This window comes from Orrella marina (assembly GCF_003058465.1).
GTDB lineage: Bacteria > Pseudomonadota > Gammaproteobacteria > Burkholderiales > Burkholderiaceae_B > Algicoccus > Algicoccus marinus.
Genome location: NZ_CP028901.1, coordinates 2,015,873 through 2,073,543, shown reverse-complemented (window position 1 = coordinate 2,073,543; position 57,671 = coordinate 2,015,873). Strand labels below are relative to the sequence as shown.

The window sequence follows — 57,671 nt, the reverse complement described above, 5'->3', positions numbered from 1 at the left end:
CTTCTGCGATGGAGCATAAAAACGACACAGCAAGAGCTGAGAGAACAAATACGATGAGCAGGAGTATGTCCTGGTTCATTGTCGTTGAGGCTACTGCAGAGGTTGCCTCTGTCTGGGCGAACACTGGAGCTGCGAACAGCCCGAGACCAGTTGTGGTCAATATAGAAAGGGTTTTGGTTAAGGTATACGGTCGAGGCTCAGGGTCTTTCATATGTTGCGTGAAGGTGTCACGCCAATAATTGAGGAAAACAAAGCGTAGCAAAACTTTTACGCCGTGTCAGTCATATGAGGTAATGAAACTATATTTCAAGGGTATTTTCTAGCTCGCCTATAAGACTTTGTACAGTCAGGTGTCCATTGTGCGCCGTACTCGCTCCGGGTTCTCTTCATAGGGAGGGCTGTAGATGACCAGCAGCCTCACAGGAGTGTCGCTGGTCACTTCAAACTTGTGCATTGCGTCGGCAGGAAAGAAACAGGTGTCCCCTGGCTGCATCTCGAAGCTTTCTCCCTCAACTTCCACGTGCGCGCTTCCCTCAAGAAGGTAGCAGACTTGCTCGATTCCGGGATGCGCGTGGGGTAGTGCACCGCCAGACTTGCCTAAAGTGCCAAGCAGTACTTCGACGTGTCTGGCCCCTACTGTTTCTCGAGAAATCAGGCGCTGATTCTGGGTATGCGTGTGGTTCGCGGGCTGATACGGCGTGATGTCCTGGGCTCGCACAAGATACTTGGGCATGTCGTTTCTCCGATCGGTTTGATAAGTGTTGTATTAAGTGGACACTTTTTGCGGGATCAGAGCAAGCTTTGTCGAATGCTTTGCGTTCCTGGCGCGTCCTGTGGGGCGAACCCCTTTGCCTGTCTTGCAGGGGTACCAGGGTCCCGAGGGAACCCTGGGCTCAGCCGTTCAGAATCTTTGCGTAGCCTCAGCCAACCGTGTCATGCCAGATGTTGCGTGCCCAGCCCCAAGCGTACTGTCCTTCCAGTGCGCTGGGTTCTGGAGACAGTCCTCCCGAGCCCGGCACCGTTCTGAAGGTGGCTTCGTCGGCAACATACTGGTGCACACTTGCAACATGAACGACGTCGTTTGCATTGACGAAACTGTAGCAAGTGTTGGTCACGACAGGATGCGGATTGATGTCCAGATCATGCAGCTCACACACAATCGCGGCGGCGGTGACCTTGGCTTGCTGGTTAGCCATATGGCCGGACTTCGGCATGCCAGGAGCGACTTGAATAGAATCGCCGACCACATGAATGTCCTTGACCAGTGCCGATTCGAAGTTCAGGAACTTTACCTCTGCCCAGCGATTGTTGATGTTCGCGAGTCCCGCTTTGCGTACGATGTCGCCAGCGTGCATTGGGGGCAATACATTCAAAACGTTCGCCTGGAAGTCATCGGCCAGTTCAAACTTGAGAGTACGGTTCTTTGCATCAATGCCAACTACCTTGTGCTGGGGACGATAGTCGATCAGACCAGCGTATTCATTGGCCCACGCCGCCTTGAACAGCTTGCCTTTCGAGGTAACGTCATCGTTGGCATCGAACACTACGATCTTTGAGCGTGGCTTGTGTTGCTTGATGTAGTTTGCAACCTGACAGGTACGCTCGTAAGGACCAGGCGGGCATCGGTAGGGCGCAAGCGGAATGCTCAGCGCAAAGATACCGCCATCCGGCATTTCGGCAAGCTGACGGTGCAGGGCCACTGTTTGCGGACCAGCCTTCCATGCCTGGAGCGTGACACCTTGCGCATTGGCCTGTTCAAGGCCCTCAATCGCCTCGAAATCCATGCCAATGCCTGGTGACAGGACCAGCTTGTCATAGGCAATCGTTTGTCCACTGGCGGTCTGAACCGCTTTCTTGTCCGGGTCAATCTGTGTCACGGTGTCGTGAAGCAGCGTGACACCGTGTTCTCTGGCCAGACCGGAGTAAGGGGTTGTGAGTGTCCCGATTTGTGTATTACCACCAACCACCAGGTTTGATAGCGGGCACGAGATGAAGTCCTTGTTAGGTTCGATCAGGGTGACGCGGATGCCGCCATTTGAAAGAATGCGTATGTAACGGGCCGCTGTCGCACCACCGTAACCTGCTCCGACCACCACGACATGAGCCTTGTTCTGTTTGGCGTGCGCAAATGCCAGCTTGCTGGAAAGCACACCTGAACCGAGTAAAGCGGCGCTTTGACCGAGAAATAGACGACGATTCATGTGGTGCTCCTTCAATTCTTTGTGCCGAGTACTTCGGCCACGATCTTGATTTGTTCTGTTGTGTAGCCCTTGGCTAGCTGAGGCATGATCGTGCCCGGTAGATCGCTCTCCTTGTAACCGAGCAGTTTCTCCTGGATCTGGGCAGTTGTCAGCCCGTTGATAGCAGGGATGCTGTCGCCCGCCACGCTGACGCCGTTTGTTCCGTGACAGTTGGCACAGGTCGCTGCCAGGCTTAGCCGATAGATGGTCTGGGCATCGAGGGAGTTGTCGTGCGCCTGAGAGGGTGAAGCCAGAGCGGCGAGAGCGATGATCAGAGCGGGCAGACCAAGGGTCTTGGCTAACCTGTGTGCCATGGAAGTCTCCTGTTGCGAATTCCCGCAGACCGGGCAGGCCTGAGGGTCATGTATATGACGGTCAACCTGCATTATCTAGGCCACACCCGTGCGTGTGATTCATGCGCAAGGAGATCGTAATAACGATATGACTCACGGTTTGGGTTAGCCAGCCATCGCCGATGTCGGCTGGGGCGGCTTGCTAGTGAACGCTCCCACGCATCATGCTGCGCATGGATGCGGGGTTTCACTCTCCACGTCCTGAAAAGCGATGATCTTCCACAGGGTCGAGAGGGTGACCGGCGTTCTCGGTCCAGAGCGGGAACTTCTGCCCGTCTCTGGCGCAGGGGGCGTTTCTGCCCTTGCGTTCTTGACGCTCGTGCTGGTCCACCCAGTCGTGTGCACGAATGTTGCGACTTGCCTTCAGATCCGCGTTATAGCGTTTGCCGCTGGGATTGCCGCGGGTCAGGGTGGCCAGTTCATAGCGCGATTGATCGCGTTTTAACCTGACCCGAGCCATCACAGGCCTGGCTCAATCAGACCCCGTGTTCCTTGAACCAGGCAAGACACTTGTCCCATCCGTCCTTTGCGGCCTGTTCACGGTAACTTGGCCGGTAGTCAGCGTGAAACGCGTGTGGCGCATCTGGATAGATGACGAACCGGGATGCCGCGGCGGCCGGGTTGTCCCTGGCCTTAAGCAGGGCATCTTGCATTTGTTGTACTGTTGCGAGCGGTATGCCTGTGTCTTGAGCACCATATAGTCCGAGTACCGGTGCTTTGAGATCCCTGGCGACATCAACCGGATGCAACGGAAAACTGTCACTCGCGTCACCAACCAGACGACCATACCATGCAACGCCCGCCTTGAAAGTGGGAATCTGCGCGCATGCCAGCCATGTAATTCGACCACCCCAGCAGAATCCGGTGATACCGACACGTTCCATGTCACCGCCATGGCCCTGGGCCCACTCCAGTGCACCGCGAATGTCATCCATTACCTGTGCATCCGGAGTCTGTGAAACGATCGTCTTGATGATGTCCGCAACTGATTCCAGCCTGGAGGGATTGCCTGCGCGCTCAAAGAACTCGGGTGCAATGGCCAGGTATCCCAGTTTGGCAAATCGACGAGCAACGTCAGCAATGTGCTCGTGCACACCAAAGATTTCGCTGGTCACCACAATGACAGGCACCTTGCCACTACTTTGCGCCGGCTGGGCAACATAGGCGTTGATTTCACCGCCTTTGACCGGCAGTTTGATCTGCCTTGCGTTCAAGCCGTCTGTATCAGTTGTGATGATGTTCTGGGCTGAAACAGGCTGGGCGGCCAGTGCAAAGCCGGCCAACAAGCCGACTGCAGATGTGTTTCTCAGAAATGCTCGTCGATTCAGACAGGACGTCCCGCCAAGTGCCCGCCCGTCTTCAAACCACTGCTGTCCTTGCAAGTCTTCTTTGCGCTGCTTGTTCGTCATGGTCATTCTCCGAAAATTGGGTCGGTAATATGTTCGTTGGCAGGAAAACCGGATTATTCCGAACATTCGTGCCGGATGGCCTGTATTTTGATCCCTGGTCAGAGCGAGCTGAACGCTGCCTAGCCATACTGTGACAGCGTAATCCCGGATTTGATCCCTGAGCTAGGGTTTACGAGAGGAAAGGCAGTCGTGCGGTTATATTGCTTCTGGAAATGAAGTTATTTCGATTGGTTTTTCAGGGTCGGGCGTTCCCAGTGCATTCCTGGCATGATGGTGAGTTCGGTTCTGTGGGTGACTTTTAGGGGTGAAATGCATCAGAGACGACGGATGCTGGTCCAGCTAACGGCTTTAACTGGCTTGATGGTGAGTGCCGGACTTCTCAGTCCTGTCAGGGCACAGGAATGGAATGCGGCTGCCTTCAAGGCTAAGACCGTAGAGGATGTGCTCAAGGTTCTGGATTCGGAGCAAGCGCCAGAAGAGTCATCGATGGTCAAGTTAAGTGCGCCGGATGTCGCAGACAACGGGGCGCTGGTGCCAATCGGGGTCGAGACTTCTCTGCCCGCGACAGAGTTGGCGATCCTTGTTCAGAAGAATCCCAGTCCACTGGCTGCACTCTTCAAGTTGCCGCCGGGAACGGAGTCGTATGTCATGACTCGAGTCAAGATGAACGAGTCTTCGCGAGTTTACGCGCTGGCCAAGGTAGATGGGCGCTGGCTGATGACGTCCAAGGAGGTCATGGTGACGCTTGGTGGTTGTGGTGCGTGATTTTTCGTACTTGCAGGAAAACCCTTTTGGTCTGAGAAAGGAGGGTGCGATATGACCAATCCGATGCGTATTCGTGCAACCATTGACGCGAGTGGTGTTGTCAATGTCAAAGTGTTGATGCGCCACATCATGGAATCCGGTCAGCGCAAGGATGATCAAGGCAAACTGGTTCCCGCCTGGTATATCGAGACAGTGCAAGCCAAGGTTGGTGATGATCTTGTGTTTGAAGCGATGCTGGGCCCTGCTGTTTCCAGGGACCCGTTTTTCAACTTCAAATTCAAAGGCAAGCCCGGTGACATACTCACGCTTTTCTGGAAGGACAGCAAGGGTGAGTCACGTACGGACAGCGTCAAGATCAGCACCTAGTCGGTACGGGTTTCAGCTGACAACATTCAGTGGCAGACCGGACTTGAACGCCTCGAGATTCCTGGTCAGGCCTCGCGCCAGTCCTGCCAGTCCATCGCGGGATGCCCAGGCAATGTGTGGGGTGATCAGGAGGTTCGGATGCTCGCACTTGAAGATTGGCTCGGAGCCGTTTGGTGGTTCAACAGACAGAACATCGAGTGCTGCGCCACCAAGATGACCGCTTTCCAGGCCATCGATGAGCGCATTTTCGTTGATGAGTGCCCCGCGAGAGGTATTGATCACCAGGCAACCTGGCTTCATGCGCGATACCTCGGCCTGCCCGATCATACCCGTCGTCGCCGGTGTGAGTGGGCAGTGCAGGCTAATGGCGTCACTGCGAGCGATCACCTCTTCGAACCTGTGGTAGCCATCGCGTAGCGACGCGCGGCCTCTGTGTTCGGCAAACAGGACGTTCATCCCCAGCGCGCTTGCCATGCGGGCGACTTGCCCACCGATTGCACCGTTGCCAAATATGCCAAGCGTGCAATCCTTGAGATCGAGGATGGGCTTGTCATGCACACAGAAATGTTTCGATGTGTGCCAGCCGTTACGACCGATCTGTGCGTAGCGGATAAGGTTGCGGCGTAATGCAAACAGGTTGCCAATGACGCATTCCGCCACGCTGTGGCTCGCATAGCCCGGCACATTGACGACAGTGATGCCGCGTTCCCTGCATGCTTGCAGATCAATACAGTCATAGCCTGTTGCGGCGACACAGATTAGCTGAAGTTTTCGACACGATTGCAAGATAGCAGGCGTGATACGAATCTTGTTGGTGATGCAGACATCGGCATTTTCCAGCGCAGCCACGACGGCTTGCGTCGTCTGCTCGGTTGCAGGGCAATTCACCCATTCAGTCACCCAGGCTGGGTGCTCGACCGGATGAGGTAGTGTGTCACTGTCGAGAAAAACAACTTTCATCAGATATGCTCGATGCTGGGCTTTGATTGTGGGGCGGCATTGTCTCACCGCGACGAGATGAAGAAATGCTCACAGCGCGAACTCCTTCTAACGCGGACTGTCCGAGAGATTTGTTCATGGCAGGCATATTGCAGTATCCCGGGCGATGCTGCAAGCTTGATTTCCGTTTCGGAGGTCATCCAGAGCCCTGAGTTATAGCGTCAATGCTTGTTCATCGCTTGAAGGGGTAGTTCTTCGCGGATAATCCTCAGTCAATGAGTGTAAACAAGTCGATGTCTTTGGTGCAGGGCAGTGATGATTGTTCAAAGATTGTTGGGGTAATGAGGCCATGGTGTATTCGGTCGCACGCAATGTGCCGGGTTGTGTTCAGGTAAGAGGGGGTCTGGTTTGAGGCGCCCAGGAGTTAACAGAAATCTTGGCATGTCCTTGCTGGCTGGCGTCGTGGCCGTGGCTGTGCTGGTCATGCAATGGCTTGACATGCCAGCCCGCAACGCAGATGCGTCGGGGAGTATCTCGGCGTCGACGCAGTCGGCCAGCTCCAGTGAGGGGCAGTACAGTCTGCATGGACAGGTCACGAATGTGACTGATGGTGATACGCTGCAGATTCAGGTCATTGATGGCGGCAGTTTGCAGCGGTCGGGGCGCCAGCGAGTCCGCCTTGCAAGTGTGGATGCGCCTGAGCGAACCACCTCACCGGAGCGACCTGGTCAGCCATTTGGCAACGCAGCCAGGCGATTTCTGAGTGATCGCGTTCATGGGAGGACGGTGACCTTGACCTGTTTTGAGCAGGATCCTTACGAGCGGCATATCTGTGATGTTCCGGATCCGCGTGAGCCGGGCGTGACAGTCAATCAGCTCCTTGTGACTGAGGGAATGGCATGGGCCAACATGGAAGGTCGGGGTAGATTCTTGCGCGATGAGTCTCTGATCGGATTGCAGGACCAGGCAAAGAAGCATAAGCGTGGTCTATGGGCGGAGCCAGATCCGGTTCCCCCATGGGTGTGGAGGTATCAGTGCTGGAGAAACGGGGTGTGTGAATGATGAGGCGCAAGTTATCTCGCCTGGTTGCTATCGGATCCGTTACAGCCACATTGTTGGTGGTGTCCGGGTGTGGTCAGCAGGATCCTGTCAATAGTCCTTATGAGGCGGGCGCGTTGTCCGAGAATGCGCTTTACACAGCCTTCACACAGCGCTCTCCCAAGTACCTGGATCCGGCCAGGTCTTACTCGACGGATGAGACCCCCTACACGTACAACATTTATGAGCCGTTGTATGGCTATCACTATCTGAAGCGCCCGTACGAACTGATCCCCCGCGCAGCTGAGGCAGTTGTCGAACCCGTCTATCTGGACGCTGACGGCAATGTGCTCGATCCTGAAACAGACCCTGAAAAGATTGCCCATAGTGTCTATGAGATCAGCATCAAGCCGGGCATTTTCTTTCAGCCGCATCCAGCGTTTGCACGCCAGCCTGACGGAAGTTACACCTACTTCCCGATGACGCGTGAGCAACTAGGTCAGCGATTTTCGATTCCAGAGTTTGAGCAGACAGGAACACGCGAACTGACTGCACATGACTATGTTTATGCATTTCGCCGTCTGGCCAGCCCAAGGATTGCGTCGCCGATTTACTCAACCCTTGCGCAGCACGTTCAGGGGTTTGCCGAGTACGGGCAGCAGTTGCGTGAAGTGGACGAGGCACTTCGCGAGAACATCCCTGCCGGGCAGAAAGAGCTTCCCTGGCTGGATTTGCGCGAGTACGCGTTCGACGGGGTGACGGCACTGGATGATCACACACTGCGTATCAAGGTCAAAGGTAACTATCCTCAGTTCAGGTACTGGTTGGCGATGACGTTCACGGCACCGGTTCCATGGGAGGCTGATCGTTTTTACAGTCAGCCTGGCATGGAAGATCACAACTTGTCACTCAACACCTGGCCGGTCGGAACAGGACCGTACATGATGGTCGAGTCGTTGCAGAATCGCCGTCACATCCTGCAGCGCAATCCGAATTTCCGGGGTGAACCGTACCCGTGTGAAGGCGAGCCAGGGGATCGGGAAGAGGGCCTGCTGGATGACTGTGGCAAGATGACGCCGTTTATTGACCGCCTTGTGTTCAATATCGAGAAAGAAAGTATTCCTCTGCAAGGCAAATTCATGCAGGGCTATTACGACCTGCCTCAGGCTGACAGAGGAGACTGGGGTGTAGCCATGCTGGTGGCAGCAGGGGATTCTACCGAGAAGGCAGCCCTGTATGCAGAGCACGAGATCCAGCTGCCAACGACTGTGGAAGCCACAATTTATTACTTTGGGTTCAATTGGCTCGATCCTGTTGTGGGGCACGGCGACACGCCCGAGCAGCAGGAGAAGAACCGCAAGCTGAGACAGGCGCTGAGCATTGCGTTCAACTGGGAAGAGTATGTCGCGATCTTCCAGGACAGTCAGGCTCAGGTGGCCTACGGTCCAGTTCCTCCCGGTATTCTCGGGTATCAGGAGCCACCAGAGGGTATTAACCGGGTTGTCTATGATGTAGTGGACGGAATGGCAGTGCGCAAATCGCTGGATGATGCGCGTCGCCTGCTGGCAGAGGCCGGTTATCCGAACGGACGGCACGAGGAAACTGGAGAGCCGCTGGTGCTGTATTTTGATTCAGCAGCTGGTGCGGGAGGTTCAAGTCCAGCGCTTGACTGGATGAGGCGTCAGTTTGGTCATCTTGGCGTGCAACTCGATATCAGAGCGACTGACTACAACCGGTTTCAGGAGAAGATGCGTAACGGGGCGACGCAGATGTTTATGTGGGGCTGGGTGGCCGATTACCCAGACGCCGAAAACTTTCTGTTCCTGCTCTTTGGGCAGCAGGCGAAGGTCCAGCGCGGTGGGGAGAATGCATCCAACTACGTCAATCCCCGATACGACGAATTGTTTCTTAAAATGCGAGACATGCCCGATGGACCTGCGAAGGCGGCCATCATCGACGAGATGATCTCGATTGTTCAACAGGATGCGCCCTGGATGTTTGGTATGTTTCCCAAGTCAGGCGGTGCTTATCAGCAGTGGGTGTCAAACGCCAAGCCGACACAGATGGTCCGCAATACCTTGCAGTACATCAGGATCGATCCTGCGCTTCGGGCCCAGAAAATACGTGAATGGAACCAGCCGGTCTGGTGGCCTGTGCCGGTACTTTTGATTGTGCTGGGCCTGCTGGTCTGGCCAGCCTGGCGCGCAGTCAGGCGGCAGCGATACCGAACGGCAGTGAGTCAGGATGATCAGAGGAGGGGGCGCTCATGATCGGTTACATCGTACGCAGGCTCATGTATGGCGTGCTGATCCTGATCGGTGTGAACCTGATCACATTCGTTTTGTTCTTTGCCGTCAATACGCCAGATGATATGGCACGCCTGGCCATTGGCGGCCAGCGGGTCAATGCGGAAGCGATCGAGAAGTGGAAGGCTGAAAGAGGCTATGACAAACCCCTGTTCGTCAATGACCAGGCGCAAGGCATGGCCAGCCTGACAGATACGGTCTTCTACCAGCGTTCGGTACCATTGCTAAGGTTTGATTTTGGGTTGTCTGATGGCGGTCTGGATATTGGACACGAGATCAGGACCCGGATGTGGCCTAGTCTCGCGCTGGCCATCCCCAGTTTTGTGCTGGGCATCATGGCCAGTATTGCGTTCTCTCTGCTGCTGGTGTTTTTTCGGACAACGCGACTGGACTTCTGGGGGGTCGTTCTTTGCGTTGTGATGCTGTCGGTCTCGGGACTGTTCTACATCATTGCCGGACAATGGTTGTTTGCCAAAGTGCTCAGGCTTGTCCCGTATTCCGGTTTCATGGAAGGCATGGACATGTTCAAGTTCCTTGCGTTGCCCATACTGGTGGCGATTGTGACGCGACTGGGTCCCGAGGCGCGTTTCTACCGAAGCATTTTTCTTGAAGAAGTGAGCAAGGATTATGTGAGAACTGCCCGAGCGAAAGGACTAAGTGAGCGAGTAGTCCTGTTCAGGCATGTGCTCAGGAACGCCATGCTTCCAATCCTGACCGGGACGGTGTCGGCTTTGCCGCTCTTGTTCATGGGTAGTCTGATCGCTGAGTCATTTTTCGGTATACCGGGGCTTGGAAGCTACACCATTGATGCGATCAATGCGCAGGACTTCTCGGTTGTTCGGGCCATGGTTTTTCTAGGGTCGGCACTCTATATAGTAGGACTGATCATGGCCGATATTTCATACTCTCTGGCTGACCCACGAGTGAGGTTCGAATAACCATGCCCAAGTTCGTGATTCTGTGGACGGATGCGGCTCTGTTCGCGCTGGTCTTGCTGGTTCTCTTTTACGCATGGCGGGTCAGTCGATCCGAGAGTGCACGTGCAACCTGGCTGAAAGTGCTGCAGCGCGCTCCAGCAATGTGCTCGGCGGTCATTCTGGTGTTTTTTGTGGCAGTGGCACTACTCGATTCAGTCCATTTTCAGCCACGCTTACCTTCGCCTGAAGGTGAGTCGGCCAGTGCGTCGGTTGTCTATTCACCGAATGTGGTTTCACTACTCGACTATCTGCTCGATGACACTGCCTTGCTTCATAAAGAAAAGACCTATTCGGCACCTCTGGCATGGCAGCAGTTCACCAAAGAGTCCATCCTGAAGGAAGGGGGAGAGACGATCCGGGACTTCCCGCGGCTCCGGTTTGGGGGAAGTCATCTGGACGACCCGCAACAGCAGTGGCTGGGAGATGTGCTTTATCGTGCGTCTGTGGGGGCAATGGCTGGACTGGCGGCTGGTCTGTTACTGATGCTTGGGGTAACTGCTTTGATCCGGCGATCGCGGATCCGAGCTAATTCTCGCCACCCGAACCCAGTTACGCTAGTGGCCATTCTGGGTGAGATATGGAAAGGTCAGTGCGACATTCCCTGGCGTGCCATGCTGTTGACGACGCTGGTGGTGGCAGTCCTGTTGGGTATGACTTTTGGGCTGGCTAGCGGATACCACGTGCTGGGAACGGATCGGACAGGTAACGACGTACTCTGGCAGGTACTTAAAAGTATCCGCACAGCCTGGGTGATCGGTAGCCTGACGACGGTCGCGATGCTCCCCCAGCCATCCTCTTTGGCCTGGCCGCAGGATACTTCAGAGGGTGGGTAGACGACGTGATTCAGTACATTTACACGACTCTGACGTCCATTCCGGGGGTGTTGCTGATCGCAGCGTGCGTACTCATGATGCAAGTCTATATTGATACACACGCAGATTTGTTTCCGACCAGTGCTCAACGAGCCGATCTACGTCTGTTTTTGCTGTGCATGATACTCGGCCTGACGGGCTGGGCAGGCTTGTGCCGGTTGCTTCGGGCAGAGGTGATGAAGCTGCGTGAACTGGAGTACGTCCAGGCGGCCAGGGCTTTTGGTGTCTCGCATCTCAGGATCATGGCGCGCCACTTGCTTCCAAATGTGATGCATATCATTCTGATCACGCTGGTGCTGGAGTTCTCTGGACTGGTTCTCTACGAGGCTGTGCTGTCGTATCTGGGGATTGGCGTGGATCCGACCATGAACTCGTTTGGCACCATGATCGACAAGTCTCGAATGGAAATGTCTCGCGATCCCATGGTCTGGTGGGGTTTGCTTGCGGCGTTTGTGTTCATGCTAACCATGGTGCTGGCCGCCAATTTGTTCGCCGACGGCGTACGGGACGCGTTCGATCCTCGAAGCAGGGTCTTGCGGCCAACTCGTCTGAAACGTCGCCACCAACAGACAGTGCAGGAGGGCAAATGAGTAGCGTACCGGCCATTCTGCAGATACGTGATCTGTCGATTGAGATCGATCATGACACGGCAGTCAAGTACGCGGTCCGCGAGCTTGCTATGACCGTACACAAAGGTGAAACATTCGCGCTGGTAGGAGAGTCTGGCTCTGGAAAGAGCATGACCGCGTTGTCGATCTTGCGGTTGTTGCCCGAGGCACTTGAGATCGTCAGCGGGCAAGTTGAGGTTGAGGGGGAAGACATCAACAGGTTGCCTGAGATCGCGATGCAGCGCATCCGTGGGGGGCGCGTTGGCATGATTTTTCAGGAGCCCGGAACTAGCCTGAACCCGGTGATGCGCGTTGGCGATCAGTTGCTTGAAACTATCCGGATTCATACCGGTTTGAGTGCCAAAGATGCGCGCGAGCGCGCAATTCACTGGCTTGATCGGGTTGGCATACCTGATCCTGCTGTCCGGATTGACGACTTTTCGTTTCAGTTCTCTGGCGGCCAGAAGCAGCGGATCATGATCGCTATGGCACTTGCTGCCGAGCCGGTTTTACTGGTTGCCGACGAACCAACGACCGCGCTCGATGTCACTGTGCAGGCTCAGATTCTGGATCTGCTTGCCGATATCCAGAAAGAGTTTGGAATGGCGGTCCTGCTGATCACGCACGATCTGGCGATCGTCAGGAAGGTTGCTGATACGGTCGCTCTCATGCGCTACGGCCAGATTGTGGAAACGGCCCCGGCGAAGGCGTTCTTTGAGGCGCCGCGACATCCCTACGCAAAAGAGCTTTTTGATGCGATTCCAACTTTCGAGAAACGAGGCCGTGCACTGTCAGCTGAAGGTCGACTCAGGGCTCAGCCGAGATCTGCCGAGAGCTTACCGGTCTCAGAGGAGAGTGGAGTTGATTCTCGTCTCACGCAAGCCGAAGGACAACAAGTTGTGCTGTCGGTCAAGGATCTGCATGTGGGGTATCCCATTCGAAAAGGCTGGCTCAAGCGGATTGTAGGCGTCAACGAAGTGGTCAGGGGAGTGAATTTCGAGTTGCAGCGAGGCAGGACACTTGCCTTGCTTGGTGGTTCCGGATGCGGCAAGACCACTGTCGCTAAAACATTGCTCAGACTTCTGGATGGCACTGCCAGGGTCAAAGGTGATGTGAAACTCGACGGGATTGATCTTCTGGGAGCACGAGGCAGTGCATTGGCTCAGTTACGGTCGAAAATTCAGATCGTGTTCCAGGATCCGTTTGCGTCACTGGATCCTCGTATGCGGGTCGGAGAAATCCTGGAGGAAGGGATTGCCGCTTTGAAGCCAGACGTGTCAAGGGAGCATAGGCAGCAGCGAATCGAAAAACTACTCGAGAAAGTAGGTCTGCCAGTTGATTCCGCTATGCGCTTCGCACATGAGTTTTCAGGAGGTCAGCGCCAGCGCATCGCGATTGCAAGAGCATTGGCAGTGGAACCTCAGGTGCTGATACTGGATGAACCCACTTCGGCATTGGACGTATCCGTTCAGGCTCAGATTCTGGATCTGTTGACAGATCTTCAGGTAGAGACCGGGATTGCCTATTTGTTCATCACCCACAACTTCGGGGTAGTTGAGTATTTTGCCGACAGGATCGCGATCATGGATCAAGGTCGTTTTGTGGAAACAGGTTCGGCGGCTCATGTTCTGCTCAAGCCGCAACACGCGGTCACGCAGACGTTGTTGTCTGCGGTGCCACGTCTGACATTTGGTCCGCACTGAGCAGTACTGACCAAACAGGTCACAAATCCAATCGAGATCAGTCAGCCAGATAGCGGTATTGCGGTCAAGCCGTCTGCTCTGAATGGGGACGGTTCTGATGTCAACCAGTTGTGGCCGGTGTTGCCTCGTACTCCCAAGACTGTTCGACTGCGTGACAGGCAACTTGTGTCTGGCCTGGACCTTGGAGATTGATCAGCGTAGGTGCCAGCTGCTTGCAGAGGTCCCTTGCCAGTGGGCAGCGAGGGTGAAAAGTGCATCCAGATGGAGGCTGTAATGGATTGGGCACCTCGCCTGCAACAGGCGTTCTGCTGGCCCCTTTGCCCTCAATGTCCGGGATCGCCGAGATCAGCATCTTGGTATAAGGGTGGCGTGGATTCTCGAACAGTTGGTCACGCTCTGCAATCTCCACAATGCGGCCCAGATACATGACACCGACCCGATCGGCGACGTGATGGACCACCGCCAGGTTATGGGAAATGAACAGGTAAGTCAGACCCAGATTTCGCTGCAGGTCTTTCATGATGTTCAGGACCTGGGCCTGAACGGATACGTCCAGAGCCGATGTCGGTTCATCACAGACCAGAAATTCGGGTTTGACCGCGAGGGCACGGGCAATCGAGATTCTCTGGCGCTGTCCGCCAGAGAACTGGTGCGGATACCGTTGCTTGTCTGCCGGGTCAAGGCCGACCTGGGTCAGAAGCTCGTCAACACGGGCATCTTGCTCGGCCACGGTCATGGATGTATGGGCTTTGAGAGGCTCAGCGATGATCCGGCCAACACGCCATCTAGGATTCAGACTGGCGTACGGGTCCTGAAAGATCATCTGCAGCCGCTTTCTGAGTGCTTTACCTTTCGGGCCCTGCAGGGTGGAGATCGATTCCCCGTCGATCTTGATTTCACCGCGAGTCAGTGGATACAGCCCAACGAGCAGTCGTGCCATGGTGGATTTGCCACATCCAGACTCGCCAACCAGTGCCAGTGTCTCGCCACGGTTGATGCTGAACGAGACGCCATCGACGGCTCTGAGCATGATTCTGGGCTTGCCCGATAGCACCCGTTCGAGCCATGGGGCCGAGACATCAAACCAGCGTGCAGCGTCCTTGACCTCGACCAGTGGGGCTTGATTGGTGGTCATGGTGTTGCTCCTTCGAACAGCCAGCAGGCTGCCTGCGATGCCCCGGCTGTCACGAGTTCGGGACGATCGATCGTACATTTATCATAGCGTTGCGTACATCGTGGATTGAATGCACAGCCGCTAGGGATTGCATTCAGACGGGGCATGCTGCCATCAATCTGCACCAGTCGTTCGGTGTGCTTTTTCATATTGGGAATAGAACCCATGAGTCCGATCGTGTAGGGATGTTTCGGTTCATGGATGACATCCTGGACCGCACCGATCTCTGCAACCCGGCCGGCATACATCACAACCACCCGGTCCGCTGTCTCTGCAATGACTCCCATGTCGTGCGTGATCAACATGACTGCTGCGGAATGTTCGCGACAGAGCTTTTTGAGTAACTCGATGATCTGTGCCTGAATAGACACATCCAGCGCGGTCGTTGGCTCGTCCGCCACAATGAGCTTGGGCTCGGCTGCGAGCGCAAGTGCTATCACAACACGCTGTCTCATTCCTCCGGAAAACTGGTGCGGGTAATGGTCGATCCGCTGGCGCGCAGCGGGTATGCCTGTGGACTCGAGCAAGTCGACGGCTCGTTCGCGCGCCTGCGCGTACGTATACGGTAGGTGGGTGGTGACTGTCTCGGCGATCTGATGGCCCACCGTATAGAGAGGATTGAGAGAAGTCAGCGGATCCTGAAAGATCGCACCAATCTCACGGCCCCTGATCAGTCGCATCTGGGCATCCGAAAGCTGATCAATCCGTCGTCCAGCTAGCAGAATCTCGCCCGCGCTGACATGTCCGGGTGGCTCGAGCAGTCCGATGATGGCCGCGCCAGTCATTGACTTGCCTGCACCAGACTCGCCAACAACGCCTACTATCTCGCCTGCCTTGATGCTGAAAGACACATCGTCTAGCGCCCGTAGCGTGCCGCGACGGGTAGGGAACTCAACACTCAGATGTCTGAGTTCAAGAATGTCGCTCATATCTCGCCCTCAGTTCAGTTTTGGATTGAGTGCATCACGCAGCCAGTCGCCAAGCAGGTTGACCGAAAGCACCAGCAGCACCAGGGCAATGCCGGGAAAGATGGTCACCCACCATTCTCCCGAGAACAGGAAGTCGTTTCCGACCCGAATCAGTGTGCCTAGCGAAGGCGAGGTTGGAGGAACGCCGACGCCAAGAAATGACAGGGTCGCCTCGGTAATGATCGCGGTTGCCAGATGTACCGTTGCGAGCACCAGAACAGGACCTGTCACATTAGGCAGCACGTGCCGGAACATGATAACGGGCGATGAAATACCGATCACTTTGGCAGCCTGAACGTACTCACGGTTTTTTTCCACCATCGTGGAGCCCCGCACTGTACGCGCGTACTGCGGCCACCCCGCCAGTGCAATAGCACCGACAAGGACTGGAAACGCAATGATGTCATGCATTTCGTTCGGAACAACTGCTCTGGCTACACCATCAATAAGTAATGCGATCAGAATGGCCGGAAATGAGAGTTGTACATCCGCAACCCGCATGATGAAGGCATCAAGGCGACCACCAAGGTAGCCCGAGAGCAGTCCAAGAACGATGCCTATCAGCATGGAAATAATCACCGAAGCCAGTCCGATCAGGAGCGAAACCCGGGTGCCGTACATCAGGGCCGATAGCATGTCTCGTCCCTGACTGTCTGTTCCAAGAGGAAAGACCGGGTCAGCACCAGGACTCCAGATAGGCGGCTTGAGCGAATCCATCAGATTCAGCGTGGCAAGATCGAATGGATTGTGAGGAGCAATGATTGGCGCACCAAACGCTGCGATCATCATGACCACAAAAATGAAAGTGGAAATCATTGCAAGCCATGAATGCCTCCACGACCAGGCAATATCGCTGTCCCAGAAACGTTGCCAATTGTTCATTAATGTCCTCCAGCCTTGCCCATACCGACGCGCAGCCTGGGATCCACAACAAAGTACAGCAGGTCAACAATCAGGTTGATGACCACAAAAATCAAGGCAATCAGGCACAGGTAAGCTGCCATGACAGGGATGTCGACAAACTGGACCGCCTGGATGAACAGCAAACCCATTCCAGGCCATTGAAAAACGGTTTCTGTCACGATCGCGAAAGCAATGATGCCGCCGAGTTGCAGGCCGGTGATGGTGATGACGGGTACCAGGGTGTTCTTGAGTGCGTGTCCGAAATGAATCGCCCGCTTGGTCAGGCCTCGTGCTTTGGCGAACTTGATGTAATCCGTACGCAGCACTTCAAGCATCTCGGATCGGACCAGGCGAAGCACCAGCGTGAGCTGGAACAGAGACAAGGTTATCGAGGGCAAGATGAGATGCTTCCAGCCACTGGCGGTCAGTAGCCCGGTGGTCCACCATCCGATTCGCACGACTTCTCCGCGTCCGTAACTTGGTAGCCAGCCCAGTTGTACAGAAAAGACCAGAATCAGCAAGATGCCAATCAGAAATGTGGGTAACGAGATACCCACCAGCGAAAAGGCTAGTACCGCATTGGCGGTGGCACTTTTGGGGCGCAGGGCAGTATAGACACCAAGCGGCACGCCCAGTACCAGCGCAATGATCGCGGCAGCCATAGCAAGCTCAAGGGTCGCAGGAATACGAGTTAGCAGCATTTCAGAGACAGATTGTCCCTGACGCAACGAGATTCCAAAATCTCCTTGAACGGCATTGAGAACGAAGTGATAGAACTGGACAACGATGGGCTGATCCAGACCGAGTTCCTGCGTCAGGCGCACTCTGTCTGCATCGGTTGCGTCCTGTCCGAGCATGATGGACACCGGGTCGCCGACATACTGGAATAGCATGAAGGCGATCAGGCTGACCACAAGCATGACGACAGTTGCCTGGATAAGCCGTTTGACGATGAAAGCAAACATGGGAATTGGCAAAAGGGCCCGAACACAAGCTCTGCGTCCAGGCCCCTTCTATGCACCTGTTTAGTCGATGACGACCCAGTCGGGTACGAAGCGGTTGTCAGCGCGGTGAGTCACGTTGACGTTCTTCTTCATGGCCCATGGGATGATCTGGTCGTGCAGCGGGATGTGGCCGATGTCCTCAGCATGCAACTTGAGTGCTTCAACGATCATCTGGTTGCGCTTGTCCTGATCGGTTTCAACCTTGATCTGGTCGATCAGGGCATCCACTTCAGGATTTGAGTAACCCCCGTAATTGAAGGAGCCGTCAGCGCCTTCGCCCTTAGAGCGGATCAGCGCTTGCAGCGAGTAGAGTGCGTCAAATGTCGGCACACCCCAGCCCAGCATGTAGATGCTGGTGTCACGCTTGTCGAGCTTGGGGAAATAGTTTGCCCGGGGCAATGTGACGAGGTTGGTCTTGACTCCCGCCTTGGTCCACATAGCTGCGATTGCCTGGCAGATCGCTTCGTCATTGATGTAACGATTATTAGGGCAGTCAAGCGTCACCTCGAACCCATCCGGGTAGCCGGCTTCCTTGATAAGCTCGGCTGCCTTGGCCGGGTCATGAGGCAGGCGCTTGCCCAGTTCCTCCGTGTAGCCGTTGACCTGCGGCGAAATCATTGCACCAGTTGGAATGGATTCACCGCGCATCACGGCTTTCTTGATCGCGTCGATATCGATCGCCTGATAGAGCGCCTGGCGAACACGCTTGTCCTGCAACGGGTTCTTGCCCTTGACATTGCTGTACTTGAGCTCCGGACTGGATTGATCCATGCCGATAAAGATGGTGCGGTTCTCGTTGCCATTGATCACCTTTGCCTGCTGCTCAATGCGGCGCAAATCCTGTGCGGGTGGGTCCAGCACAAAATCGATCTCACCTGAGAGCAGGGCTGCCGTACGGGTCGCATTCTGCTTGATGGGTGTGTAGATGATCTCGCTGACGTTGCCAACCTTGTTGTCTTTGTTCCACCAGTTAGGGTTCTCGACATAGATGGTTTTAACGTCAACTTCACGGGACTTCAGCATGTAGGGACCTGTCCCGTTGGTGTTGCGGGCAGCGTGGGTCTCTTCGCGGTCTTTGAAGTTTTGAGGTTCGAGTACGTTGTTTTTTTCTGCCCACGCCTTGTTCATGATACCCAGTGTTGGTAGCTGACGTAGCAGGACCGGGTTCGGGCCATCGGTGATGACGTCAACGGTCAATGGGTCAATGATCTTGACCTCCTTGATACCATTAACATAGGACTTGAATTGCGAGGTCGGAGCTGCCGCACGCTCGATGCTGAACTTGACGTCTTCAGCGGAGAAGGGTGCACCGTCGTGAAACTTGACGCCATCACGCAATTTGAAGCGGACGGTTTCCGGATCTATCTGTTCCCAGGATTCGGCCAGCCAGGGAATGACTTTGAACTCCTGGTCGTAACGGACCAGCGGGTCATAGACAAACAGGTTGGCTGCGATGTTCAGCCCTTCGTTCTGTGAGTGCGGGTCCATCGTCATGATGTCCCCTTGGCTTGACCATTTCAGTGGCTTGGCCATCACAAAGCTGGGTGCTATTGCAAAAGATGCCGCGACGGCGGTGGCAACAATAAGACGATGCATATTAAAACTCCTAAGAGTACGTGAATACGAGAGCGAGTTTGCACCACTGTCAAGTTTCCGTCAAACAAAATATTCCCGATGTCGGATAGGTATTCAAGTGGATTCGGAATGAGCGAGCGTCACCGGGTTTCGATCCCTGGCAATGTCCGCTCCAAAGAAATCCCGCAACTGGTACGCCTTGCCATCGTCTGCCGCGTTCGCAGCCTCAAATCTTCGTTCGGTTGCTTCGATCCTGTGTGACATTGTCCGCTGTTTGCGATTGAGGCTTGCGATTGCGAGGCAAAAAGGCTTCGCGTTGCCGGATTTGCACCCCGCGCTCGACACCAGCACACTCATCAACCCCAGGTCGATACCCGTGATGGCCTGATTGATCTGCTTGATATGACGTAGAGGGTTGATCTGCAGCAAGCGCGCAAGTTTCTCCAGAAAGTTGCGATCAGCACGGTCGAGGTTTCGGATCACCTCCGGATCACCTCCTGTACCACCTGCGAGTCAGCGTCCTTGACACAAGGAAAAGCTCCCGCCGAACGGGCAACATGGCCTTGATTGTGTGGCAGGAAAGGGATTCTTTCCGGTCCTGTCATGCTGCACGTTTCATTGCCAGCGCCCGGTTCCACACGAATCGCGCACACCCGAACTGCGCGGCAAGGTGTTGTTGCTGGTCGACGCCCGGAATGTCGAACAACAGAAAACACCAGCTTAAACCCTGGGACCTTGGTGTGGGCGTCTCTTGGTGCGCGCGTCTCATGTCCCCGCCCAATCAGATCGCCTTCGGCGAAATGACGCTTCAAGTCCAGGCCCAAGTGGAGCGCGGGTTTGCCTCGCACGGGATAAAACTATCCATAAACTCTGCCGGTCACGGCACGCGGGTGTTAAGGGTTTCAAGTACGTTACCGGAAACGAGGCACGGTGTGCGACCCAGGTGGGATATAGATGATCCATCAAGACCGGTTTTGCGGCCCTGGTGTTGACTCCTCGCTATACTTGTATGTCTGTGCTGTGATTCAGCGCGATCTGTGAATTCGATATCCTTGAAATAGCGGGATTTACCCTCAAATAGAAGCCATGGGACTCAAAGTATTCAACCTCCAATGTGAGACCGGTCACCTGTTCGAAGGATGGTTCGGATCGCACGAAGATTATGGCGATCAGCATGCGCGTGGATTGATCGAGTGTCCGGTATGCCAAAGCTCGGCCATCGAAAAATTGCCTTCGGCACCGAGAATCAACAAAGGGCGCAGTGGTCGCACGGATGTCGCTGCAATGCAGGATTCGGCCGAATCTGGCCCGGCCCTGGCAGATGCGTCTCAGGAGATGGCCCGGATTCAGGCCCAGATTCTGCAACAGGTTCGTGAGTACGTTAGCAAGACCGAGGATGTGGGTGTGCAGTTTGCGCAGGAAGCGCGCAGGATTCATGAAGGCGAGGCACATGTCAGGCCGATTCGTGGGCTGGCGACTGCTCAGGAAAGAGACGAGCTTGCCGAGGATGGGATTACAGTGATGGCTGTGCCCGAGTTCCTCAATACAGATCGCCTGAACTGACTTTGACGACAGTAGCACTGGTTTCAGACAAAAAAACAGCCCTGGGGTAAGTATGATCCAGGGCTGTTTTTCGTACTGAGTGAGGTCAGATCGTGATGATCCGTCCGCAAAGCCAAGCAATCAGGATATGACGCGGCTACGGTACTCACCCGTGCGGGTATCGATTTCGATTTTATCCCCTATGTCGCAAAACAGCGGAACAGGCAACTCGAAACCGGTTGTCAGACGAGCGGGTTTCATGACTTTACCTGATGTGTCGCCACGAACGGCGGGCTCCGTATATTCGATCTGACGAACCACCGTATTTGGCATTTCAACCGAAATGGCGCGACCTTCGTAGAAGACGACTTCCACAGCCATGCCTTCTTCCAGGTAGTTCAGGGAGTCACCCATACTGTCCGCTTCAACCTCGTACTGGTTGTACTCTTCATCCATGAAGACATACATCGGATCAGCGAAGTAAGAATACGTACACTCTTTACGATCGAGAATGACAACGTCAAACTTCTCGTCAGCCTTATAGACAGACTCACTGCCCGAAGCTGTCAGGAGATTTTTGAACTTCAGTTTGACGACGGCTGCGTTACGGCCAGACTTGTTGTATTCGGCACGTTGCACGACCAGTGGCTCGCCACCAACCATGACTACGTTTCCGACGCGCAATTCCTGGGCTGTTTTCATATTGGAAAGAACTCCGTCCTTAGGCATCCTGCCACGCGACAGGAGGGGATTTCAAAATAGAACCCGGTATTCTACCCTGTAGTTCCCGCAGTTGTGCGTGTGCGTGTGGATTGCGGTCAATTTTCCTGATCGTAGAATCGCAGAAGTTGCAGGCTCAGGCTGTCCTGAGAAATTAGCTCGTTTCGGTGGGCAAGGCACGCTTGCTGCCATGCGTACCAGTCTGGTCCTGAAACCAATTTCTTCCAGATGGGATGCGCACATCCTTCGGACCACTGGTGCATCGCTTTGCCGACGGAATCAGGCATGCGGGCCCGGTCGAGCCAGGCCTGCAACTTGTGGTGATGCTCGCGTTCTTGCTGGCGATAAATATTCCAGATGAAGGGTTTCCCGGCCCAGATTGCCCGAACAAAGGAGTCTTCGCCGCGCACCAGATTCAAGTCGGTACAGGCGAGCAGTCTGTCATAGTCTGTCTGTCGCAGAAATGGAATGGTTGTCCAGTGCACGTGACTGAACTTGCCAGGATCCAGATGGGCCAGATCCGTACGGATGCCTTCGGGAATGAGGAGCAATGAGTCCGACTCCAGCTGCTCCAGTTGCTGCACAAACTGTTCCAGGGGAGCATCTGGATAAGTGAATACCGAAATAATGCGCCGGACATCGACCATCTCAGTCGGGACGCCCAGCTGTGTAAGCCATGACCTATCTGCTACCGACGCGTGTGCAACGATGTTTTGCTCGCGGATCAGCCCACCCGTATGAGCAGTAAAACCCGGAAAGAAGTACACGGGTTTGAGATTATCAGATCTCAGAGAAGGCTGTAGATGAAAGCCCTCAACCCAGGGTTGAGCACTCAGGTATTCCAGTTGTATCCAGAGGGTCGGACTGCCTGTTCCGGTTGCATCTACCTGTTGTCGTTGCTCGATCAGACGTTGCAGATAAACGCCCGGAAGATCGCAGGAAAAGGCGGCGATAACCAGATCGGGCAGTGGGCGCGAGTCATGGGCAACGAGGCTGTCATCGCAAAGCCAGATGTCGACACCACTGACGGACTGCTTTTGCAGCGCCGGATTGACTGCAGGCTCCAGCCGGTTCAATGATTCGATTCGATCGACCCAGAGTCTGACCTGACAATTGTGTTCTTGCGTGAGCTGTCTGGCAAGTCGCCAGCTCACGCCGATGTCGCCAAGGTTGTCGATAACCTGGCAGAACACATCAATACGGCGTGTCATTGCACGCTCAGTGAAAATGTTGCGGCATGTCAAAGGCTTCGTCAGGCATCTCCGGGTGAACGATGTCGCCTTCCTGATTGGGCAACATGGCAGCGCCACAATCCCCGCAATATTCGCTCGGGGCCAGACCTGGAAGGACTCGGATGTCACGGATACCAGCAGCATTCAAGGCACTCGTGATCTGTTCCAGTATCTGAGTGTCGTCATTTTCATCTTCGGTAAACCCGTTGATATAGTTCGATGGCCAGATCGTGCCAAAGAACACATCCGGATCGCCCTTGCGGCTGTATCCAATCCTGAATTCCCGGTATTGATCATCGCCGAAACGCATGATGTTGGCGCGAAGCAGTGCCGGGGTGATATTCAAGGCCGTTTGCAGCCAGTCGACTGAGGCTTTTATTCCGATTGGGCGCAAAGTCTCTCGTGCAGAAGAATCGCTTGAATGGTATGCATCAGGCAGTACAGCTTCAATCTGACATCCAGGGAATAAGTCCGCCAGGGCAGCCTGCGCATACTGTTGCCACGCCAGGAGAACATCTGCTCGTGTGACAGAAGAACTCGCTATCCAGCGAAAAATCGGGCTGTCCTGCGGCGCGATGGCAACCATGACGAGGTGTCTCGAGTCAGCCAGCAGGGATACGCCCTCAGGGTACGGCTCCGGCTTGGGCTGCTGTCCGGTTCCCTGGAGTGCAGCGCTCCCAAGTGTCTGCAACCAATGCCTGGTCCGGGTGAATTCCAGCGGCATCTCAAATGTGCTCAGGAATTTTGGAAGACAGTGCACTTGAACATCCGGCGCAAAAGCATGCTGCTTCAATCCTTCGATCAAATGCGATAGTTCCTTCTCGCCGAGTGTTACATCAGGAATGGTGTAGCGGGTCCAGACAAGCATAGGTGCTGTCATCAGTAGACAATCGACAGCATCGCCTGTTTTCGGGTCCTTAAAAGTGGCAAACTCCGTTAGGTATTGCAAACGTTCAAATACCAGCGCGGAACTCTCAGGGTCGATTGTCGTCAGCTCGTTCATAAGCTGTTCAACCTCTCGCTCTTTCTTGCGGTCAAGTAACTTCAGCAGATCCTTGTCAATGACACGAATCCAGTGGTTTTCTTCGTAGAGAGATTCCGAATTCGTGAACGCAAGCGCCGATGCGAGAATCTGTCGCGTTAGTTTTGCGCTTGTAGATTTACCTGGCTTGCTGATGTTTGGTTTGGGCATGGGTCTGAATGGAGCCTTGGGTAAAAACAGGTTGAAACCGGAACATGCGGTTGCGGTGGGCGTCTGCGACGAGAGATGCATGTTGCTGACCGCAATCAGGCGGTCGTCACAGCCTCGCTAATCAAAGCTGCATTTTAACCCTCTCAGTCGGCAGGCGATACGTCTGCGGACCGGGTTTCGCCCCGTTGTTCTGGATTCAGGGTGCTATCTGTCTCTGGTGTTTCGAGCCTTTCAAGAAACATGGCTGCCGTTCGAGCAAGTGTTCGTCCTCCCGGCTCGACGATCCGGATTGTGCGATTCAAACCTTTTCCAATTCGGATGCCCGCCAGCGAGCCATCCTCATGACTCAGTGAAAGATTTGATACAAAGCCCACACCGAGCCCGGCCCGGACTCCTTCTTTCACGCCCTCAACGCCGGCGAGTTCCAGATACTCTGGCAAGGGCAAGTCATGCGACGCAAAACAATCCAGAATCATTCGTCTGACGCCGGAGCCCTGCTCGCGCATCACCAGGAACTCGCTGGCGAGTCGTCTGAGTGTGGTAGCGGGTGAAGTGCAAAGTGGATGATCTCGCCGCACGATCGCCACGACTTCGTCCTGCCGCCAGTCACGGATGCGGTGCTCTGCCAGAGTCTGTTCGTCAAGCTCGCCCTCTACAAAAACCAGGTCAAGATCTCCAATCCGTTCCAGTACCTGCTGGCTGTTGCCGGTAAACATCTGCACACTGACACCGGGAAATGTGCGCCGAAAGCCAGCGACCAGGCCGGGCAGGAGGTAACTTGCGGGTGTCGTACTTGCACCGAGACGCAGCAGACCATGCTCGAGTGCCTGGCTGACGCGCTTTAGCTCCCTGGCCTCAAGCATGGCCTGCCGGACACGGAGTGCGATCTCCAGTAACTCCCGACCGGCAGGCGTGAGCTGGATACCTCTTCCGTGTCGATGGTACAGCGGCTCACCAAAAGATTGTTGAAGTGCCTGCAGTTGTCCTGAGACAGCCGGTTGTGACAAATGCAGTTGACGGGCTGCCTGGCTGATGTTGAGTAACTCGGCCACTACGCTGAAAGTGATCAGCTGATCAGGAGTCATGCTCGGTCTCGCATATGGATTGATTCTGGTGGTATGAACTAAACATAATAATTATCGATGATTAGTATAAGAAATAACAGCTTTAATTATCGATTGAGATTGCGTATCTTTATAGCCTGAAATTATTTACAAATATTGATATAAGAAGAGAAATGACGACGATTGCGCAGCCTGGTTACCAAGTTTGGCGAGACAGAATCAACGGTGTCTTGTTTGTGGCGCTGATGGCATTTGCGGTCACTCAACTGGCAGGCCTGCCAGCCATCAGAGTGCTAGGCCTGAGTCCTCTGGTTATCGGCATTGTGTGTGGCATGCTTTACGGTAACTTCCTTCGGGGCAGCATGCCGGCAGACTGGTCGGCGGGGGTTCAGTTCACAGCAAAGCGGATTTTGCGGGTGGCTGTGGCGTTTTATGGGTTGAATATCAGCATCCAGCAGATCATCGAAGTGGGTATGCCAGGAGTAGTGGTTTCGATTGGCGTGGCCATCGGGATTCTGGCACTCGGTACCTGGCTGGGTACGCGCTGGCTAGGTCTTGATCGCGACACGTCGATGCTGACGGCTGCGGGGAGTGCGATTTGCGGTGCGGCGGCGGTCCTGGCGTTTGAATCGACACTGCGGTCAGCCCCTCACAAGAGCGCGGTTGCAGTCGCGACTGTTGTTCTGTTTGGCACCATTTCGATGTTTATTTATCCGATCCTTTATCAGGCGGGCTGGCTTCCATGGGAGGGTCAGGCGCTGGGGATCTTTATTGGTGGCAGCATTCATGAGGTCGCCCAGGTCGTGGCATCTGCCAGCAGTATTGATCCGGCAACGACCGAAGTGGCGACGATCGTCAAGATGACTCGGGTAGCGTTGCTGGTACCGCTACTGCTCGTCATCGGGTTATGGCTTCAGCGTACTAGCGTCAGCTCAGATGGAAGTAAAGCGAAGTTGCCAGTTCCCTGGTTTGCGATCGGGTTTCTGGTGCTTGCGCTGATCAACTCAGCTGACGTGATTCCGCCTGACATGTTGTCAACGCTCAGAGCAATCGACATTTTTCTGCTGACCATGGCGATGACGGCCCTGGGGATGGAAACGCGTTTTGCTCAGTTTCGTAAGGCGGGACCGAAGGTTATGCTACTCGCCGCTGTCTTGTTCGTCGCTTTGTTCTGTATTACGGGTGGGTTGGTCTGGCTCGTCGGGTAGGGCAGAGCAAATGGCCCGGGCACTGCAGGCGATCCGGACAGTGAGAGGTCCGTCGGGAAGATGATTTTCTGACCGGACATAAAAATGGAGGGTTGACCCAGGGTCACCCTCCATTTTTTAAGACCAGGATGGCCGGAGCAGGGTCAGTCCTGCAGCAACTCACGTAGAACAAATGGCAGAATGCCACCGTGCTGGTAATAGTCCACTTCAATCGGTGTGTCGATTCTCAGCAAGACTTTCACTTTGTCGGTTTTGCCATCTTCACGGTGGATCACCAGTGTGACATCCTGCTGCGGTTTGATGCCATTCTCCAGCCCTTCAATATCATAGGTCTCGTGACCTGTGATGCCAAGAGATTCAGCACTTTCGCTACCCTTGAACTGAAGTGGCAGCACGCCCATGCCAACCAGGTTGCTGCGATGAATTCGCTCGAAGCTGCGAGCAACGACCGCTTTGACACCAAGCAACATGGTTCCTTTGGCAGCCCAGTCACGCGAAGATCCCGTGCCATACTCCTCGCCACCGAAAACAATCGTCGGTACGTTTGCAGCCTGGTAGGCCATAGCTGCATCATATATCGACATTTGCTGCCCGGTCGGCTGATATATCGTGTCTCCACCTTCAAAACGGCTGCCATCAGCAAGAGGCGGAATCATGAGATTCTTGATCCTGACGTTGGCGAATGTACCTCGCATCATGACTTCATGATTGCCTCGGCGTGACCCATAGCTGTTGAAATCAGCTTTGCGTACGCCATTTTCCAGTAGCCACTGGCCTGCCGGAGAGGTATCCTTGATCGAGCCCGCTGGTGAAATATGGTCGGTTGTGACCGAGTCCCCAAAGATCCCGAGGGCACGTGCCTGCTTGACGACTGGAATCGCTTTGGGTTCGGATGTGTAGTCATCAAAGAACGGTGGTTTGGCGATGTACGTTGATTCAGGCCAGTTGTACAGATCGCCTTCGATGCCTTTGATGCTCTCCCAGAGTTTTCCGGGATTCTTGCGCACATTGGCGTAGTTCTTGCGAAACACGTCGGCATCCATTGCGAAGGCCAGCAATTCGTTAATTTCCTCGGTGGAAGGCCAGATGTCTCCAAGGTAAATCTCTTTGCCATTCTTGCCGATGCCGACCGGCTCAGTCATCAGATCCTTCTTGATGGTGCCCGCGATCGCATAGGCCACAACCAGAGGGGGAGATGCCAGAAAGTTGGCTTTGACGTTCGGGTGAATTCGGGCTTCAAAGTTACGGTTGCCCGACAGTACGGCAGCACAGACAAGCTGGTTCTCGGTGATGGCTTCGTTAATGTCCGCAGCCAGGTCACCGGCATTGCCGATACACGTCGTGCATCCGTACGCCGCGACGTCAAACCCCAGCTTTTCCAGATACGGTAGCAGCTTGGTTTTCTTGAGGTAGTCGGTGACGACCCTGGAGCCGGGGGCCAGGGATGTTTTGACGTAACTCGGTACAGTGAGTCCAGCCTTGATCGCCTTCTTGGCGACCAGTCCGGCTGCGAGCATCACGCTCGGGTTAGATGTGTTGGTGCAAGACGTGATCGCAGCGATCAGGATGTCGCCGTTGCGGATCACGCCAGATTCCGGGGTTTCAAATTCCAGATCAAACTTGTCCACCGGCTGGTTGAACCCGTTTTCGGCGACCGGGGCACTAAACAGTTTCTTGAATGTCTGTTTTACACTGCTCAGTTCAATCCGGTCCTGCGGCCGCTTGGGCCCGGCAAGTGATGGGGAAACAGTTCCGAGATCCAGTGAAAGTAGTTTCGTAAACTGGATGTCTTTGGCTTTGGGGACGCCAAACATTTTTTGTGCCCGGAAGTAGGCTTCTAGCGCTTCGATCTCTTGATCCGTACGTCCAGTACCACGGAAATATTCGATGGTGCGTTCGTCAACCGGGAAAAACCCCATCGTTGCGCCATACTCTGGTGCCATGTTTCCGATTGTGGCTCGATCTGTGACCGACAGGCTCGCAGTTCCTTCACCACAGAATTCGACAAACTTGCCAACGACCTTCTCTTTGCGCAGCATTTCAGTGATTGTCAAGACCAGGTCTGTTGCAGTCACTCCGCCTCTCAGTTGGCCTTTGAGCTCAACGCCAACCACGTCAGGTGTCAACATATACACCGGTTGACCGAGCATGCCAGCCTCGGCTTCGATGCCACCGACTCCCCAGCCGACTACGCCGATACCGTTGATCATGGTGGTGTGGCTGTCGGTTCCGACTAACGTGTCAGGATAGTAAACATCTGTTTTCGGGTCATGATGTACGCCACGGGCAAGATACTCCAGGTTGACCTGGTGAACAATACCGAATCCTGGTGGGACCACCCCGAATGTGTCGAATGCCTGCATTCCCCACTTGAGGAACTGGTAACGTTCCTTGTTGCGTTCGAACTCGACCTTCATGTTCAGATCCAGCGCATCCTTGGTCCCGAAATAGTCGATCATCACCGAGTGGTCGACGACCAGATCAACAGGAACCAGAGGTTCGATCGATTTCGCAGACTTGCCTGTCTGATCTGCCACAGCACGCATCGCTGCGAGGTCAGCCAGTAGCGGCACGCCTGTGAAGTCCTGCAAGACAACTCGCGCCACGACAAATGGAATCTCGCTGGTGCGTTTGGCCTTGGGTTTCCACTTCGCGAGCTGCTTGACATGTTGTTCAGTCACCTTCTTGCCATCGCAGTTTCGCAGGACTGATTCCAGCACAACTCGGATGGATACCGGCAGGCTGTTGATGTCGACATCGAGTGCCTTGGCCAGTTTGGGTAGTGAGTAGTAATAACCTTTCTTGTCACCCACCTTCAGAGATGTCAATGTGTTGAATGGATTATTGGCAGTCATGTCCGGACTCCTTGTTGTCATTGTCTCTAGGATATATCAAGCCACCGTGGGGATAAAGCATCCCGGCATGTTGCGCCCGGATATCGGTTTGTGCAATGGTCCTCACTTTGTCGTCGAAGGCATCTTGATCTGAGACTGCAAATTTTAAAAAAAATCCCGCCAGGTAACTGGCGGGATCGGTATTGATTAACGCTGATTCAATCAGGCATCAATCGTGTCTGCGACATCTTTGTAGTCGGCAATCTGATCAAAGTTCAGGTAGCGATAGACTTCGCTGCCGTTCTCGTTGATCACCCCAATGTCAGCCATGTATTCCTCACGGGTCGGAATCCTGCCCAGACGCGAGCAGATTGCTGCCAGTTCCGCCGAACCGAGATAGACATTGGTGTTCTTGCCCAGACGGTTGGGGAAGTTGCGGGTGCTGGTGGACATCACGGTTGCCCCTTCACGAACTTGAGCCTGGTTACCCATGCAGAGCGAGCACCCTGGCATTTCTGTTCTGGCGCCAGCCGTTCCAAACACCCCGTAGTGACCTTCTTCAGTCAGTTGCTGTGCGTCCATCTTGGTCGGCGGTGCCACCCACAGCTTGACAGGGATGTCACGCTTTCCTTCGAGAAGCTTGGATGCTGCACGGAAGTGACCGATATTGGTCATGCAGCTACCGATGAATACTTCGTCAATCTTCGCGCCGGCAACATCTGAGAGAGTCTTGACATCGTCGGGATCGTTCGGGCACGCGACAATCGGTTCGACGATCTCGTCCATGTTTATCTCAATCACGGATGTGTACTCGGCGTCCGGATCTGCCTTGAGCAGTTGTGGATCAGCCAGCCATGCTTCCATCGCCTTGATCCGACGGACGATGCTGCGCTCGTCCTCATAGCCGTTGGCAATCATCCATTTGAGCATGACGATGTTGCTTCTGAGGAACTCGGCGATCGGCTCCTTGTTCAGGTGCACGGTGCAGCCAGCAGCCGAGCGCTCTGCCGATGCGTCGGAGAGTTCGAACGCCTGTTCAACCTTGAGGTCTGGCAGGCCCTCGATTTCCAGGATCCGGCCGGAGAAGATGTTTTTCTTGCCTTGCTTCTCAACCGTCAGCAGGTCGTTCTTGATCGCGTAGAGGGGGATTGCGTTTACCAGATCACGCAGTGTGACACCAGGTTGCATCTTCCCGGTGAACCGGACCAGGACAGACTCAGGCATGTCAAGCGGCATCACGCCAGTCGCAGCAGCAAACGCTACCAGACCGCTACCAGCCGGGAAGCTGATTCCGATCGGGAAACGGGTGTGTGAGTCACCACCCGTGCCGACAGTGTCAGGCAACAGCATGCGGTTGAGCCAGGAGTGAATCACACCATCACCCGGGCGTAACGAAATGCCGCCACGCGTGCTGATGAACTCAGGCAGTGTGTGGTGTGTCTTGACGTCCACAGGCTTGGGGTATGCCGCTGTGTGGCAGAAAGACTGCATGACCAGATCTGCGGAGAATCCAAGGCAAGCGAGATCTTTCAGTTCGTCGCGAGTCATCGGGCCGGTGGTATCCTGGCTTCCGACCGATGTCATCTTGGGCTCGCAGTATGTGCCTGGACGCACGCCCTGGCCTTCAGGTAGTCCGCAGGCACGACCAACCATCTTCTGTGCCAGCGTGAAACCTTTACCGCTGTCGACCGGATTGCTGGGCAAACGGAAAACAGTTGATGGCTCAAGTCCAAGTGCTTCGCGTGCTTTGGTTGTCAGGCCACGACCAACAATAAGCGGAATCCTTCCGCCGGCACGCACTTCGTCGAACAACACGTCTGACTTGACCTGGAACTCGGCGATCACTTCACCGTTCTTGAGCGCCTTGCCTTCGTACGGACGAAGTTCAATTTCATCGCCCATCTCCATTTTGGAGACATCGAGCTCGATTGGCAGTGCGCCGGCGTCCTCCATGGTGTTGTAGAAGATCGGAGCGATCTTGCTGCCGAGACAGAAGCCACCAAACCGTTTGTTGGGAACGTAAGGAATGTCCTGACCTGTGAACCAGAGAACCGAGTTGGTTGCAGATTTACGGGATGATCCCGTGCCCACCACATCACCAACATAGGCGATCAGGTTGCCTTTTTCTTTCAGTTTCTCGATCAGCTTGATCGGGCCGGTCTTGCCAGGCTCGTCAGGCTCGATGCCAGGACGGGGGTTCTTGAGCATGGCAAGTGCATGCAGCGGGATGTCAGGGCGTGTCCAGGCATCGGGTGCCGGTGACAGATCATCTGTATTGGTTTCACCTGAAACTTTGAATACTGTCAGCTTGATGCTCTCCGGCAATTCGGGCTTGCTGGTGAACCATTCGGCATCAGCCCAGCTTTGCAGGACTGCCTTGGCGTTGGCGCTACCGTTGCTGGCGGCTTCCTGAACATCATGGAATGCGTCGAACATCAGCAATGTGTGCTTCAAGCCTTCAGAGGCAATGTTGCCCACGACGGGGTCATCGATGAGCTCGATCAGCGCCGAGATGTTGTAGCCGCCGAGCATGGTGCCCAGCAACTCCGTTGCTTGCTCGCGTGTGATGAGTGGGCAGACTTCCTTTCCCAGCGCAACTGCAGCCAGGTAGGATGCCTTGACTTTGGCAGCGTCATCCACACCGGCAGGTACGCGGTGGGTGATTAGCTCGACCAGAAAATCTTCTTCGCCTTCTGGCGGTGATTTGAGCAGTTCAATCAGTTCTGCTGTCTGCTGAGCCGTGAGGGGCAGAGCAGGGATACCAAGCGCTGCGCGCTCGGCTTCGTGTTGGCGATAAGCTTCTAGCATGATGATAGGCCTTTGCTAAACAAAAACTTCAGGGGTTTGAAGCAGATTGCGGTACTCAGGGTGCCGCACGATATAGGCTGCAACGTAAGAGCACTGTGGCACAACCTGCCACTGCCTGCCCTGAGCGAACTCAAGGACATGGCGGGTGAGAGTGCCGGCAAGACCACGGCCCGCGAGCGCATCCGGTACCCGAGTGTGCGTGATGGTCATCACTGTGCCCTCAAGTTCGTAATCGAGTACGCAGTGATGACCCTCTACAGGCATCGTGAAACGCTGCGTCTGGCTGTCGTGTTCGATGGTGTGCATGATCAACCTCGTCTTGCTGGTAAAAAAGTTATCTTTGCAGGTGATCCCTGGTCAGATTACGTACAGATCGACGTATTCGTGGACTGGCATGCTCTCGAGTCTGTCCTGGTCAAGGGATATATCCAGAATACGTTGCTGCTGTCTGGTGGGGAACATCCGTGCCAGGTTGGTCCGGAACTTGGCCTCGAGCAACGGAATGCCATCACCACGGCGGCTCTTGTGTCCGATCGGGTATTCGCAGACGATCTCGTCCAGTTTGCTGCCGTCATTGAACTCGACAGTCAGTGCGTTGGCGATGGATCGCTTCTCGGGATCGTGATAATCCTTGGTAAACGCGGGGTCCTCCACGCACTCCATCTTGTCTCGCAAAACGTCGATGCGAGAATCAGACGCGATGCTGTCCTCGTAGTCGCCTGCGGTCAGGCGGCCAAACAGGATAGGCACAGCAACCATGTACTGAATGCAGTGATCACGGTCAGCCGGGTTGTTCAGTGGGCCTTTCTTGTCGATGATACGGATGCACGCTTCGTGCGTACGGATGGTGATCTTCTTGATGTCTTCAGCCGACTTGCCTGCTGCCTTGAGTTGCTCATGAATCTGCATGGCACATTCAACAGCCGTCTGTGAGTGAAACTCGGCAGGGAACGAGATTTTGAACAGAACGTTTTCCATTACGTAGCTGCTATATGGGCGCTGGAACTTGAAGGGCTGGCCCTTGAAAAGCACGTCGTAAAAACCCCAGGTTTTGGCTGAAAGCACGGATGGGTAACCCATTTCACCGGTCTTGGCGATCAGAGCCAGACGCACGGCGCGGCTGGTGGCATCGCCAGCAGCCCAGCTCTTGCGGCTACCTGTATTGGGCGCGTGGCGGTAGGTGCGAAGACTCTGTCCGTCAACCCATGCGAGTGAAACGGCATTGATGATCTCGTCACGTGTCAGACCAAGCATCTGTGCCACGACGGCGGTGGATGCAACCTTGACCAGCACGACGTGGTCCAGACCAACCTTGTTGAATGAGTTCTCGAGGGCGATGCAGCCCTGGATCTCATGGGCCTTGATCATGCCAGTCAATACGTCACGCATGGTCAGGGGGCCTTGCCCATGGCGACGGCGTTGCGGGACAGCCAGTCCGCAGTTGCAAGAATGCCGCCCAGATTGTCTGATGGGTGGCCCCATTCGGCTGCCAGCCATGTGTCGTTGAAGTCGAGCCAGCGAATCATCGTGCCGATATTGAACGCAGCCTGAACGGGATCGAGCTGGAACTGCGTACCCGGAACCTTTGCGCCGTTGGGTACAACTGTGCCAGGGACAATGGGTCCAAGCAGCTTTTTGCAAGCAGGGTACTCAAGTGCTTCCAGTCCACAACCGAGGGTGTCGATCAGGCAGTTTCGTGCGGTTTCGTAGGCAAGAGGGCTCTTGATCTCGTAGTTGATGACGTAATCTGCGATGTCGACGAGTACCTGGTCCGGTTCCGGTCGAACATTTGAAATATGGGAGGACATGTTTCGGTTTCCTGTCTGCTATGTTTCTAAAAACGGGCTTTGCGCCGGTATGCTTACTTGCGGCTGCCGATCGCAACAAATTTGCGATTCTCAGGGCCAACGTAATTCGCGGTCGGACGGATGATCTTGTTGTCGACTCGCTGTTCGATGATGTGGGCAGCCCAGCCAGCCGTACGTGCGATAACAAACAGCGGGGTGAACATCGAGGTGGGAACGCCCATCATGTGGTATGAGACGGCTGAGAACCAGTCAAGGTTGGGGAACATCTTCTTGGCGTCCCACATGACAGTCTCGAGACGCTCAGCGATGTCGAACATCTTGGTACTGCCAGCCTTTTTGGATAGCCTGTGAGCGACGTCTTTGATGACCTTGTTGCGGGGATCTGAAATCGTGTAGACCGGGTGTCCAAAACCGATAACGACTTCCTTGTTCTCGACCCGGGCGCGAATGTCTGCTTCTGCCTCATCCGGTGTGTCGTAGCGCTTCTGGACTTCGAATGCGACTTCGTTTGCACCCCCATGCTTGGGACCACGCAAAGCGCCGATGCCGCCAGTGATAGCCGAGTACATGTCGGATCCGGTGCCAGCAATGACACGGCAGGTGAACGTTGATGCGTTGAACTCATGCTCTGCATAAAGAATGAGTGATGTATGCATGGCACGTACCCAGTCGGTGCTGGGTTCTTTACCGTGCAGCAGGTGCAGGAAGTGTCCGCCGATACTGTCATCGTCGGTTTGTACATCAATGACGCGACCATTGTGGCTGTACTGGTACCAGTAGAGGAGTGCGGAACCAAGGCATGCAATCAGGCGGTCCGCGATATCACGTGCGCCTGGCATGTTGTGATCGTCCTTTTCAGGGAGCACGCAACCGAGTACTGATGTTGCCGTGCGCATCACATCCATGGGATGGCTTGCCGCTGGCAGTGCCTCCATGGCGGCCTGTACCTGTGCCGGCAGGCCGCGCAGTGCACGCAGTTTTTCTTTGTAGGCAACGAGTTCGGATTTGGTCGGCAGCTTTCCGTGAATGAGCAGATGAGCGATCTCTTCGAATTCGCTGATATCTGCGAAGTCCAGAATGTCATAGCCGCGATAGTGCAGGTCGTTGCCTGAACGGCCGACCGTGCAAAGCGCGGTGTTGCCGGCGACTACGCCAGACAGAGCAACCGACTTTTTGGGCTTCGGTGTGACCGGTGCTGCGGTTGCTGGATCTGTTGCAGAAGCGGCAGATGTTGCCTTGGTCGCAGTGGTTTTACTGACGGCGGTCTTGGCCTTGGTCTTGGCTGCTGTTTTTCTTGAGGTTGCCATGTAGGTCTCCCTTATGCGTGATCAGGATTTTTTCTGTGCGAAGAGTTCATCCAGCTTGCTTTCATACTCATGGTAGCCAATCCGGTCGTAAAGCTCTTCTCGTGTTTGCATCATGTCAATGACGTTTCGCTGGTGACCGTCGCGCCGGATGCTCTCGTAGACGGCTTCGGCCGCCTTGTTCATAGCGCGGAATGCCGACAGGGGATAGAGCACCATGCCAACACCCGCATTGCCAAGTTCCTGAACCGAAAATAGCGGTGTTTTGCCAAATTCAGTAATGTTTGCAAGCAGTGGTACGTCGATTGCTTCCGAAAATTTCTGGAAGGTCTCAAGATCGTACGCTGCCTCCGCGAAAATGGCATCGGCGCCGGCTTCCACGCACCCGATGGCGCGTTCGATCGCGGCATCGACGCCATCGACGGCGATGGCGTCGGTTCTGGCAATAATGAAAAAGTTTTCGTCTGTGCGTGCATCGGTGGCTGCTTTGACGCGATCACTCATCTCTTGCGAGGAAACGATTTCCTTGCCCGGACGGTGGCCACAACGCTTTGCGCCGACCTGGTCTTCAATATGGCAGGCCGCAGCCCCAAACTTGATCAGACTCTTCACCGTTCTGGCGATGTTGAATGCTGATGGGCCGAGCCCAGTATCGATGTCAACCAGTAAAGGCACATCACAGACATCAGTGATGCGCCGGACGTCCGTCAGGACATCATCCAGAGTGTTGATGCCCAGATCTGGCAACCCGAGAGAACCCGCGGCGACGCCACCACCGGAAAGGTAGATCGCCCGGTAGCCAGCGCGTTTGGCGAGCAGCGCATGATTGGCGTTGATAGCCCCGATAATCTGCAGAGGCTTTTCCTGTGCAAGTGCGTTTCTGAATCGGGCGCCTGCTGAAGCGATTCCTGACATGTATCAATCTCCTCGGTGGGTGGGGTGCTTGGTAGTGATGAGTGCTGCATAAAGCCTGGCCGGCGGGCCCTGGAAAAAGGGCCTGCACTCGCAGGCCCTTCTTGGCACGATTACTTCAGAAGATCGGCGACACCGTCGCGCTCTTCGAGCAACTCCTTGAGCGTGAAGTCCATGCGTTCACGAGAAAATGCATCGATCTCGAGGTCGGTCACGCGTTTGTATTCACCGTTCTCGCAAATGACGGGAACGCCGTACATGATCTCTTCAGGAATGCCATACGAGCCATCTGAAGGAATACCCATCGTGACCCAGCGACCGTCGCTGCCGAGAACCCAGTCCCGGATGTGATCAATTGCCGCGTTGGCTGCCGATGCTGCCGAAGACAAACCGCGCGCCTCGATGATAGCCGCTCCACGCTTTCCGACGGTGGGAATGAACACATCACGATTCCACTGATCATCGTTGATGATCTTGGCGACGCTCTGACCACCGATTGTCGCGAACCGGTAATCGGGGTACATGGTGGGTGAGTGGTTACCCCAGACCGCGAGTTTCTGGATGTCTGCAACAGGACGTCCGAGCTTGGTTGCCAACTGCGACAGTGCGCGGTTGTGGTCCAGGCGAAGCATTGCGGTAAAGTTCTTTGAGGGCAGGTCGGGTGCTGACTTCATCGCAATGTAGGCGTTCGTGTTGGCCGGGTTTCCGACGACCAGCACACGTACGTCCCGACTTGCAACTTCATTCAGGGCCTTGCCTTGAACAGTGAAGATCTGTGCATTGACCGTCAGCAGGTCCTTGCGCTCCATGCCGGGGCCGCGGGGGCGGGAGCCAACCAGCAGCGCGACATCAGCGTCTTTGAAGGCTTCTTTGGGATCACTGTGAGCACTCATCGATTGCAACAGCGGGAATGCGCAATCGTCAAGTTCCATCATCACGCCTTTGAGGGCCTTCTGGGCTTTCTCGTCGGGAATCTCGAGCAGTTGCAGAATGACCGGCTGATCTTTGCCGAGCATCTCGCCAGAGGCAATTCTGAACAGCAAAGCATAGCCAATCTGGCCGGCAGCCCCTGTGACTGCAACGCGCATGGCGGGTTTGGACATAAAGGATTCTCCGTTGGTGGCAGTAAAGAAATTCAGCCTTTCAGTTTAGCCGTTTTGAGAGCAACTGATGGCTGGTTTTCTCAAACGGGGACCCGGTCGCGTTGATATGAAAGTTGGGCTGGCACAAGTTGTGCGACTTTTCCTGCGAACAATATGAGAGGGCGGGCCCGGTCAACGATCTTAGCGCAGAGTACATGGTGAGTCAAGATTCTTATATCTTATATAAGACATAAGACTGTGGCGATAAGGGGCAAGTTGTGGAACAATGCTGGGGGGGCGATGTGGGCTCGCGCGGACAGGCGACAGGCGACAGACTGTGGCCCTCTGAAAAAATCACGACGTGAAACGTCTCCGCCAGACGGCCATGGAGGGCAGGATGACATCTGGTACATTTTCCAAACCAGCAGCAAGAAGGGATGGGCCGGCGGCTTTCAGCCCGCTTTATCGGCAGATCAGGGATTTGCTGGTTCAGGCGCTTGATCAGGGTGAATGGAAGCCTGGCGAGTCGATTCCAAGCGAGATCGACCTGGCTGCCCGCTTTCAGGTGAGCCAGGGGACAGTCAGAAAAGCGATTGACGAGCTGGCAGCGGAACACATTCTGATCCGTCGCCAAGGCAAGGGAACTTTCGTTGCAACGCATCAGGAAGCGTTGGTCAGATTTCGTTTCCTGCGACTGGTCTCCCAGGGCGGGGAGCTTGTGCCGGGTCATAGCGAAATTCTTGCCTGTCGGAAGGTTCGCGCGAGTGCGGAGATGGCGAGAGAGTTGGGTCTGCACCCGGGCGATGGACTGGTATATATACGACGCTTGCTCAGCTTCAAGGGCAAGCCGACGGTTGTGGATGATATTTATTTACCCGCTTCCCTGTTCAAGGGCCTCAATCTACAGATCCTCAAAGAGAACGAAGGTCCTCTGTACTGGCTCTTCGAGGCGCGTTTTGGGGTTAGCATGGTGCGCGCCGATGAAAAGATACGGGCCGTTGCCGCATGCACCGAGATTGGGCAGTTGCTAGGCGTAGAATCGGGTCATCCAGTCCTCAGAGTCGACCGGGTTTCGTATACTTATGGCGACCGTGCGGTAGAATTACGATATGGTCATTATGTGACTGAAGAGTATTATTATCGCAATGCATTGATTTAAATGCGTTGTTTTTCGATTTGAGTCAAGTCCTCTTATCGGCGAAAATACTGCGTTGCTCCACAGAGCCTGGCCACGCAAATTGTGCCCAGGAAGAAAGATTGAATATTACTCAGACAGAGGCCACCACATGTCAGACAGTGCTGCCAAAACTCGCCCCCAGTTTAGAAATATTGGCATCGGCGACATCACCACTCATTACCGGTTGCCCCTGGCGGGCAAAGTGTCGATTCTGCATCGTGTAAGCGGGGCATTGCTCTTTCTCGCTTTGCCGTTGCTCATTCTTCCGCTGTTTGCGATGAGCATTTCTTCGCAGGCCGGATTCGATGCCTTGTCTGTTGTTGCAGGGTTCACAATCGTGAAGTTGATTCTCCTGGTTCTTATCTGGGGCTATCTGCACCATTTCTGTGCGGGGATTCGATATCTTGTCCTTGACTTGCATTACGGCCTGGACAAGGAATCGGCCAAGAAAAGTGCCGGAGTGGTTCTGGGTGTCAGTCTCGGTCTGACTTTTGTTTTTGCGCTCAAACTGTTTGGAGTCTGGTAAACATGGCGACCTCGGAAAAAATTGGTAACAAACGACTGGTTGTTGGTGCTCACTACGGGTCTTTTGACTTCCTGGTTCAACGGATCACGGCAGTCATTCTGGCGGTTTACACGCTGGTGCTGTTTCTTGGTGTGCTGTTCATGTCTGGCTTTACCTACGAAGGGTGGGTCAGTCTGTTTACGTTTTCGATTGGAGGCGTGTTCCCGCTGGGTCAGATCCTCGCCACGCTTGCATTTTTTTCGCTGTGCTGGCACGCCTGGATCGGTGTGCGTGACATCTGGATGGACTATGTGAAGCCCGCCGGTATTCGCCTGCTGCTGCAAGTCCTTACCATCCTGTGGCTGCTTGGTTCAGTCATTTACTTTGTCGTTATTCTCTGGAGTGCATAGCCGTGGTTGCTGTCAAAAAATCATTGCCACGCCGCCAGTTTGATGTGGTGGTTGTAGGTGCCGGCGGGTCCGGTATGCGGTGTTCCCTGCAACTTGCCAACGCTGGTCTTTCTGTTGCGGTTTTGTCCAAGGTCTTCCCGACCCGTTCTCACACTGTTGCTGCACAAGGCGGTATCGGTGCCTCGCTGGGTAACATGAGTGAGGATAGCTGGTACTGGCACATGTACGACACCATCAAGGGCTCAGACTGGCTGGGCGATCAGGACGCAATCGAATTCATGTGTCGTGAAGCACCCAATGCGGTGTATGAGCTCGAACATTTCGGTATGCCCTTTGACCGTAACGCTGATGGCACTATTTATCAGCGCCCATTCGGTGGTCACACTGCTAACTTTGGCGAGAAGCCGGTGCAGAGAGCCTGTGCTGCTGCCGACCGTACTGGTCACGCTCTTTTGCACACGCTTTATCAGCGCAACGTTGCTGCTCGTACACAGTTTTTTGTGGAGTGGATGGCACTTGACCTTCTGCGCAATGAAGAAGGTGATGTTGTTGGTGTGACTGCGCTTGAGATGGAAACGGGCGAGATCTATGTTCTTGAGGCGAAGACCACCGTTCTTGCAACAGGTGGTGCAGGCCGTATCTGGGCTGCGTCGACCAACGCGTTCATCAATACGGGCGATGGTCAAGGCATGGCTGCGCGTGCCGGCATTGCCCTGCAGGATATGGAGTTCTGGCAATTTCACCCAACTGGCGTGGCGGGTGCCGGAGTGCTGATTACCGAGGGAGTGCGCGGAGAGGGTGGCATTCTCCTCAACAAGGATGGCGAGCGTTTCATGGAGCGTTACGCTCCGACCTTGAAAGATCTGGCACCACGCGATTTTGTGTCACGGTCGATGGACCAGGAGATCAAGGAAGGTCGCGGTTGTGGTCCTGACGGCAGCTACGTGGTTCTTAAGCTTGATCATCTCGGGGCTGACGTCATCAACAAGCGGCTGCCTTCAATTCGCGAGATTGCGATAAAGTTCGGAAACGTTGACCCGATCCGTGAGCCGATCCCGGTTGTGCCGACGATTCACTATCAGATGGGTGGTGTTCCAGCCACTTACAACGGTCAGGTCGTAAACTGGGTGAACGGCGAATCGAAGATCGTCAACGGTCTGTATGCGATTGGTGAGGTGGCGGCGGTCTCCGTTCATGGTGCAAACCGCCTCGGAACCAACTCTTTGCTTGACCTGGTGGTGTTTGGTCGTGCAGCGGGTAACCATATCGTTAACTCTCATCTTGAGCGTCAACGTTCGCAAGCATCAGCGCCTGAAGCGGCGATCGAGAAATCACTTGATCGTGTCAACCGTCTCGAGAACCGCGAAAGCGGAGAACGTACGCAGGAGGTCGGCAATGCGATTCGCCAGACAATGCAGAAGCATTGCGGCGTGTTCCGTACGCTGGACATGCTCAACGAGGGTTGTGAACTGATCGATGATCTTGTCTCTCAGGTGGATAATGTCGCTTTCAAAGACAAGTCCAAGGTATTCAATACCGCCCGAGTCGAGGCGCTTGAGCTCGAGAATATGATTGAGGTTGCCCGTGCAACCATTCACTCGGCTGCCGCGCGCAAGGAAAGCCGTGGTGCGCACGCACTGGATGACTTCCCTGAGCGCAACGACGAGGAGTGGATGCGTCATACGCTCTGGTACTCGGAGGGCAATCGGCTGGATTACAAACCAGTCCAGCTCAAGCCGCTGACCGTCGACAGCTTTCCGCCGAAAGCCCGAACCTTCTGATCTGACTCAGGAATAAAATCATGAGTGCAAAGCGAATTGTTAAGTTTGAAATCTACCGCTACGACCCGGACAAGGACGAGCGCCCATACATGCAGAAGCTCGATGTCGAGTTGGAGCCAACTGACAAGATGTTGCTTGACGCGCTGGTTCGCATCAAGAATGACGTCGACGACAGTCTGGCGTTGCGTCGTTCCTGTCGTGAGGGGGTTTGCGGTTCGGATGCGATGAACATCAATGGCAAGAATGGACTTGCCTGCACGACAAACCTGCGTGAACTCAAGGAGCCGATCGTCTTGCGTCCGCTTCCAGGTCTGCCGGTTATTCGCGATCTGATTGTCGATATGACACATTTCTTCAATCAGTATCATTCGATCAAACCATACCTGATCAACGACACACCGCCGCCTGAGAAAGAGCGTCTCCAGACACCTGAGGCACGCGAGGAACTTGACGGCTTGTATGAGTGCATTCTTTGTGCCTGCTGCTCCACATCTTGCCCTTCGTTCTGGTGGAATCCTGACAAATTCGTCGGACCGGCAGGGCTGTTGCAGGCGTACCGTTTCATCGCAGACAGTCGGGATCAGGCGACTTCGGAGCGTCTCGACGATCTCGAGGATCCGTACCGTCTTTTCAGATGCCATACCATCATGAATTGTGTCGATGTCTGCCCCAAGGGGCTCAACCCAACCAAGGCAATCGGTAAGATCAAGGAAATGCTGGTTCGTCGCGCGGTCTAAAGAGAGAAAGGGTACTGTCATGGGAGATTTGAGTCCACACGATCGCCAGCGCTTGCGCTGGAGGGCTCGACGCGGCCTTCTGGAGAACGATCTCCTGATCACCCGGTTTCTTGACGCCCATGAGGAGGGCCTCACGGATGACGATGTCTTCGGACTGATGCGTCTGTTTGATTTGGGTGATAATGACCTGCTTGATTTGTTGCTTAGCCGCACGGAACCCACCGGTGCGCTGGATTGTCCCGAGGTTCAGGGTGTGCTGTCACGTTTGCGTGTCGCCTGAACCCCACGTAACACACGAGGAAATTGCTGATGAAATTGTCCGATAACAAAGCCACTCTATCCTTCTCGAATGGCGCACCGTCAATTGATTTGCCGGTGTACTCGGGAACGATGGGCCCGGACGTGATCGATATCCGTAAGCTTTATGCCCAGACAGGCATGTTTACCTATGACCCGGGTTTTATGGCAACGGCCGCATGCCAGTCGGGTATCACTTATATCGATGGCGACAAGGGTGAACTTCTCTATCGTGGTTACCCAATAGAAGAACTCGCGGTTAACTGTGACTTTCTTGATATTTGCTACCTTATCCTGAACGGCGAACGCCCTGATGAGCAGCAAAAGCTGGATTTTGATCATCAAGTGACGCATCACACGATGGTTAACGAGCAGATGCACTTCTTCCTGCGCGGTTTTCGTCGCGACGCGCACCCGATGGCTGTCCTGACTGGTCTGGTCGGCGGTTTGTCGGCGTTCTATCACGATTCGACCGATATCACGAATCCCCGGCATCGTCACATTTCGGCGATTCGTCTGATTGCCAAGATGCCTACGCTGGTTGCGATGGCGTACAAGTACTCGGTTGGTCAGCCGTTCATCTATCCTCGCAATGACCTGAGCTATACCGGTAACTTCCTGAGAATGATGTTCGCAACGCCTTGCGATGAGTACAAGGTCAACCCGGTTGTCGAGCGTGCGCTGGATCGCATTTTCATCCTGCATGCTGATCACGAGCAGAATGCTTCGACCTCGACTGTTCGTCTGTGTGGATCGTCAGGTACGAACCCGTTCGCCGCTATTGCTGCTGGTGTTGCATGCCTCTGGGGTCCTGCCCACGGTGGCGCGAACGAAGCCTGCCTGAACATGCTTGAAGAAATTCAGGCGCAAGGTGGTGTGGCCAAGGTTGGCGAATTCATGGAGAAGGTCAAAGACAAGAATTCAGGCGTACGTCTGATGGGCTTTGGACACCGCGTCTACAAGAATTACGATCCTCGCGCCAAGTTGATGCAGCAGACGTGCAAGGAAGTCCTGGAGTCTCTGGGGCTCGAGAACGATCCCCTGTTTAAACTGGCAATGGAACTCGAGCGTATTGCACTTGAGGATCCGTACTTTGTGGATCGCAAGCTTTATCCGAACGTTGACTTCTATTCTGGCATCGTTCAGCGCGCGATTGGCATTCCGACGTCGCTGTTCACGGCTATCTTTGCGCTGGCCCGTACAGTAGGCTGGATCGCTCAGTGGAATGAAATGCTTTCCGACCCTGAATATAAGATTGGTCGTCCGCGTCAGTTGTTTAACGGGTTTCCGACTCGTAGCATGAAGTAATCCTGCTCTCAGAGCCGGTCTTGACAGGCTCCCGCTTCAGCGGTAGTCCGTTAAGGCAGATTTCTAGCCCCGGCCTTTGGTCGGGGTTGTTTTTTTGGTGTGTCGAAACAGGTAGGGCCAGGCGCTTGGGCTAGCAGGCGAGGGCACTGCCTGGCTTAATTCTGCACCCTGTTGTTCTGGAGAGCGATTTTAGTGATCCTCGCACAAGTGCAGAATTGTGCGTTCAGGCATCCTGTCGAACTGGATTGAGAGTCTGTCGTGAGCAATCTGACAGGCTTGCCCTTTATCGTCACTGGGTATCTGAACACTTGTCCGCGCATAGCCGGCGTTCTTTTTGGTCCCTTGGGCATCGGTGCTGGAACGTATGGTCGCCAGGGTTACTCTGCTGCCAAAGTAGGTCCGATGCCAAAACAGCGCAGTCCCTGGATCGGACGCGATCGGTCTGGTGCCGCGATGGCACTCCACAGGCGCGAAACAGACCTTGCTGGGTATCAGCAAACGAGGCGATGCCTATCGGCGAAAGCGATTGATCCATGACATGCGGGCATATCACGTGGGCAGGAGGGCCAATCCTGAACACCGGAGAAACAGGCTGATCAACCGACGAAACATGAATGTGGCCGTGGTGGCCCAAGCCAACAAGATCGCCCGTATGAAACCGAACAATCGAAGTTAACAACCGCAAGCGAACCCGATACAAAGAGGTACGCCCGCCGATTGCTCATGACATTGATGGCAAGACCAGGCCAGATCCAGTTGGCAAAGCCCGTAATTACCGCAGCATCAAATGAATGTGATTATGCGATTGAGGGCTTGGCAAAACTGGGGCGTCCATGTATCGTATGCGCTCCATTATGACGGGGCTGTTCGTTATTTTCCGAGCATGCGATTCTCTCGTTGTCTTGCAACTGGAGATTCCAACATGTCAGAGACTGAACAATTCTGGCGAAAGCACCTGGATGCCATCGACGCTTCAGGATTGACCACCAAAGTCTATGCCGAGCAGAACCAGCTCAAAGCGATCGAGCTTTACAAGTGGCGCAATCATTTCCGGCGACAGGCTGAGCGTTCGCGCAAGCAGCAGTCAGGCTTCATGCGCGTGAATCTGGAGTCTGTCCAGTCGCGACCAGCACCGCTAGCTACCTCACGACCCGGCACCGCCTGCACGATCACCCTGGACGATATGCGCATTGAGCTGGCGACGTTGCCACCCGCCAATTGGCTCCGTAGTCTGTGTCTGACCGCTCGGGGAGATCAGTGATGCATCCTGGATACGCGATTGATCAGGTCTATCTGAGTTGCCACCCCGTGGACTTTCGCAAGTCCATTGCGGGCTTGAGCGCTCTGGTCGAGCAAGAGCTCGGGTTGAGTCCGTTTGGCACCGCGTTGTTTGTGTTCATTAACCGTCACCGTAACCGGATAAAAATTTTGTATTGGGATCGAAACGGATTTTGTCTTTGGTATAAACGTCTTGAGACCGATCGTTTCGCTTGGCCCAAGGGTGAGGCAGGGTCAACAGTTAATCTCTCGCCACAGGCCCTGCAGTGGCTTCTGGAGGGGTTTGATATCTGGGCGCACGGTCCACATAAAGCGCTTAATTATCAATGTGTTACATAGATTTTTGGGGCAGACTATGCTACAATGACGCATGTCTGCACCATCAAGTAAACCTCCCATCGAGATGCCTGAGATCGATCCCGAACAGTTCGGGATCAGCGCCTCGGCGCTCGAGCAATTAACGCAGACCTTGCACGAACAGCTCAGTGCGCAGTACGCCGCCCACTATGAAGCGCATTACTCGGCACACTACGAGCGTGAGTTTCAGCAGCGCATGCAAAAGCTCTACGAAGACCTCATCCTGGCCCGACGCCGAATGTTTGGCCGCAGCAGCGAAGCGCATCCGGCCCAGGGTCGTCTGTTTGATGAAGCTGATGCCATTGCGCCCGAGACCACCGAGGCCGATGACCAGGCGGTGATTGCGCCGGCCAGCTCCGAGTCTTCCAAAACGCCCAGAACACCCAAAGCGCGCGGTAAACGTGGGCCACTGCCCAGTGATCTGCCTCGCGTGGATATCGTGCACGACGTGCCCGAGAGCGAGCGGCTCTGTGCTTGCGGCACACCGATGGTGGAGATCGGCGAGGAAGTCTCCGAGCAACTTGACATCGTGCCCATGCAGATCCGGGTGCTGCGCCATATCCGCAAGCGCTACGGCTGCCCGGACAAGAGCCAGAATCCGGTGATTGCCCCTGTGCCCAAGCAGGTGCTGCCACGCAGCAACGCCAGCCCCGATTTGCTGGCGATGTTGCTCACGGTCAAGTATGTCGATGGTCTGCCGCTGGCTCGTTTCAGTCACGTGCTCGAACGCTCGGGTGCGCGTGTCACCCGCCAGACGCTGGCCCGATGGGTGATCGGCACCTCGCAGGCGCTGCAACCCCTGCACAACCTGTTGCGAGATTCGCTGCTCGACAGCCCAGTGCTTGTGATGGACGAGACGATTGTGCAGGTGCTCAAGGAGCCTGACCGAGATCCGACGGCCCAAAGCTACATGTGGGTGCAGGTAGCAGGCCCGCCTGGCAAGAAGATGGTGCTCTATGACTACGATCCAAGTCGCTCCGGCACGGTCCCCGTGCGACTGCTCGAGGGGTGGACGGGATACCTCATGACCGATGGATACAGCGGCTACTCGGCCGTGGCCCGAACACCTGGTGTGGAACATCTCTCGTGCTGGGCGCATGCGCGTCGCCCCTTTGTCGAAGCCCAGGCCGTGCACAAAGGCAAAGTCGGCAAGGCCGACCAGGCGCTGGCCATGATCGCTCGACTCTACAAAATAGAGAAAGACGTGCGTCAGGCCAGCGATGCAGACCGATACCTGGCTCGCCAGCGGCGCAGCCTGCCCATTCTGAACGAGATTCGACAGTGGGTCGATCAAAATCTGCCACTGGTGCCGCCGAGCACCAAACTGGGTGCAGCGCTGGCTTATCTGGACAAGTTCTGGGGCCGGTTGGTGCGATACACCGAACGCGGCGATCTGCCCATTGACGGCAACCCAGTCGAGAATGCCATTCGCCCGTTCGTGGTGGGCCGCAAGGGCTGGTTGTTCAGTGACACACCGGCTGGCGCACATGCCAGTGCAGTCATCTACTCCCTGGTCGAGACGGCCAAGGGCTTCGGGTTCGAACCCTACCTGTGGTTGCGCCACGTCCTGCGTCGTCTGCCATTGGCGCAGACTGTCGAGGACTATGAGGCCTTGATGCCGTGGAATCTTCATCCACAGGATTTAATCACTCAGCGCGAAATCTGAACATCCTGTTATTGCTGGATCGCGTACCATGTATCTCCTTTTATGGCGGGATTGTCCACAAGCGGTATGCTTTTGCCGGAAATGCTTGCTGGATTCGTAAAAAGCCTCCGAACACTTTCGGTTCGGAGGCTTTTGTAAGTCAAACAAACAATTTTTACAGAATCAACTTTAAGCCCGGTCTTCGAGTTGCGCTTTCACAACTGCAAGTGCAGTCATGTTGATGACTCGACGAACCGTGGAACTGTTTGTCAGAATGTGGACAGGTCGTGCTGCACCCAGGAGAATCGGACCAATTGCAACACCGTGACTGCCTGTCATTTTGAGTAAGTTGTAAGTGACGTTTCCGGTATCCAGATTGGGCATGATCAGCAGGTTTGCCGTTCCTTTGAGCGTGGAATCCGGGTAGTTAGCCTGACGGATTTTCTCGGAAAGAGCAGAGTCCGCCTGCATTTCCCCATCAACCTCCAGCTCAGGAGCTTTCGTCGCGAGAATGGTGCGCGCCTGTGCCATCTTGCTGGCCGATTCAGTCGCGCGACTACCAAAGTTGGAGTGAGAGATCAGCGCAATTTTTGGCGTAATACCAAAACGCTGGATCTCCTGAGCGGCCAGAATTGTCATGTCCGCCACCTGATCCGCGGTCGGATTCTCGTTGACGTGTGTGTCGCAGATAAACAGGGTCTGCTCGGGCAGCATGAGGACGTTCATCGCCGCGTACGTCGCTGCTCCCTCCTGTTTGCCGATCACTTCGTCGATATACTTCAGCTGGTTGTCAAAGCGGCTTCCAACGCCGCAAAGCAGGGCGTCGGCATCGCCACGCTGAATCAGCATCACGCCTATCAGTGTGTTGTGCTTGCGGATCATGGCCTTGGCGATGCTTGGGGTGACTCCGTGGCGGGCTCTAATCTGATAGTACGCACTCCAGATCTCGTGGAAGCGATCATCATCCTCCGGATCAATAACCGTGAAATTACGTCCAGGTTCAAGACGAAGTCCCATTTTTTGTATACGCATCTGGATGACAGCGGGGCGACCAATCAGAATCGGAATCGCAATGCCTTCGTCGATGACTGTCTGTGCAGCACGCAGTACACGCTCATCCTCACCATCTGCGTAAACCACTCGCTTAGGATCTTGCCTGGCCTGGTGGAAGACCGGGCGCATCAGCTGACCGGAATGATAGACATGCTCGAAAAGCTTTTGCTCGTAGGCCCGCATGTCGGAAATTGGCCGCAAAGCCACACCCGACTCCGCTGCCGCCTGGGCGACTGCAGGTGCAATCTTGACAATCAGTCTGGGGTCGAAAGGCTTGGGGATGATGTATTCCGGTCCAAAGGTCAGATCCTCTCCCTGGTATGCCTGCGCGACCTCATCACTTTGTTCGGACTTGGCCAGGTCGGCAATCGCCTTGACCGCAGCAAGTTTCATCTCTTCTGTAATTCGAGTTGCGCCCGCGTCGAGTGCTCCCCTGAAAATGAATGGAAAGCAAAGTACGTTGTTGACCTGGTTGGGAAAGTCAGATCGACCGGTTGCGATGATGCAGTCCGGACGAGCGGCCTTGGCCAGTTCAGGGCGAATCTCAGGGTCCGGGTTGGCCAGCGCAAGGATCAGCGGGTCTCGAGCCATGGTCTTGACCATGTCAGTTGTGACAACGTCCTTGGTCGAGCAGCCCAGAAATACGTCAGCATCTACCATGACGTCGGCGAGACTGCGCTTGTCGGTTTTTTGTGCATACCTCGCCTTGTTCGCCTCCATGTTGTCTTCTCGGCCCTCCCAGATCACACCGCGGGAATCGCAGACAAAGATGTTGTCGCGAACAACGCCTAGACTGACAAACATGTCCAGGCAGGCGATCGCGGCTGCTCCCGCCCCGGAGCACACCAGCCGGATGCTCTCGAGCGGTTTGTTCACAAGTGTCAGGCCGTTAAGCAGTGCTGCCGAGGAAATGATGGCTGTTCCGTGCTGATCGTCGTGAAACACCGGAATCTTCATCCGGTCACGAAGCTTCTTCTCAATATAAAAGCACTCCGGCGCCTTGATGTCTTCCAGATTTACTCCACCCAGAGTAGGTTCGAGTGCAGCGATAATGTCGACCAGTTTGTCGGGGTCCTTTTCCGCCAGTTCGATATCAAACACATCAATCCCGGCAAACTTTTTGAACAGACAACCTTTTCCTTCCATGACGGGCTTCGCGGCAAGTGGTCCGATGTTGCCTAAACCCAACACTGCAGTGCCGTTCGTGATTACGCCTACCAGGTTCGAGCGGGACGTATATTGTGCAGCGCAATCTTCGTCGGCATGGATCGCCATGCAAGCTGCAGCTACGCCTGGCGAATAAGCAAGTGACAGATCGAACTGGTTCGAAAGAGGTTTCGTAGGAGTGACCGAGATCTTTCCCGGACGTGGCTGTGCATGGTAATCCAGCGCGAGTTGATTGAAGTCCTGGCTCATAGGGTGTACACCTTGTTGTCTATAAAACAGTGAACACACGCAATGTGTGTGCGTCAGGTGTTAATGAAACATATCTAAAAGCAACTTGCACGACTTTCTGTTCTGCGCTGCACCATTGAAATCCTCGCGTGATTTTAAATTTCATGGGGAGAATGCGCCATCTTCGAACATGCTTGCGTTAAACTTTGGCAATGGCTTAATAGGCTATCCCATCGCCTTCTGCCCCCCCGCTATCCGCAGACCGGTTAGGCCGAGAAAGCGGAAGGTTTCCTGCATCGTTTCGGGTGAAGCACCCGGCAAGGTGAAGCGTCAAAAATGTCCTCGCAAATAGAATCCCTGCAAAACTCATATCTTTTTGGTGGTAATGCGCCATATGTCGAAGAATTGTACGAGTCCTATCTCGATAATCCTTCTTCGGTCCCGGAAAACTGGCGTAACTACTTCGACCAACTGCAGATTCAGCCTGCACCTGATGGTCATGCTGACACACGAGACCAGAGACACGCTCCGATCATTGACGCCTTTGCGCAGCGCGCCCGTCAGGGTGGAGCATCCCGGGCAGCCCAGCAGATTGATCTGACAGTTGCCTCAAAGCAGTTGCATATTCAGTCTCTTATTGCTGCCTATCGTTCACTGGGATCCCGCTGGGCTGATCTGGATCCGCTCAAGCAGCATGATCGCGATGACATTCCTGAGCTTGATCCAGCGTTCTACGGTCTCACCGAAGTGGACATGGATCAGGAGTTCTCTGCGACGAACACCTACTTCACCAAAGACAGCACGATGACGCTGCGTCAGATTATTGATGCATTGCGCCAGACATACTGCCGTTCGATCGGTGCCGAGTTCATGCATTGCTCGGACCCCAATGTCAAACGCTGGGTCCAGCAGCGCCTGGAGTCCACCCGCAGCTCGCCCAGCCTCGGTGAACAGGCCAAGCGCAACGTCCTGCAGCAACTGACCGAGGCTGAGGGTCTGGAGCGTTTCCTTCATACCAAGTATGTTGGTCAGAAACGCTTCTCTCTTGAGGGTGGAGAAAGCTTTATTGCCAGCATGGATGAACTGGTCAACCACGCCGGGGACAGCGGCGTGCAGGAAATCGTAGTCGGCATGGCTCACCGCGGCCGACTCAATATGCTGATCAATATCATGGGCAAGATGCCCGGCGATCTGTTTGCAGAGTTTGAAGGCAAGCACGCCGATGGGCTGACAGATGGTGACGTGAAGTATCACAACGGTTTTTCCAGTGACCTTTCGACGCGCGGAGGCCCGGTTCACCTGTCTCTTGCTTTCAACCCGTCTCACCTGGAGATTGTTAATCCGGTCGTAGAGGGTAGCGTTCGCGCACGTCAGGAACGTCGTGGAGATGAGCATGGCAAGCAGGTGCTGCCGGTTCTGGTTCATGGTGACGCCGCTTTCGCGGGTCAGGGCGTAGTGATGGAGACGTTGAACCTGGCTATGACCCGTGGTTATGGTACGGGTGGCACGGTGCATATCGTCATTAACAACCAGATTGGTTTCACGACTTCCGATCCCCGTGACACCCGCTCGACCATCTATTGCACCGATGTGGTGAGGATGATTGAAGCTCCGGTGTTTCACGTCAATGGTGATGACCCTGAGGCAGTTGTCTTTGCAACCCGTCTGGCCCTGGACTTCCGTATGGAGTTCGGTCGAGACGTTGTTGTTGACATCGTCTGCTTCCGAAAGCTCGGACACAATGAGCAAGATACTCCTTCGCTCACTCAGCCGCTGATGTACAAGCGCATCGGTCAGCACCCTGGTACACGCAAGCTATACGGTGACAGGCTGATCGCTCAGGGTGTGCTCAAGGAAGGTGAGCCCGACGAGATGGTCAAAGCTTACCGCTCCTACATGGAAGATGGTCGCAGTACCATTGAACCCATCTTGACCAACTACAGGAGTAAGTACGCGATCGACTGGTCACCTTATCTCGGTGCGAAGTGGACTGATCACGCAGACACGGGTTTGCCGATTGCTGAACTCAAGCGACTTGGGGAGCGCATCACCTCGGTGCCCGAAGGGTTCAGCGTTCATCCGCTAGTGACCAAGCTTCTGAATGATCGCCGCACTATGGCTCAGGGTGAATTGAATCTGGACTGGGGTATGGGTGAGCACCTGGCCTTCGCGAGCCTCGTGGCCTCCGGATTTGGTGTTCGCATCACGGGTCAGGACTCCGGTCGCGGAACCTTCACGCACCGCCACGCGGTTCTGCACGACCAGAAGCGTGAGCGCTGGAACGATGGTACGTATATTCCTTTGCAGAATGTGTCGGAAGAGCAGGCGCCTTTTGTTGTGATCGATTCCGTGCTGTCCGAGGAGGCAGTTCTGGGATTTGAGTACGGTTATTCTTGTGCCGACCCCAAGACTCTTACAATCTGGGAGGCGCAGTTTGGCGACTTCGTCAACGGTGCGCAGGTGGTGATTGATCAGTTCATCGTGTCCGGTGAAGCGAAATGGGGCCGTCAGTCGGGTCTGACCTTGATGCTTCCCCACGGCTATGAAGGACAGGGGCCGGAGCACTCATCTGCGCGGATGGAGCGTTTCCTGCAACTGTGTGCTGACAACAATATCCAGGTGGTCCAGCCGACAACGGCCGCGCAGATTTTCCATCTTCTGCGCCGTCAGATGATTCGGCAATTCCGCAAGCCACTGGTCATCCTGACCCCGAAATCCTTGCTGCGTAACAAGGATGCAGGGTCCCCACTTGAACATCTCTCCGAAGGGTGTTTCCAGCCTGTGATCGGAGAATGTGACGAGACAATCAACGCGAGTTCGGTCAAGCGTGTGCTGGTCTGCTCTGGTAAGGTTTACTACGATCTTGTCAACGCCCGGCGCGAGCGCAAGGTCAGCAACGTTGCCATCGTTCGGGTTGAGCAGTTGTATCCGTTCGCTCACAAGCTTTTCGAGGCCGAGCTGGCCAAGTATCCGAAGGCCACCGAGGTGGTCTGGGTGCAGGACGAGCCCCAGAACCAGGGACCATGGTTCTACATCGAGCATCATCTGTTCGAGAACCTGTCCAAAGGCCAGAAACTTGCCTATGCCGGTCGTGCTGCATCTGCATCGCCAGCTGTTGGCTATCTGGCCAAGCACGTCGAGCAGCAGAAAGCATTGATTGAACAGGCCTTTGGCAAGTTCAAGTCTTATGCTCTGGTGAAATGACACAGGCACAAGTGATTGATTGAACCGTTCCCACGAATACATACATACGGAAGATTCTCATGGCAATGACAGATGTAGTAGTTCCGCAATTATCCGAGTCGGTATCAGAAGCGACTCTGCTGACATGGAAGAAGCAGCCTGGTGAGGCTGTTCAGGTTGACGAAATCCTGATTGAAGTCGAAACCGACAAGGTCGTTCTAGAAGTGCCTGCGCCGTCTGCAGGTGTGCTTGCCGAAATCGTGAAAGGAGACGGCAGCACCGTGACCTCGGGTGAGTTGCTTGCCAGAATTGATACGGCAGCCAAGGCTGCTGCTCCTGCAAAGGAAGAAGCACCTGCTGCGCAGGAGGCAGCCCCCAAGGCTGAAGAACCCAAGCCTGCTACTGCGCAAGCTCAGTCCACATCGTCTGGTAGCGGTGCAGGCATTGCTTCTCCGGCCGCCAGCAAGATCCTGGCCGAGAAAGGCATGAGTGCAGAAGGCATGGCAGGCTCAGGTCGTGATGGCCGAGTCACGAAAGCAGATGCGATGTCTGCTTCGTCAGCATCTGAGGCCAAGAGTGCACCTGCACCTGCACCAGCGTCGCAGTCGCTGGGTGGTCGTCCCGAGCAGCGCGTTCCCATGAGCCGCCTGCGCGCCCGTATTGCCGAGCGTCTGTTGCAGTCGCAGCAAGAAAACGCCATATTGACCACGTTTAACGAGGTTAATATGCAAGCGGTTATGGACCTGCGTAATCAGTACAAGGATAAGTTCGAGAAGGAACACGGCGTCAAGCTGGGTTTCATGTCGTTCTTTGTGAAGGCCGCGGTTGCCGCGCTCAAGCGCTATCCAGTTATCAACGCGTCAGTTGATGGCAAGGACATTATTTACCACGGCTATTTTGATATTGGTATTGCCGTCGGTAGTCCGCGTGGATTGGTGGTACCGATCCTGCGTGACGCAGATCAGATGTCCATTGCTGATATAGAAAAGGCGATCGCCGACTTTGGACGTCGTGCTGGTGAGGGCAAACTGACCATCGAGGAAATGACGGGCGGAACATTCTCGATCTCCAATGGTGGTGTGTTTGGTTCGATGCTTTCGACGCCAATCATCAACCCGCCTCAATCTGCAATCCTGGGCATTCATGCTACCAAGGAACGTGCTGTAGTCGAGAAAGGTCAGATCGTGATCCGTCCGATGAACTATCTCGCCATGTCGTACGACCATCGCATTATTGATGGTCGTGAGGCGGTTCTCGGACTGGTCGCCATCAAGGAGGCGCTTGAGGATCCGCAGCGCTTGTTGCTCGATATCTAATACGGATGATTCATGTCTAACAAATTTGATGTTGTTGTTATCGGTGCCGGCCCGGGAGGCTACATTGCTGCTATCCGCGCTGCGCAACTCGGGCTTTCGGTGGCTTGCATTGACGCATGGGAGGATGTCAAGGGTGGTCCCGCACCCGGTGGCACATGCACCAATGTAGGTTGCATCCCGTCCAAGGCATTGCTCCAGTCGTCAGAGAACTTCGAGCAGGTCTCTCATCATTTTGATGACCACGGTATCGAAGTCAAGGGTGTGTCTCTCAAGCTCGACAAAATGATTGGTCGCAAGGACACAGTCGTCAAGCAGAACAATGATGGAATTCTTTATCTGTTCAAGAAGAACAAGGTCAAGTTTTTCCATGGCGTCGGTTCGTTTGATGGCAAGGCTGAAGACGGTTGGAAGGTCAAGGTTTCAGGCCCGTCATCAGAAGATCTTGTTGCCAGGCACGTTGTTGTTGCAACAGGCAGTGCCGCACGTGAACTGCCTGGTTTGCCTTTTGACGAAAAGCAGATTCTCTCCAATGACGGGGCGTTGAACATTGGTTCAGTTCCCAAGCGTTTGGGCGTGATTGGCGCCGGTGTGATCGGCCTGGAGATGGGTAGCGTATGGCGTCGTCTGGGTGCAGAAGTGACTGTTCTGGAAGCCATGCCGGAGTTTCTCGGCGCTGTTGATCAGCAGGTTGCCAAAGAAGCCCTCAAAGTGTTCACCAAGCAGGGACTCAAGATCCAGACTGGTGTCAAGATCGGTGAAATCACCAAGACTGCGCGTCAGATCACCGTGCCCTGGACAGACGATCAGGGCAAGGAACAGAAGCTGGTCGTTGACAAGCTCATCGTGTCGATTGGCCGGATTCCCTATACCGGTGGGCTGGATGCTAACAAGGTCGAGCTCAAGCTTGATGATCGCGGCTTTATCGCCGTCGACGATCAGTGCCGTACCAATTTGCCCAATGTATGGGCGGTGGGTGACGTTGTTCGCGGGCCAATGCTGGCACACAAGGCTGAAGAAGAGGGTGTCGCGGTTGCCGAACGGATTGCTGGGCAGCATGGTCACGTCAACTTCGATACGATCCCGTGGGTCATCTATACATCTCCGGAAATCGCGTGGGTTGGCAAGACCGAACAACAACTCAAGGCAGATGGCCGTGAGTATCGCAGCGGCTCATTCCCATTCATGGCTAACGGGCGTGCTCGCGCATTGGGTGACACCACCGGCTTTGTGAAGGTGCTGGCTGATGCGAAGACCGATGAGGTTCTCGGTGTGCATGTGATTGGACCGATGGCTTCAGAGCTGATTGCTGAAGCAGTGACGATCATGGAGTTCAAAGGGGCATCCGAGGATATCGCGCGGATCTGCCATGCACATCCGACCCTGTCCGAGGCGATGAAGGAAGCCGCACTGGCTGTTGACAAGCGCGCTTTGAACTTCTGACGGGATTTGGACGCAAGTGTGCCTTTCTGGCACACTTCATATTCCAGAACCTTGAACTAGAGGCACCGGCAATGGTGCCTCTCTCTTTTGCTGAACCATGAACGTCACTCAATACTATGACAACGCGCTCAAGGAGCGTGGCTTCAAGTCTGATCAAGCGCAGCGTCAGGCCGTTCAGAGGCTGCAGCAGTTCTATGACGAATGGGTTGCGTTTCGCCGCAAACGCTCCAATTCTGTCAAGCGACTGCTGAACCGCCCGGTTGTGCCTCGTGGGGTTTATTTGTGGGGAGGGGTTGGGCGCGGCAAAAGCTTCCTGATGGATGCGTTCTACTCGAACGTCCCGGTCGTGCGCAAGACTCGGTTGCATTTTCACGAATTCATGCGTGGTGTGCATAAGGAACTCGAGCAGGTCAAGGGGCAGCAGGATCCTCTTGACGAGATCTCCAGACGTCTGGCAAGGCGTTACAGGCTGATCTGTTTTGATGAGTTTCATGTCTCGGACGTTGCAGACGCAATGATTCTCTACAAATTGCTGCTTGGCTTGTTTGAGCGTGGTACGTCTTTTGTCATGACATCGAATTACGAGCCGAGTACCTTGTATCCGGACGGTTTGCATCGTGACCGGATTCTGCCTGCCATCGATTTGATCTACAAGCGCATGGATGTGCTGAACGTCGACAGTGGCGTGGACTACCGGCGCCGGGCACTTGAACAAGTGAAGTGCTATCACTCGCCCCTTGACGATCAAGCTAGTCAGGCGTTGCAGACGACGTTTGAGAAGCTCTCCGACACGCCGCCAGTGGATCCGGTGGTGACGATCGAGAACCGCAAGATCAAATCAATGAAACGCTCGGGCAGTGTGATCTGGTTTGATTTTGCCACGCTTTGCGGGGGGCCTCGCTCCCAGAACGATTATCTTGAACTCGCAAGCCGGTATCACGCAGTCATTTTGTCGGATGTTCCTAAAATGACCGCTCGGCAGGCATCGGAGGCCAGACGTTTCACGTGGCTGATAGACGTACTCTACGACCACAAGGTCAAACTCATCATGTCGGCACAATGTGACCCGGAGGATCTGTACACTGAAGGACCAATGGCCAATGAGTTTCATCGTACAGTATCACGTATTCTCGAGATGCAATCCAAGGAGTATCTCGATTCGGAGCGGCGATCGACTGTTGCGCTCTGAGGTCTCGGCCTTCACGTATCACTTTATACTTTTTTGCATCCATGAAAACTCGTGTTCTGACCGGTATCACGACAACCGGAACCCCTCATCTGGGCAACTATGTAGGAGCCATTCGACCGGCTATTCGGGCCAGTCAGGACCCGAACAATGAGGCATTCTTCTTTTTGGCGGACTATCACGCACTGATCAAGTGTGAAGATCCTGATCGGATTGCCCGCTCAAGGATTGAAATTGCCGCGACCTGGCTTGCAGCTGGACTGGACCCAGAACGAGTGGTCTTTTATCGGCAGTCTGATATTCCCGAGATCCCGGAGCTGGCTTGGATGCTGACATGCGTGACTGCAAAAGGATTAATGAACCGGGCGCATGCTTACAAGGCCTCTGTTGATCAGAATCGCGTCAAAGGGGAGGAAGATGATGACGGCGTCACCATGGGACTGTTCTCCTACCCGATCCTGATGGCCGCCGATATCCTGATCTTCAATGCGCAGAAAGTGCCGGTCGGGCGTGATCAGGTTCAACATCTGGAAATGGCGCGTGACATCGCACAGCGATTCAATCACCTTTATGGGGGCATCGAACCATGGTTCGTACTGCCAGAGGCTGTCGTTGACGATGATGTGGCTACCTTGCCCGGCCTTGATGGGCGCAAGATGTCCAAAAGTTACAACAACACCATTCCTTTGTTTGAGGGTGGGCCTAAGGCGCTTCAGTCGGCTGTCGCAAGGATTGTGACAGATTCCAGGTTGCCTGGGGAGCCGAAGGACCCTGAATCGACTCAGTTGTTGCCTATCTTCAAGGCTTTCGCAAGCTCTGCCCAGATTGACGAGTTTATTGATGACCTTCGACAGGGCATGGCATGGGGAGACGCGAAACAGCGTCTGGCATATACGATCGAACAGGAGCTCGCGCCGCTGCGAGACATGTACGCAAATCTGATGGCACGCCCAGATGATATCGAAGACGCGCTCGCCATCGGTGCTCGCAAGGCGCGCGAACAGGCTGGGCCTCTGATGGCAAGATTGCGCGAAGCAGTTGGTCTGCGCAACACTATTACGCCGATTGCCAAGGCCCGGAGCAAGCGCAAGAAAGCGGCCCGTTTTGTTACCTATCGGGACGAGCACGGACAGTTCCGGTTTAAGCTGGTGTCATCCTCCGGCGTAGAGCTTGCCGTGTCTTTGCCGCAGGCGGAGCCAAAGCAAAGCGGAGTGGTCATGCGCCAGCTCCAGCAGCGCCAGGAGGACGTTACTGTGGAGTCAGAAGGAGCAGATCAGTATGTTGTCGTGATCGACGAACAGGTCGTGGCGTACGGTCTGCCTTGTCAGGACCCAGTGCGGCGCGATGAGATGATGGAGCTTACTCGCGAGGCGCTCTCAGAAGTTTCTGACGCTGGGCAATGATGGGATTGGGAAGCTCTGGGGATCTGGAGCAGATTTTTGGCGAGCAAGGCATCTTGCACACAAGTCTGCCCGGCTATCGTGTCAGACAAGCCCAGATTGATCTGGCGCAACAGATCGCACAGACGGTTCTGACCGGCGAGATCCTTGTGGCCGAAGCAGGAACGGGTACTGGAAAAACCTGGGCCTACCTCGTTCCAGCGATGATTCACGCGGACAAGGTACTGGTTTCAACAGGGACCAGAACCCTGCAAGACCAGCTTTACCTGAAGGACTTGCCTCAGATCAGAAAGGCTC

Annotated in this window: 49 protein-coding genes and 3 pseudogenes (2 of these 52 running past the window's edge); 26 read left to right on the top strand and 26 right to left on the bottom strand. The window is 54.9% G+C overall.

The window, feature by feature from the left end; all coding sequences use genetic code 11:
- The 6 genes from DBV39_RS09305 to DBV39_RS09280 all read right to left on the bottom strand — a co-directional run.
- A protein-coding gene (locus DBV39_RS09305) for a CNNM domain-containing protein (protein ID WP_227870879.1) crosses the window boundary here: on the bottom strand, nucleotides 1-79 show its beginning. Its footprint begins 1,076 nt before the window's first position; 79 of the gene's 1,155 nt are visible here — the first part of the coding sequence; the start codon lies at nucleotides 77-79; its stop codon lies beyond the left edge, outside the window.
- Between the two features lie 267 nt (nucleotides 80-346).
- On the bottom strand, nucleotides 347-733 hold the full coding sequence (locus DBV39_RS09300; RefSeq protein WP_108621300.1) for a cupin domain-containing protein: 387 nt from the start codon (nucleotides 731-733) through the stop codon (nucleotides 347-349).
- Between the two features lie 187 nt (nucleotides 734-920).
- A complete protein-coding gene (locus DBV39_RS09295) occupies nucleotides 921-2,201 on the bottom strand; it encodes an NAD(P)/FAD-dependent oxidoreductase (RefSeq protein WP_108621299.1) in 1,281 nt (426 codons plus the stop codon).
- 11 nt (nucleotides 2,202-2,212) lie between these two features.
- Complete coding sequence (locus tag DBV39_RS09290; RefSeq protein WP_108621298.1) at nucleotides 2,213-2,554, bottom strand: c-type cytochrome; 342 nt, start codon at nucleotides 2,552-2,554, stop codon at nucleotides 2,213-2,215.
- A gap of 226 nt (nucleotides 2,555-2,780) precedes the next feature.
- Nucleotides 2,781-3,053, bottom strand: coding sequence for a hypothetical protein (locus DBV39_RS09285; protein ID WP_108621297.1), 273 nt, complete (start codon nucleotides 3,051-3,053; stop codon nucleotides 2,781-2,783).
- Nucleotides 3,054-3,069: 16 nt separating this feature from the next.
- On the bottom strand, nucleotides 3,070-4,002 hold the full coding sequence (locus DBV39_RS09280; RefSeq protein WP_108621296.1) for a dienelactone hydrolase family protein: 933 nt from the start codon (nucleotides 4,000-4,002) through the stop codon (nucleotides 3,070-3,072).
- Between the two features lie 309 nt (nucleotides 4,003-4,311).
- On the opposite strand from DBV39_RS09280, the gene soxY reads away from it, so the two are divergent.
- Entirely contained in the window at nucleotides 4,312-4,767 is a 456-nt protein-coding gene (gene soxY / locus DBV39_RS09275) for a thiosulfate oxidation carrier protein SoxY (RefSeq protein WP_108623199.1), read from the top strand.
- 51 nt (nucleotides 4,768-4,818) lie between these two features.
- Complete coding sequence (gene soxZ, locus DBV39_RS09270; protein WP_108621295.1) at nucleotides 4,819-5,133, top strand: thiosulfate oxidation carrier complex protein SoxZ; 315 nt, start codon at nucleotides 4,819-4,821, stop codon at nucleotides 5,131-5,133.
- A 12-nt stretch (nucleotides 5,134-5,145) separates the two neighbouring features.
- Here the strand turns inward: soxZ and DBV39_RS09265 are convergent, their stop codons facing one another.
- Complete coding sequence (locus DBV39_RS09265) at nucleotides 5,146-6,093, bottom strand: D-2-hydroxyacid dehydrogenase (RefSeq protein ID WP_108621294.1); 948 nt, start codon at nucleotides 6,091-6,093, stop codon at nucleotides 5,146-5,148.
- Nucleotides 6,094-6,513: 420 nt separating this feature from the next.
- On the opposite strand from DBV39_RS09265, the gene DBV39_RS09260 reads away from it, so the two are divergent.
- The 5 genes and pseudogenes from DBV39_RS09260 (at nucleotide 6,514) to DBV39_RS09240 (ending at nucleotide 13,576) form a co-directional block, all read left to right on the top strand.
- The gene (locus DBV39_RS09260; RefSeq protein WP_108621293.1) at nucleotides 6,514-7,134 is read left to right on the top strand and encodes a thermonuclease family protein; all 621 of its coding nucleotides are present in this window, start codon (nucleotides 6,514-6,516) and stop codon (nucleotides 7,132-7,134) included.
- Nucleotides 7,131-9,380 carry an ABC transporter substrate-binding protein gene (locus DBV39_RS09255; protein WP_193853058.1) on the top strand — a complete coding sequence of 750 codons (2,250 nt, stop codon included), beginning with the start codon at nucleotides 7,131-7,133 and terminating at the stop codon, nucleotides 9,378-9,380. Before DBV39_RS09260 ends, DBV39_RS09255 begins: the two co-directional genes overlap by 4 nt.
- Nucleotides 9,377-10,354, top strand: a complete 978-nt coding sequence (locus DBV39_RS09250; protein WP_108621291.1) for an ABC transporter permease — start codon at nucleotides 9,377-9,379, stop codon at nucleotides 10,352-10,354. Before DBV39_RS09255 ends, DBV39_RS09250 begins: the two co-directional genes overlap by 4 nt.
- A gap of 2 nt (nucleotides 10,355-10,356) precedes the next feature.
- Nucleotides 10,357-11,855: pseudogene (locus tag DBV39_RS09245) on the top strand (ABC transporter permease).
- Nucleotides 11,852-13,576 (top strand): ABC transporter ATP-binding protein, encoded by a 1,725-nt coding sequence (locus DBV39_RS09240; RefSeq protein ID WP_108621290.1) that lies wholly within the window; start codon nucleotides 11,852-11,854, stop codon nucleotides 13,574-13,576. The pseudogene DBV39_RS09245 and the gene DBV39_RS09240 overlap by 4 nt, the downstream one beginning before the upstream one ends.
- 100 nt (nucleotides 13,577-13,676) lie before the next feature.
- On the opposite strand, the gene DBV39_RS09235 is transcribed toward DBV39_RS09240, so the two are convergent.
- From DBV39_RS09235 to DBV39_RS20625, 7 genes are all read right to left on the bottom strand, one after another.
- Nucleotides 13,677-14,711 (bottom strand): ABC transporter ATP-binding protein, encoded by a 1,035-nt coding sequence (locus DBV39_RS09235; RefSeq protein ID WP_108621289.1) that lies wholly within the window; start codon nucleotides 14,709-14,711, stop codon nucleotides 13,677-13,679.
- Nucleotides 14,708-15,679: an ABC transporter ATP-binding protein gene (locus tag DBV39_RS09230; RefSeq protein WP_108621288.1), complete on the bottom strand. Its 972-nt coding sequence runs from the start codon at nucleotides 15,677-15,679 to the stop codon at nucleotides 14,708-14,710. Before DBV39_RS09230 ends, DBV39_RS09235 begins: the two co-directional genes overlap by 4 nt.
- A 9-nt stretch (nucleotides 15,680-15,688) precedes the next feature.
- Entirely contained in the window at nucleotides 15,689-16,600 is a 912-nt protein-coding gene (locus tag DBV39_RS09225) for an ABC transporter permease (protein WP_108621287.1), read from the bottom strand.
- Nucleotides 16,600-17,586: an ABC transporter permease gene (locus DBV39_RS09220; RefSeq protein ID WP_108621286.1), complete on the bottom strand. Its 987-nt coding sequence runs from the start codon at nucleotides 17,584-17,586 to the stop codon at nucleotides 16,600-16,602. Before DBV39_RS09220 ends, DBV39_RS09225 begins: the two co-directional genes overlap by 1 nt.
- Nucleotides 17,587-17,646: 60 nt before the next feature.
- Entirely contained in the window at nucleotides 17,647-19,221 is a 1,575-nt protein-coding gene (locus DBV39_RS09215) for an ABC transporter substrate-binding protein (RefSeq protein WP_108621285.1), read from the bottom strand.
- 93 nt (nucleotides 19,222-19,314) lie between these two features.
- Nucleotides 19,315-19,683, bottom strand: a complete 369-nt coding sequence (locus DBV39_RS09210) for a hypothetical protein (RefSeq protein WP_108621284.1) — start codon at nucleotides 19,681-19,683, stop codon at nucleotides 19,315-19,317.
- Nucleotides 19,684-19,801: 118 nt separating this feature from the next.
- The gene (locus DBV39_RS20625; RefSeq protein ID WP_227870878.1) at nucleotides 19,802-19,969 is read right to left on the bottom strand and encodes a helix-turn-helix domain-containing protein; all 168 of its coding nucleotides are present in this window, start codon (nucleotides 19,967-19,969) and stop codon (nucleotides 19,802-19,804) included.
- Nucleotides 19,970-20,286: 317 nt separating this feature from the next.
- Between DBV39_RS20625 and DBV39_RS09200 the strand changes: the two genes are divergently transcribed.
- Nucleotides 20,287-20,763 carry a DUF1178 family protein gene (locus tag DBV39_RS09200; RefSeq protein ID WP_108621282.1) on the top strand — a complete coding sequence of 159 codons (477 nt, stop codon included), beginning with the start codon at nucleotides 20,287-20,289 and terminating at the stop codon, nucleotides 20,761-20,763.
- 120 nt (nucleotides 20,764-20,883) lie between these two features.
- Here the strand turns inward: DBV39_RS09200 and efp are convergent, their stop codons facing one another.
- The 4 genes from efp to DBV39_RS09180 form a co-directional block, all read right to left on the bottom strand.
- A complete protein-coding gene (gene efp / locus DBV39_RS09195) occupies nucleotides 20,884-21,444 on the bottom strand; it encodes an elongation factor P (protein WP_108621281.1) in 561 nt (186 codons plus the stop codon).
- A 116-nt stretch (nucleotides 21,445-21,560) separates the two neighbouring features.
- The gene (gene earP, locus DBV39_RS09190; RefSeq protein ID WP_108621280.1) at nucleotides 21,561-22,673 is read right to left on the bottom strand and encodes an elongation factor P maturation arginine rhamnosyltransferase EarP; all 1,113 of its coding nucleotides are present in this window, start codon (nucleotides 22,671-22,673) and stop codon (nucleotides 21,561-21,563) included.
- A 7-nt stretch (nucleotides 22,674-22,680) separates the two neighbouring features.
- Nucleotides 22,681-23,886, bottom strand: coding sequence for a DUF2863 family protein (locus tag DBV39_RS09185; RefSeq protein WP_159078884.1), 1,206 nt, complete (start codon nucleotides 23,884-23,886; stop codon nucleotides 22,681-22,683).
- A 143-nt stretch (nucleotides 23,887-24,029) separates the two neighbouring features.
- Complete coding sequence (locus tag DBV39_RS09180; RefSeq protein WP_108621278.1) at nucleotides 24,030-24,971, bottom strand: LysR family transcriptional regulator; 942 nt, start codon at nucleotides 24,969-24,971, stop codon at nucleotides 24,030-24,032.
- 152 nt (nucleotides 24,972-25,123) lie between these two features.
- Here DBV39_RS09180 and DBV39_RS09175 point away from each other — a divergent pair, with 152 nt between their 5' ends.
- Entirely contained in the window at nucleotides 25,124-26,158 is a 1,035-nt protein-coding gene (locus DBV39_RS09175) for a YeiH family protein (protein WP_108621277.1), read from the top strand.
- 143 nt (nucleotides 26,159-26,301) lie between these two features.
- On the opposite strand, the gene acnA is transcribed toward DBV39_RS09175, so the two are convergent.
- The 7 genes and pseudogenes from acnA to DBV39_RS09140 all read right to left on the bottom strand — a co-directional run bounded on the left by acnA (nucleotide 26,302) and on the right by DBV39_RS09140 (nucleotide 36,927).
- Complete coding sequence (gene acnA / locus DBV39_RS09170; protein WP_108621276.1) at nucleotides 26,302-29,013, bottom strand: aconitate hydratase AcnA; 2,712 nt, start codon at nucleotides 29,011-29,013, stop codon at nucleotides 26,302-26,304.
- A 201-nt stretch (nucleotides 29,014-29,214) separates the two neighbouring features.
- Nucleotides 29,215-31,800, bottom strand: a complete 2,586-nt coding sequence (locus DBV39_RS09165; protein ID WP_108621275.1) for a bifunctional aconitate hydratase 2/2-methylisocitrate dehydratase — start codon at nucleotides 31,798-31,800, stop codon at nucleotides 29,215-29,217.
- A gap of 15 nt (nucleotides 31,801-31,815) precedes the next feature.
- Nucleotides 31,816-32,106, bottom strand: coding sequence for a GNAT family N-acetyltransferase (locus tag DBV39_RS09160; RefSeq protein ID WP_108623198.1), 291 nt, complete (start codon nucleotides 32,104-32,106; stop codon nucleotides 31,816-31,818).
- A 51-nt stretch (nucleotides 32,107-32,157) separates the two neighbouring features.
- Nucleotides 32,158-33,608, bottom strand: a pseudogene (locus tag DBV39_RS09155) (bifunctional 2-methylcitrate dehydratase/aconitate hydratase).
- A 53-nt stretch (nucleotides 33,609-33,661) separates the two neighbouring features.
- Nucleotides 33,662-34,915 carry a bifunctional 2-methylcitrate synthase/citrate synthase gene (prpC, locus tag DBV39_RS09150; protein WP_108621274.1) on the bottom strand — a complete coding sequence of 418 codons (1,254 nt, stop codon included), beginning with the start codon at nucleotides 34,913-34,915 and terminating at the stop codon, nucleotides 33,662-33,664.
- 21 nt (nucleotides 34,916-34,936) lie between these two features.
- Nucleotides 34,937-35,827: a methylisocitrate lyase gene (gene prpB, locus DBV39_RS09145; RefSeq protein WP_108621273.1), complete on the bottom strand. Its 891-nt coding sequence runs from the start codon at nucleotides 35,825-35,827 to the stop codon at nucleotides 34,937-34,939.
- 110 nt (nucleotides 35,828-35,937) lie between these two features.
- The gene (locus tag DBV39_RS09140; RefSeq protein WP_108621272.1) at nucleotides 35,938-36,927 is read right to left on the bottom strand and encodes a malate dehydrogenase; all 990 of its coding nucleotides are present in this window, start codon (nucleotides 36,925-36,927) and stop codon (nucleotides 35,938-35,940) included.
- Between the two features lie 364 nt (nucleotides 36,928-37,291).
- On the opposite strand from DBV39_RS09140, the gene DBV39_RS09135 reads away from it, so the two are divergent.
- The 11 genes and pseudogenes from DBV39_RS09135 to tnpC all read left to right on the top strand — a co-directional run bounded on the left by DBV39_RS09135 (nucleotide 37,292) and on the right by tnpC (nucleotide 46,422).
- Nucleotides 37,292-38,065: a GntR family transcriptional regulator gene (locus DBV39_RS09135; RefSeq protein ID WP_108621271.1), complete on the top strand. Its 774-nt coding sequence runs from the start codon at nucleotides 37,292-37,294 to the stop codon at nucleotides 38,063-38,065.
- A 127-nt stretch (nucleotides 38,066-38,192) separates the two neighbouring features.
- Nucleotides 38,193-38,609, top strand: a complete 417-nt coding sequence (sdhC, locus tag DBV39_RS09130) for a succinate dehydrogenase, cytochrome b556 subunit (protein WP_108621270.1) — start codon at nucleotides 38,193-38,195, stop codon at nucleotides 38,607-38,609.
- A 2-nt stretch (nucleotides 38,610-38,611) separates the two neighbouring features.
- Nucleotides 38,612-38,998: a succinate dehydrogenase, hydrophobic membrane anchor protein gene (sdhD, locus tag DBV39_RS09125; protein WP_108621269.1), complete on the top strand. Its 387-nt coding sequence runs from the start codon at nucleotides 38,612-38,614 to the stop codon at nucleotides 38,996-38,998.
- 2 nt (nucleotides 38,999-39,000) lie between these two features.
- A complete protein-coding gene (gene sdhA, locus DBV39_RS09120; protein ID WP_108621268.1) occupies nucleotides 39,001-40,779 on the top strand; it encodes a succinate dehydrogenase flavoprotein subunit in 1,779 nt (592 codons plus the stop codon).
- A 20-nt stretch (nucleotides 40,780-40,799) separates the two neighbouring features.
- Entirely contained in the window at nucleotides 40,800-41,516 is a 717-nt protein-coding gene (locus DBV39_RS09115; protein WP_108621267.1) for a succinate dehydrogenase iron-sulfur subunit, read from the top strand.
- A gap of 19 nt (nucleotides 41,517-41,535) precedes the next feature.
- The gene (locus DBV39_RS09110; protein WP_108621266.1) at nucleotides 41,536-41,796 is read left to right on the top strand and encodes a succinate dehydrogenase assembly factor 2; all 261 of its coding nucleotides are present in this window, start codon (nucleotides 41,536-41,538) and stop codon (nucleotides 41,794-41,796) included.
- Between the two features lie 29 nt (nucleotides 41,797-41,825).
- Nucleotides 41,826-43,121, top strand: a complete 1,296-nt coding sequence (gltA, locus tag DBV39_RS09105; RefSeq protein WP_108621265.1) for a citrate synthase — start codon at nucleotides 41,826-41,828, stop codon at nucleotides 43,119-43,121.
- A gap of 436 nt (nucleotides 43,122-43,557) precedes the next feature.
- A pseudogene (locus DBV39_RS19920) lies at nucleotides 43,558-43,797 on the top strand (IS110 family transposase); the annotation flags it as partial.
- Nucleotides 43,798-44,043: 246 nt separating this feature from the next.
- Complete coding sequence (tnpA, locus tag DBV39_RS09095; protein WP_108620453.1) at nucleotides 44,044-44,382, top strand: IS66 family insertion sequence element accessory protein TnpA; 339 nt, start codon at nucleotides 44,044-44,046, stop codon at nucleotides 44,380-44,382.
- Nucleotides 44,382-44,738: an IS66 family insertion sequence element accessory protein TnpB gene (tnpB, locus tag DBV39_RS09090; protein ID WP_108620452.1), complete on the top strand. Its 357-nt coding sequence runs from the start codon at nucleotides 44,382-44,384 to the stop codon at nucleotides 44,736-44,738. Before tnpA ends, tnpB begins: the two co-directional genes overlap by 1 nt.
- Before the next feature lie 31 nt (nucleotides 44,739-44,769).
- Nucleotides 44,770-46,422, top strand: a complete 1,653-nt coding sequence (tnpC, locus tag DBV39_RS09085) for an IS66 family transposase (RefSeq protein WP_108621263.1) — start codon at nucleotides 44,770-44,772, stop codon at nucleotides 46,420-46,422.
- Between the two features lie 168 nt (nucleotides 46,423-46,590).
- Here the strand turns inward: tnpC and DBV39_RS09080 are convergent, their stop codons facing one another.
- Entirely contained in the window at nucleotides 46,591-48,870 is a 2,280-nt protein-coding gene (locus tag DBV39_RS09080) for an NADP-dependent malic enzyme (RefSeq protein WP_108621262.1), read from the bottom strand.
- Nucleotides 48,871-49,185: 315 nt separating this feature from the next.
- Here DBV39_RS09080 and DBV39_RS09075 point away from each other — a divergent pair, with 315 nt between their 5' ends.
- The 6 genes from DBV39_RS09075 to DBV39_RS09050 form a co-directional block, all read left to right on the top strand.
- Nucleotides 49,186-52,053 (top strand): 2-oxoglutarate dehydrogenase E1 component, encoded by a 2,868-nt coding sequence (locus tag DBV39_RS09075; RefSeq protein WP_108621261.1) that lies wholly within the window; start codon nucleotides 49,186-49,188, stop codon nucleotides 52,051-52,053.
- Nucleotides 52,054-52,112: 59 nt separating this feature from the next.
- Complete coding sequence (gene odhB, locus DBV39_RS09070) at nucleotides 52,113-53,348, top strand: 2-oxoglutarate dehydrogenase complex dihydrolipoyllysine-residue succinyltransferase (protein ID WP_108621260.1); 1,236 nt, start codon at nucleotides 52,113-52,115, stop codon at nucleotides 53,346-53,348.
- Between the two features lie 12 nt (nucleotides 53,349-53,360).
- Nucleotides 53,361-54,788, top strand: coding sequence for a dihydrolipoyl dehydrogenase (lpdA, locus tag DBV39_RS09065; protein ID WP_108621259.1), 1,428 nt, complete (start codon nucleotides 53,361-53,363; stop codon nucleotides 54,786-54,788).
- Between the two features lie 97 nt (nucleotides 54,789-54,885).
- On the top strand, nucleotides 54,886-55,977 hold the full coding sequence (zapE, locus tag DBV39_RS09060; protein ID WP_108621258.1) for a cell division protein ZapE: 1,092 nt from the start codon (nucleotides 54,886-54,888) through the stop codon (nucleotides 55,975-55,977).
- Nucleotides 55,978-56,018: 41 nt separating this feature from the next.
- The gene (locus tag DBV39_RS09055; RefSeq protein WP_108621257.1) at nucleotides 56,019-57,377 is read left to right on the top strand and encodes a tryptophan--tRNA ligase; all 1,359 of its coding nucleotides are present in this window, start codon (nucleotides 56,019-56,021) and stop codon (nucleotides 57,375-57,377) included.
- Nucleotides 57,374-57,671: the 5' end (the start) of an ATP-dependent DNA helicase gene (locus DBV39_RS09050; protein WP_108621256.1), read on the top strand. It continues 1,829 nt past the right edge of the window; 298 of the gene's 2,127 nt are visible here — the first part of the coding sequence; the start codon lies at nucleotides 57,374-57,376; its stop codon lies off the right edge, out of view. Before DBV39_RS09055 ends, DBV39_RS09050 begins: the two co-directional genes overlap by 4 nt.

Bases quoted from the DNA above. Each gene is read 5' to 3' on its own strand.
- DBV39_RS09300 (WP_108621300.1), bottom strand. From the start codon at position 733: ATGCCCAAGTATCTTGTGCGAGCCCAGGACATCACGCCGTATCAGCCC.
- DBV39_RS09140 (WP_108621272.1), bottom strand. From the start codon at position 36,927: ATGTCCAAACCCGCCATGCGCGTTGCAGTCACAGGGGCTGCCGGCCAG.
- odhB (WP_108621260.1), top strand. From the start codon at position 52,113: ATGGCAATGACAGATGTAGTAGTTCCGCAATTATCCGAGTCGGTATCA.
- DBV39_RS09175 (WP_108621277.1), top strand. From the start codon at position 25,124: ATGACGACGATTGCGCAGCCTGGTTACCAAGTTTGGCGAGACAGAATC.
- DBV39_RS09285 (WP_108621297.1), bottom strand. From the start codon at position 3,053: ATGGCTCGGGTCAGGTTAAAACGCGATCAATCGCGCTATGAACTGGCC.
- DBV39_RS09265 (WP_108621294.1), bottom strand. From the start codon at position 6,093: ATGAAAGTTGTTTTTCTCGACAGTGACACACTACCTCATCCGGTCGAG.
- DBV39_RS09055 (WP_108621257.1), top strand. From the start codon at position 56,019: ATGAAAACTCGTGTTCTGACCGGTATCACGACAACCGGAACCCCTCAT.
- acnA (WP_108621276.1), bottom strand. From the start codon at position 29,013: ATGACTGCCAATAATCCATTCAACACATTGACATCTCTGAAGGTGGGT.
- DBV39_RS09240 (WP_108621290.1), top strand. From the start codon at position 11,852: ATGAGTAGCGTACCGGCCATTCTGCAGATACGTGATCTGTCGATTGAG.
- DBV39_RS09075 (WP_108621261.1), top strand. From the start codon at position 49,186: ATGTCCTCGCAAATAGAATCCCTGCAAAACTCATATCTTTTTGGTGGT.
- soxZ (WP_108621295.1), top strand. From the start codon at position 4,819: ATGACCAATCCGATGCGTATTCGTGCAACCATTGACGCGAGTGGTGTT.
- DBV39_RS09260 (WP_108621293.1), top strand. From the start codon at position 6,514: ATGTCCTTGCTGGCTGGCGTCGTGGCCGTGGCTGTGCTGGTCATGCAA.
- tnpC (WP_108621263.1), top strand. From the start codon at position 44,770: ATGTCTGCACCATCAAGTAAACCTCCCATCGAGATGCCTGAGATCGAT.
- DBV39_RS09115 (WP_108621267.1), top strand. From the start codon at position 40,800: ATGAGTGCAAAGCGAATTGTTAAGTTTGAAATCTACCGCTACGACCCG.
- DBV39_RS09290 (WP_108621298.1), bottom strand. From the start codon at position 2,554: ATGGCACACAGGTTAGCCAAGACCCTTGGTCTGCCCGCTCTGATCATC.
- DBV39_RS09135 (WP_108621271.1), top strand. From the start codon at position 37,292: ATGGAGGGCAGGATGACATCTGGTACATTTTCCAAACCAGCAGCAAGA.
- sdhC (WP_108621270.1), top strand. From the start codon at position 38,193: ATGTCAGACAGTGCTGCCAAAACTCGCCCCCAGTTTAGAAATATTGGC.
- DBV39_RS09180 (WP_108621278.1), bottom strand. From the start codon at position 24,971: ATGACTCCTGATCAGCTGATCACTTTCAGCGTAGTGGCCGAGTTACTC.
- DBV39_RS09250 (WP_108621291.1), top strand. From the start codon at position 9,377: ATGATCGGTTACATCGTACGCAGGCTCATGTATGGCGTGCTGATCCTG.
- lpdA (WP_108621259.1), top strand. From the start codon at position 53,361: ATGTCTAACAAATTTGATGTTGTTGTTATCGGTGCCGGCCCGGGAGGC.
- DBV39_RS09160 (WP_108623198.1), bottom strand. From the start codon at position 32,106: ATGCACACCATCGAACACGACAGCCAGACGCAGCGTTTCACGATGCCT.
- DBV39_RS09225 (WP_108621287.1), bottom strand. From the start codon at position 16,600: ATGAACAATTGGCAACGTTTCTGGGACAGCGATATTGCCTGGTCGTGG.
- tnpB (WP_108620452.1), top strand. From the start codon at position 44,382: ATGCATCCTGGATACGCGATTGATCAGGTCTATCTGAGTTGCCACCCC.
- earP (WP_108621280.1), bottom strand. From the start codon at position 22,673: ATGACACGCCGTATTGATGTGTTCTGCCAGGTTATCGACAACCTTGGC.
- DBV39_RS20625 (WP_227870878.1), bottom strand. From the start codon at position 19,969: ATGAGACGCGCGCACCAAGAGACGCCCACACCAAGGTCCCAGGGTTTA.
- DBV39_RS09165 (WP_108621275.1), bottom strand. From the start codon at position 31,800: ATGCTAGAAGCTTATCGCCAACACGAAGCCGAGCGCGCAGCGCTTGGT.
- DBV39_RS09295 (WP_108621299.1), bottom strand. From the start codon at position 2,201: ATGAATCGTCGTCTATTTCTCGGTCAAAGCGCCGCTTTACTCGGTTCA.
- prpC (WP_108621274.1), bottom strand. From the start codon at position 34,915: ATGGCAACCTCAAGAAAAACAGCAGCCAAGACCAAGGCCAAGACCGCC.
- DBV39_RS09215 (WP_108621285.1), bottom strand. From the start codon at position 19,221: ATGCATCGTCTTATTGTTGCCACCGCCGTCGCGGCATCTTTTGCAATA.
- DBV39_RS09235 (WP_108621289.1), bottom strand. From the start codon at position 14,711: ATGACCACCAATCAAGCCCCACTGGTCGAGGTCAAGGACGCTGCACGC.
- prpB (WP_108621273.1), bottom strand. From the start codon at position 35,827: ATGTCAGGAATCGCTTCAGCAGGCGCCCGATTCAGAAACGCACTTGCA.
- gltA (WP_108621265.1), top strand. From the start codon at position 41,826: ATGAAATTGTCCGATAACAAAGCCACTCTATCCTTCTCGAATGGCGCA.
- sdhD (WP_108621269.1), top strand. From the start codon at position 38,612: ATGGCGACCTCGGAAAAAATTGGTAACAAACGACTGGTTGTTGGTGCT.
- DBV39_RS09230 (WP_108621288.1), bottom strand. From the start codon at position 15,679: ATGAGCGACATTCTTGAACTCAGACATCTGAGTGTTGAGTTCCCTACC.
- DBV39_RS09255 (WP_193853058.1), top strand. From the start codon at position 7,131: ATGATGAGGCGCAAGTTATCTCGCCTGGTTGCTATCGGATCCGTTACA.
- soxY (WP_108623199.1), top strand. From the start codon at position 4,312: ATGCATCAGAGACGACGGATGCTGGTCCAGCTAACGGCTTTAACTGGC.
- DBV39_RS09110 (WP_108621266.1), top strand. From the start codon at position 41,536: ATGGGAGATTTGAGTCCACACGATCGCCAGCGCTTGCGCTGGAGGGCT.
- zapE (WP_108621258.1), top strand. From the start codon at position 54,886: ATGAACGTCACTCAATACTATGACAACGCGCTCAAGGAGCGTGGCTTC.
- DBV39_RS09200 (WP_108621282.1), top strand. From the start codon at position 20,287: ATGGGACTCAAAGTATTCAACCTCCAATGTGAGACCGGTCACCTGTTC.
- DBV39_RS09280 (WP_108621296.1), bottom strand. From the start codon at position 4,002: ATGACGAACAAGCAGCGCAAAGAAGACTTGCAAGGACAGCAGTGGTTT.
- DBV39_RS09080 (WP_108621262.1), bottom strand. From the start codon at position 48,870: ATGAGCCAGGACTTCAATCAACTCGCGCTGGATTACCATGCACAGCCA.
- DBV39_RS09220 (WP_108621286.1), bottom strand. From the start codon at position 17,586: ATGTTTGCTTTCATCGTCAAACGGCTTATCCAGGCAACTGTCGTCATG.
- efp (WP_108621281.1), bottom strand. From the start codon at position 21,444: ATGAAAACAGCCCAGGAATTGCGCGTCGGAAACGTAGTCATGGTTGGT.
- tnpA (WP_108620453.1), top strand. From the start codon at position 44,044: ATGTCAGAGACTGAACAATTCTGGCGAAAGCACCTGGATGCCATCGAC.
- DBV39_RS09185 (WP_159078884.1), bottom strand. From the start codon at position 23,886: ATGCCCAAACCAAACATCAGCAAGCCAGGTAAATCTACAAGCGCAAAA.